The sequence below is a fragment of the Citrobacter sp. Ct235 genome (assembly GCF_030332305.1).
Classification (GTDB): domain Bacteria; phylum Pseudomonadota; class Gammaproteobacteria; order Enterobacterales; family Enterobacteriaceae; genus Citrobacter_A; species Citrobacter_A telavivensis.
The window spans coordinates 105,424-161,382 of record NZ_JAOWIC010000039.1; the positions used below are offsets into that span (position 1 = coordinate 105,424).

The 55,959-nt window shown below is 51.7% G+C and carries 61 protein-coding genes, 1 tRNA gene and 1 pseudogene; 29 read left to right on the forward strand and 34 right to left on the reverse strand.

What is annotated here, in order from left to right:
• From OGY35_RS04830 to ruvX, 8 genes are all read left to right on the forward strand, one after another.
• Positions 1 to 281: hypothetical protein (locus OGY35_RS04830; RefSeq protein ID WP_286631562.1), on the forward strand; the 281-nt coding region annotated here is incomplete at its 5' end.
• 94 nt (positions 282 to 375) lie between these two features.
• Positions 376 to 1,770 carry a galactose/proton symporter gene (galP, locus tag OGY35_RS04835; protein ID WP_046497268.1) on the forward strand — a complete coding sequence of 465 codons (1,395 nt, stop codon included), beginning with the start codon at positions 376 to 378 and terminating at the stop codon, positions 1,768 to 1,770.
• Positions 1,771 to 1,848: 78 nt separating this feature from the next.
• Positions 1,849 to 2,349 carry a SprT family zinc-dependent metalloprotease gene (locus tag OGY35_RS04840; protein WP_178823468.1) on the forward strand — a complete coding sequence of 167 codons (501 nt, stop codon included), beginning with the start codon at positions 1,849 to 1,851 and terminating at the stop codon, positions 2,347 to 2,349.
• A 91-nt stretch (positions 2,350 to 2,440) separates the two neighbouring features.
• Complete coding sequence (endA, locus tag OGY35_RS04845; RefSeq protein WP_152406398.1) at positions 2,441 to 3,148, forward strand: deoxyribonuclease I; 708 nt, start codon at positions 2,441 to 2,443, stop codon at positions 3,146 to 3,148.
• Positions 3,149 to 3,227: 79 nt separating this feature from the next.
• The gene (gene rsmE, locus OGY35_RS04850; protein ID WP_286631563.1) at positions 3,228 to 3,959 is read left to right on the forward strand and encodes a 16S rRNA (uracil(1498)-N(3))-methyltransferase; all 732 of its coding nucleotides are present in this window, start codon (positions 3,228 to 3,230) and stop codon (positions 3,957 to 3,959) included.
• 12 nt (positions 3,960 to 3,971) lie between these two features.
• Positions 3,972 to 4,919 (forward strand): glutathione synthase, encoded by a 948-nt coding sequence (gene gshB / locus OGY35_RS04855; protein ID WP_286631564.1) that lies wholly within the window; start codon positions 3,972 to 3,974, stop codon positions 4,917 to 4,919.
• A gap of 190 nt (positions 4,920 to 5,109) precedes the next feature.
• The gene (locus OGY35_RS04860) at positions 5,110 to 5,673 is read left to right on the forward strand and encodes a YqgE/AlgH family protein (RefSeq protein ID WP_152405991.1); all 564 of its coding nucleotides are present in this window, start codon (positions 5,110 to 5,112) and stop codon (positions 5,671 to 5,673) included.
• Positions 5,673 to 6,089 carry a Holliday junction resolvase RuvX gene (gene ruvX, locus OGY35_RS04865; protein ID WP_042998058.1) on the forward strand — a complete coding sequence of 139 codons (417 nt, stop codon included), beginning with the start codon at positions 5,673 to 5,675 and terminating at the stop codon, positions 6,087 to 6,089. Before OGY35_RS04860 ends, ruvX begins: the two co-directional genes overlap by 1 nt.
• Positions 6,090 to 6,102: 13 nt before the next feature.
• Here the strand turns inward: ruvX and OGY35_RS04870 are convergent, their stop codons facing one another.
• Entirely contained in the window at positions 6,103 to 7,083 is a 981-nt protein-coding gene (locus OGY35_RS04870; RefSeq protein ID WP_286631565.1) for a type IV pilus twitching motility protein PilT, read from the reverse strand.
• A 17-nt stretch (positions 7,084 to 7,100) separates the two neighbouring features.
• On the opposite strand from OGY35_RS04870, the gene OGY35_RS04875 reads away from it, so the two are divergent.
• Genes OGY35_RS04875 through hemW form a run of 5 tightly spaced genes read left to right on the forward strand, consistent with a single transcriptional unit; the run spans position 7,101 to position 10,407 of the window.
• Entirely contained in the window at positions 7,101 to 7,805 is a 705-nt protein-coding gene (locus tag OGY35_RS04875; protein ID WP_286631566.1) for a YggS family pyridoxal phosphate-dependent enzyme, read from the forward strand.
• 18 nt (positions 7,806 to 7,823) lie between these two features.
• Positions 7,824 to 8,390 carry a YggT family protein gene (locus OGY35_RS04880; protein WP_046497238.1) on the forward strand — a complete coding sequence of 189 codons (567 nt, stop codon included), beginning with the start codon at positions 7,824 to 7,826 and terminating at the stop codon, positions 8,388 to 8,390.
• Positions 8,387 to 8,677 (forward strand): DUF167 family protein YggU, encoded by a 291-nt coding sequence (yggU, locus tag OGY35_RS04885; protein ID WP_044255664.1) that lies wholly within the window; start codon positions 8,387 to 8,389, stop codon positions 8,675 to 8,677. Before OGY35_RS04880 ends, yggU begins: the two co-directional genes overlap by 4 nt.
• 7 nt (positions 8,678 to 8,684) lie before the next feature.
• Positions 8,685 to 9,278 carry an XTP/dITP diphosphatase gene (locus OGY35_RS04890; RefSeq protein ID WP_286631567.1) on the forward strand — a complete coding sequence of 198 codons (594 nt, stop codon included), beginning with the start codon at positions 8,685 to 8,687 and terminating at the stop codon, positions 9,276 to 9,278.
• Positions 9,271 to 10,407 carry a radical SAM family heme chaperone HemW gene (gene hemW / locus OGY35_RS04895; protein ID WP_286631568.1) on the forward strand — a complete coding sequence of 379 codons (1,137 nt, stop codon included), beginning with the start codon at positions 9,271 to 9,273 and terminating at the stop codon, positions 10,405 to 10,407. The genes OGY35_RS04890 and hemW overlap by 8 nt, the downstream gene beginning before the upstream one ends.
• Positions 10,408 to 10,446: 39 nt before the next feature.
• Here the strand turns inward: hemW and ansB are convergent, their stop codons facing one another.
• The 4 genes from ansB to trmB all read right to left on the reverse strand — a co-directional run bounded on the left by ansB (position 10,447) and on the right by trmB (position 13,500).
• A complete protein-coding gene (gene ansB / locus OGY35_RS04900) occupies positions 10,447 to 11,493 on the reverse strand; it encodes an L-asparaginase 2 (protein ID WP_152405997.1) in 1,047 nt (348 codons plus the stop codon).
• A gap of 189 nt (positions 11,494 to 11,682) precedes the next feature.
• Positions 11,683 to 12,402, reverse strand: coding sequence for a YggN family protein (locus tag OGY35_RS04905; RefSeq protein WP_152405998.1), 720 nt, complete (start codon positions 12,400 to 12,402; stop codon positions 11,683 to 11,685).
• A 52-nt stretch (positions 12,403 to 12,454) separates the two neighbouring features.
• Positions 12,455 to 12,781 carry a YggL family protein gene (locus OGY35_RS04910; RefSeq protein WP_152405999.1) on the reverse strand — a complete coding sequence of 109 codons (327 nt, stop codon included), beginning with the start codon at positions 12,779 to 12,781 and terminating at the stop codon, positions 12,455 to 12,457.
• Positions 12,781 to 13,500: a tRNA (guanosine(46)-N7)-methyltransferase TrmB gene (gene trmB, locus OGY35_RS04915; RefSeq protein WP_286631569.1), complete on the reverse strand. Its 720-nt coding sequence runs from the start codon at positions 13,498 to 13,500 to the stop codon at positions 12,781 to 12,783. Before trmB ends, OGY35_RS04910 begins: the two co-directional genes overlap by 1 nt.
• Positions 13,501 to 13,662: 162 nt before the next feature.
• Between trmB and mutY the strand changes: the two genes are divergently transcribed.
• From mutY to OGY35_RS04935, 4 genes are all read left to right on the forward strand, one after another.
• Positions 13,663 to 14,715: an A/G-specific adenine glycosylase gene (gene mutY, locus OGY35_RS04920; protein ID WP_286631570.1), complete on the forward strand. Its 1,053-nt coding sequence runs from the start codon at positions 13,663 to 13,665 to the stop codon at positions 14,713 to 14,715.
• Between the two features lie 27 nt (positions 14,716 to 14,742).
• Complete coding sequence (locus OGY35_RS04925; RefSeq protein WP_286631571.1) at positions 14,743 to 15,015, forward strand: oxidative damage protection protein; 273 nt, start codon at positions 14,743 to 14,745, stop codon at positions 15,013 to 15,015.
• 178 nt (positions 15,016 to 15,193) lie between these two features.
• On the forward strand, positions 15,194 to 16,276 hold the full coding sequence (mltC, locus tag OGY35_RS04930) for a membrane-bound lytic murein transglycosylase MltC (protein WP_152406399.1): 1,083 nt from the start codon (positions 15,194 to 15,196) through the stop codon (positions 16,274 to 16,276).
• A gap of 216 nt (positions 16,277 to 16,492) precedes the next feature.
• Complete coding sequence (locus OGY35_RS04935; RefSeq protein WP_286631572.1) at positions 16,493 to 17,749, forward strand: nucleoside permease; 1,257 nt, start codon at positions 16,493 to 16,495, stop codon at positions 17,747 to 17,749.
• 95 nt (positions 17,750 to 17,844) lie between these two features.
• Here OGY35_RS04935 and OGY35_RS04940 read toward each other — a convergent pair whose 3' ends face one another.
• Complete coding sequence (locus OGY35_RS04940; RefSeq protein ID WP_286631573.1) at positions 17,845 to 19,980, reverse strand: ornithine decarboxylase; 2,136 nt, start codon at positions 19,978 to 19,980, stop codon at positions 17,845 to 17,847.
• Between the two features lie 427 nt (positions 19,981 to 20,407).
• Between OGY35_RS04940 and OGY35_RS04945 the strand changes: the two genes are divergently transcribed.
• The 3 genes and pseudogenes from OGY35_RS04945 to OGY35_RS04955 form a co-directional block, all read left to right on the forward strand.
• A complete protein-coding gene (locus OGY35_RS04945) occupies positions 20,408 to 21,115 on the forward strand; it encodes a DUF554 domain-containing protein (RefSeq protein ID WP_286631574.1) in 708 nt (235 codons plus the stop codon).
• 105 nt (positions 21,116 to 21,220) lie between these two features.
• A tRNA-Phe gene (locus tag OGY35_RS04950) sits at positions 21,221 to 21,296 on the forward strand.
• 152 nt (positions 21,297 to 21,448) lie between these two features.
• Positions 21,449 to 21,715: pseudogene (locus OGY35_RS04955) on the forward strand (Arm DNA-binding domain-containing protein); the annotation flags it as partial.
• A gap of 460 nt (positions 21,716 to 22,175) precedes the next feature.
• On the opposite strand, the gene OGY35_RS04960 reads toward OGY35_RS04955, so the two are convergent.
• The 8 genes from OGY35_RS04960 to OGY35_RS04995 all read right to left on the reverse strand — a co-directional run bounded on the left by OGY35_RS04960 (position 22,176) and on the right by OGY35_RS04995 (position 28,419).
• The gene (locus OGY35_RS04960) at positions 22,176 to 23,366 is read right to left on the reverse strand and encodes an acetyl-CoA C-acetyltransferase (protein WP_286631575.1); all 1,191 of its coding nucleotides are present in this window, start codon (positions 23,364 to 23,366) and stop codon (positions 22,176 to 22,178) included.
• A 78-nt stretch (positions 23,367 to 23,444) separates the two neighbouring features.
• Positions 23,445 to 23,618, reverse strand: coding sequence for a carboxymuconolactone decarboxylase family protein (locus OGY35_RS04965; protein ID WP_286631758.1), 174 nt, complete (start codon positions 23,616 to 23,618; stop codon positions 23,445 to 23,447).
• A 166-nt stretch (positions 23,619 to 23,784) separates the two neighbouring features.
• Entirely contained in the window at positions 23,785 to 24,441 is a 657-nt protein-coding gene (locus OGY35_RS04970) for an HAD family hydrolase (RefSeq protein WP_286631576.1), read from the reverse strand.
• Positions 24,442 to 24,501: 60 nt separating this feature from the next.
• The gene (locus OGY35_RS04975; RefSeq protein WP_286631577.1) at positions 24,502 to 25,260 is read right to left on the reverse strand and encodes a hypothetical protein; all 759 of its coding nucleotides are present in this window, start codon (positions 25,258 to 25,260) and stop codon (positions 24,502 to 24,504) included.
• A 68-nt stretch (positions 25,261 to 25,328) separates the two neighbouring features.
• Positions 25,329 to 26,078, reverse strand: coding sequence for an AfsA-related hotdog domain-containing protein (locus tag OGY35_RS04980; RefSeq protein ID WP_286631578.1), 750 nt, complete (start codon positions 26,076 to 26,078; stop codon positions 25,329 to 25,331).
• 42 nt (positions 26,079 to 26,120) lie between these two features.
• On the reverse strand, positions 26,121 to 26,732 hold the full coding sequence (locus OGY35_RS04985) for a hypothetical protein (protein WP_286631579.1): 612 nt from the start codon (positions 26,730 to 26,732) through the stop codon (positions 26,121 to 26,123).
• 49 nt (positions 26,733 to 26,781) lie between these two features.
• A complete protein-coding gene (locus OGY35_RS04990) occupies positions 26,782 to 27,693 on the reverse strand; it encodes a DMT family transporter (RefSeq protein ID WP_286631580.1) in 912 nt (303 codons plus the stop codon).
• The gene (locus OGY35_RS04995) at positions 27,694 to 28,419 is read right to left on the reverse strand and encodes an SDR family oxidoreductase (protein ID WP_286631581.1); all 726 of its coding nucleotides are present in this window, start codon (positions 28,417 to 28,419) and stop codon (positions 27,694 to 27,696) included.
• Positions 28,420 to 28,626: 207 nt separating this feature from the next.
• Here OGY35_RS04995 and OGY35_RS05000 point away from each other — a divergent pair, with 207 nt between their 5' ends.
• Positions 28,627 to 29,634: a LysR family transcriptional regulator gene (locus tag OGY35_RS05000; protein ID WP_286631582.1), complete on the forward strand. Its 1,008-nt coding sequence runs from the start codon at positions 28,627 to 28,629 to the stop codon at positions 29,632 to 29,634.
• Positions 29,635 to 29,780: 146 nt separating this feature from the next.
• Here OGY35_RS05000 and OGY35_RS05005 read toward each other — a convergent pair whose 3' ends face one another.
• On the reverse strand, positions 29,781 to 31,025 hold the full coding sequence (locus OGY35_RS05005; RefSeq protein ID WP_286631583.1) for an MFS transporter: 1,245 nt from the start codon (positions 31,023 to 31,025) through the stop codon (positions 29,781 to 29,783).
• A gap of 120 nt (positions 31,026 to 31,145) precedes the next feature.
• On the opposite strand from OGY35_RS05005, the gene pdxR reads away from it, so the two are divergent.
• Together pdxR and OGY35_RS05015 are read left to right on the forward strand one after the other, a co-directional pair.
• Positions 31,146 to 32,558, forward strand: a complete 1,413-nt coding sequence (gene pdxR / locus OGY35_RS05010) for a MocR-like pyridoxine biosynthesis transcription factor PdxR (protein ID WP_286631584.1) — start codon at positions 31,146 to 31,148, stop codon at positions 32,556 to 32,558.
• A 334-nt stretch (positions 32,559 to 32,892) separates the two neighbouring features.
• Positions 32,893 to 33,261, forward strand: coding sequence for an SH3 domain-containing protein (locus tag OGY35_RS05015; RefSeq protein WP_178823029.1), 369 nt, complete (start codon positions 32,893 to 32,895; stop codon positions 33,259 to 33,261).
• Between the two features lie 130 nt (positions 33,262 to 33,391).
• On the opposite strand, the gene gss is transcribed toward OGY35_RS05015, so the two are convergent.
• Entirely contained in the window at positions 33,392 to 35,251 is a 1,860-nt protein-coding gene (gene gss, locus OGY35_RS05020) for a bifunctional glutathionylspermidine amidase/synthase (RefSeq protein WP_286631585.1), read from the reverse strand.
• Positions 35,252 to 35,446: 195 nt separating this feature from the next.
• Here gss and yghU point away from each other — a divergent pair, with 195 nt between their 5' ends.
• Complete coding sequence (yghU, locus tag OGY35_RS05025; protein ID WP_152406018.1) at positions 35,447 to 36,316, forward strand: glutathione-dependent disulfide-bond oxidoreductase; 870 nt, start codon at positions 35,447 to 35,449, stop codon at positions 36,314 to 36,316.
• Positions 36,317 to 36,600: 284 nt separating this feature from the next.
• On the opposite strand, the gene OGY35_RS05030 is transcribed toward yghU, so the two are convergent.
• The 13 genes from OGY35_RS05030 to yghX all read right to left on the reverse strand — a co-directional run bounded on the left by OGY35_RS05030 (position 36,601) and on the right by yghX (position 48,257).
• The gene (locus OGY35_RS05030) at positions 36,601 to 37,284 is read right to left on the reverse strand and encodes a molybdate ABC transporter substrate-binding protein (RefSeq protein ID WP_286631586.1); all 684 of its coding nucleotides are present in this window, start codon (positions 37,282 to 37,284) and stop codon (positions 36,601 to 36,603) included.
• On the reverse strand, positions 37,284 to 38,336 hold the full coding sequence (locus OGY35_RS05035) for an ABC transporter substrate-binding protein (protein ID WP_178827812.1): 1,053 nt from the start codon (positions 38,334 to 38,336) through the stop codon (positions 37,284 to 37,286). Before OGY35_RS05035 ends, OGY35_RS05030 begins: the two co-directional genes overlap by 1 nt.
• Positions 38,337 to 38,413: 77 nt before the next feature.
• Positions 38,414 to 38,662, reverse strand: a complete 249-nt coding sequence (gene hybG / locus OGY35_RS05040) for a hydrogenase maturation factor HybG (RefSeq protein ID WP_042324176.1) — start codon at positions 38,660 to 38,662, stop codon at positions 38,414 to 38,416.
• 30 nt (positions 38,663 to 38,692) lie between these two features.
• A complete protein-coding gene (hypA, locus tag OGY35_RS05045; protein ID WP_042324177.1) occupies positions 38,693 to 39,034 on the reverse strand; it encodes a hydrogenase maturation nickel metallochaperone HypA in 342 nt (113 codons plus the stop codon).
• A complete protein-coding gene (hybE, locus tag OGY35_RS05050; RefSeq protein ID WP_286631587.1) occupies positions 39,027 to 39,515 on the reverse strand; it encodes a hydrogenase-2 assembly chaperone in 489 nt (162 codons plus the stop codon). The genes hypA and hybE overlap by 8 nt, the downstream gene beginning before the upstream one ends.
• Positions 39,508 to 40,002 (reverse strand): HyaD/HybD family hydrogenase maturation endopeptidase, encoded by a 495-nt coding sequence (locus OGY35_RS05055; RefSeq protein WP_152406022.1) that lies wholly within the window; start codon positions 40,000 to 40,002, stop codon positions 39,508 to 39,510. The genes hybE and OGY35_RS05055 overlap by 8 nt, the downstream gene beginning before the upstream one ends.
• Entirely contained in the window at positions 40,002 to 41,705 is a 1,704-nt protein-coding gene (hybC, locus tag OGY35_RS05060; RefSeq protein ID WP_286631588.1) for a hydrogenase 2 large subunit, read from the reverse strand. Before hybC ends, OGY35_RS05055 begins: the two co-directional genes overlap by 1 nt.
• On the reverse strand, positions 41,702 to 42,880 hold the full coding sequence (gene hybB / locus OGY35_RS05065; protein ID WP_152406024.1) for a Ni/Fe-hydrogenase cytochrome b subunit: 1,179 nt from the start codon (positions 42,878 to 42,880) through the stop codon (positions 41,702 to 41,704). The genes hybC and hybB overlap by 4 nt, the downstream gene beginning before the upstream one ends.
• Complete coding sequence (gene hybA, locus OGY35_RS05070) at positions 42,870 to 43,856, reverse strand: hydrogenase 2 operon protein HybA (protein WP_152406025.1); 987 nt, start codon at positions 43,854 to 43,856, stop codon at positions 42,870 to 42,872. Before hybA ends, hybB begins: the two co-directional genes overlap by 11 nt.
• Before the next feature lie 2 nt (positions 43,857 to 43,858).
• Positions 43,859 to 44,977, reverse strand: a complete 1,119-nt coding sequence (gene hybO, locus OGY35_RS05075; RefSeq protein WP_042998143.1) for a hydrogenase 2 small subunit — start codon at positions 44,975 to 44,977, stop codon at positions 43,859 to 43,861.
• Positions 44,978 to 45,166: 189 nt separating this feature from the next.
• Positions 45,167 to 45,454, reverse strand: coding sequence for a DUF2623 family protein (locus OGY35_RS05080; protein ID WP_042324192.1), 288 nt, complete (start codon positions 45,452 to 45,454; stop codon positions 45,167 to 45,169).
• 85 nt (positions 45,455 to 45,539) lie between these two features.
• Complete coding sequence (locus OGY35_RS05085) at positions 45,540 to 47,180, reverse strand: methyl-accepting chemotaxis protein (protein ID WP_286631589.1); 1,641 nt, start codon at positions 47,178 to 47,180, stop codon at positions 45,540 to 45,542.
• A gap of 189 nt (positions 47,181 to 47,369) precedes the next feature.
• The gene (gene yghX / locus OGY35_RS05090; RefSeq protein WP_286631590.1) at positions 47,370 to 48,257 is read right to left on the reverse strand and encodes a YghX family hydrolase; all 888 of its coding nucleotides are present in this window, start codon (positions 48,255 to 48,257) and stop codon (positions 47,370 to 47,372) included.
• Between the two features lie 81 nt (positions 48,258 to 48,338).
• On the opposite strand from yghX, the gene OGY35_RS05095 reads away from it, so the two are divergent.
• Complete coding sequence (locus tag OGY35_RS05095; RefSeq protein ID WP_286631591.1) at positions 48,339 to 49,379, forward strand: aldo/keto reductase; 1,041 nt, start codon at positions 48,339 to 48,341, stop codon at positions 49,377 to 49,379.
• A 43-nt stretch (positions 49,380 to 49,422) separates the two neighbouring features.
• On the opposite strand, the gene OGY35_RS05100 is transcribed toward OGY35_RS05095, so the two are convergent.
• Positions 49,423 to 49,917: a TIGR00645 family protein gene (locus OGY35_RS05100; protein ID WP_042324201.1), complete on the reverse strand. Its 495-nt coding sequence runs from the start codon at positions 49,915 to 49,917 to the stop codon at positions 49,423 to 49,425.
• 71 nt (positions 49,918 to 49,988) lie between these two features.
• The gene (locus OGY35_RS05105; protein WP_152406030.1) at positions 49,989 to 50,492 is read right to left on the reverse strand and encodes an ESA_00282 family adhesion-associated protein; all 504 of its coding nucleotides are present in this window, start codon (positions 50,490 to 50,492) and stop codon (positions 49,989 to 49,991) included.
• Between the two features lie 104 nt (positions 50,493 to 50,596).
• Here OGY35_RS05105 and OGY35_RS05110 point away from each other — a divergent pair, with 104 nt between their 5' ends.
• Both OGY35_RS05110 and OGY35_RS05115 read left to right on the forward strand, forming a co-directional pair.
• The gene (locus tag OGY35_RS05110; RefSeq protein WP_152406031.1) at positions 50,597 to 51,004 is read left to right on the forward strand and encodes a hypothetical protein; all 408 of its coding nucleotides are present in this window, start codon (positions 50,597 to 50,599) and stop codon (positions 51,002 to 51,004) included.
• Complete coding sequence (locus OGY35_RS05115; RefSeq protein ID WP_152406400.1) at positions 51,004 to 51,435, forward strand: cytoplasmic protein; 432 nt, start codon at positions 51,004 to 51,006, stop codon at positions 51,433 to 51,435. Before OGY35_RS05110 ends, OGY35_RS05115 begins: the two co-directional genes overlap by 1 nt.
• Positions 51,436 to 51,499: 64 nt before the next feature.
• On the opposite strand, the gene exbD is transcribed toward OGY35_RS05115, so the two are convergent.
• Both exbD and exbB read right to left on the reverse strand, forming a co-directional pair.
• The gene (gene exbD / locus OGY35_RS05120) at positions 51,500 to 51,925 is read right to left on the reverse strand and encodes a TonB system transport protein ExbD (protein WP_152406032.1); all 426 of its coding nucleotides are present in this window, start codon (positions 51,923 to 51,925) and stop codon (positions 51,500 to 51,502) included.
• Between the two features lie 6 nt (positions 51,926 to 51,931).
• Positions 51,932 to 52,666: a tol-pal system-associated acyl-CoA thioesterase gene (gene exbB, locus OGY35_RS05125; RefSeq protein ID WP_286631592.1), complete on the reverse strand. Its 735-nt coding sequence runs from the start codon at positions 52,664 to 52,666 to the stop codon at positions 51,932 to 51,934.
• Positions 52,667 to 52,915: 249 nt separating this feature from the next.
• On the opposite strand from exbB, the gene metC reads away from it, so the two are divergent.
• Positions 52,916 to 54,103, forward strand: a complete 1,188-nt coding sequence (metC, locus tag OGY35_RS05130; RefSeq protein ID WP_286631593.1) for a cystathionine beta-lyase — start codon at positions 52,916 to 52,918, stop codon at positions 54,101 to 54,103.
• Positions 54,104 to 54,242: 139 nt separating this feature from the next.
• Positions 54,243 to 54,902: a DedA family general envelope maintenance protein YghB gene (gene yghB / locus OGY35_RS05135; protein WP_152406035.1), complete on the forward strand. Its 660-nt coding sequence runs from the start codon at positions 54,243 to 54,245 to the stop codon at positions 54,900 to 54,902.
• Between the two features lie 48 nt (positions 54,903 to 54,950).
• On the opposite strand, the gene OGY35_RS05140 is transcribed toward yghB, so the two are convergent.
• On the reverse strand, positions 54,951 to 55,850 hold the full coding sequence (locus OGY35_RS05140) for an AraC family transcriptional regulator (RefSeq protein ID WP_286631759.1): 900 nt from the start codon (positions 55,848 to 55,850) through the stop codon (positions 54,951 to 54,953).
• Positions 55,851 to 55,959 lie beyond the last annotated feature (109 nt).

Below are 55,959 nucleotides of genomic sequence, written 5' to 3' on the forward strand. Positions count from 1 at the left end.
GGCGCAGCCGCCACCCGGCAAAAAACGACAAAACCGTAGTCCCATTGATCCGTAGGCCGGATAAGCGCAGCGCCATCCGGCAAAACCCGCCAAATGAAACCGCTTACACCAACCTCGAAAAGCCTCGCCTTCAGATTAATCCCTTTGCATGTTCTGCATTCATCTGTTGTTACATTTTATTTCAGTTAAGTCTGAAACTTCGCCAAACGGGATGCACATCAACAGAATTAACACTATATTTTCAGAGTCTTAATAAAACTGACAGTCCACACTCAGTGTAACCGATTACACCAACGTGAGATATGTCACATATTTTTACGTCGTACTCACCTACCCTAATTATCAACAAAACTGATAACCCAACCGGAGGGCATAATGCCTGACAATAAAAAACAGGGGCGTTCCAATAAGGCGATGACTTTTTTTGTCTGCTTTCTTGCAGCCCTGGCAGGATTACTTTTTGGCCTGGATATCGGCGTTATCGCTGGCGCATTACCGTTTATCACGGATGAATTCCAGATCTCTGCCCACACCCAGGAGTGGGTCGTTAGCTCCATGATGTTCGGCGCAGCGGTCGGTGCCGTCGGCAGCGGCTGGCTCTCCTTCAGGCTCGGGCGCAAGAAAAGCCTGATGATCGGTGCGATTCTGTTTGTCGCCGGGTCCCTGTTCTCCGCTGCGGCGCCGAATGTTGAAGTGCTGATCCTCTCCCGCGTACTGCTGGGGCTGGCCGTCGGCGTGGCCTCCTACACCGCCCCGCTGTACCTGTCTGAGATCGCACCGGAAAAAATCCGCGGCAGCATGATCTCCATGTACCAGTTGATGATCACTATCGGGATCCTCGGCGCCTATCTGTCGGATACCGCCTTCAGCTACAGCGGCGCATGGCGCTGGATGCTGGGCGTGATTATCATCCCGGCAATTCTGCTGCTGATCGGCGTCTTCTTCCTGCCGGACAGCCCGCGCTGGTTTGCCGCGAAACGTCGCTTTGTCGATGCCGAACGCGTGCTGCTGCGTCTGCGTGATACCAGCGCGGAAGCCAAACGCGAGTTAGATGAGATCCGCGAAAGTTTGCAGGTGAAACAAAGCGGTTGGGCGCTGTTCAAAGAGAACAGCAACTTCCGCCGCGCGGTGTTTCTTGGCGTGCTGTTGCAGGTAATGCAGCAGTTCACCGGGATGAACGTCATCATGTATTACGCGCCAAAAATCTTTGAAATGGCGGGTTACACCAACACGTCCGAGCAGATGTGGGGCACCGTGATTGTCGGTCTGACCAACGTGCTGGCCACCTTTATCGCGATTGGCCTGGTTGACCGCTGGGGTCGTAAACCGACGCTGACGCTGGGCTTCCTGGTGATGGCGGCCGGAATGGGGATCCTCGGGACGATGATGCATGTCGGCATCCACTCGCCGTCCGCGCAGTACTTCGCTATCGCGATGTTGCTGATGTTCATCATTGGTTTCGCCATGAGCGCCGGTCCGCTGATTTGGGTGCTGTGTTCTGAAATCCAGCCGCTGAAAGGCCGCGACTTCGGTATCACCTGCTCGACCGCCACCAACTGGATTGCCAACATGATTGTCGGCGCGACGTTCCTGACCATGCTGCAAAACCTCGGTAACGCGAATACCTTCTGGGTTTACGCGGGTCTGAATGTACTGTTTATCCTGCTGACGCTGTGGCTGGTTCCGGAAACCAAACACGTCTCGCTGGAACACATCGAACGTAACCTGATGAAAGGTCGTAAGCTGCGTGAAATCGGCGCGCACGATTAATCCGCCTTTTGCGTCCTCCCCCGCGGGAGGACGCCTTCCTCTTGCAGTCCCGTCTCTGTCGCACTATTCTCTGCCGTTATGAAAACCGCCCGTCTCCCTATCGCCGTCCAGCAAGCCGTTATGCGCAGCCTGCGGGAAAATCTCGCTCAGGCTAACCTGAAGCTTGGCCGCAGTTATCCCGAACCAAAGCTGGTGTATCAGCAACGTGGCACCTCTGCCGGCACCGCCTGGCTGGAGAGTTACGAAATTCGCCTCAATCCGGTGCTATTGATGGAAAACGTCGAAGCGTTTATCAACGAAGTGGTGCCGCACGAACTGGCGCATTTACTGGTGTGGAAACGGTTTGGCCGGGTTGCGCCGCACGGTAAAGAGTGGAAGTGGATGATGGAAAGCGTGCTCGGCGTCCCCGCACGCCGCACGCACCAGTTCGAACTCGAATCGGTACGCCGCAATACCTTCCCTTACCGCTGCCAGTGTCAGGAACATCAGTTGACCATCCGTCGTCACAATCGCGTCGTGCGCGGCGAAGCCACCTACCGCTGCGTTCACTGCGGCGAACCGTTGGTGCCGCTTAAATAACCAGAACTATCAGGAACTTTCCTGATCTGGCTGATTGCATCACACATCAACTTTCGTTACGTTGCGGGCTCGTTTTGATACGGAGTTCATGATGTACCGTCATCTTTCTTTGGCTACCACCCTTTTTACGGTAGCCCTTTCAGGCCAGACGTTGGCCGCTGGCATTAACAGTTTTTCACAGGCAAAGACCGCAGGCGTCAAGGTCAACGCCGATGTCCCTGGCGACTTCTATTGCGGATGCAAAATCAACTGGCAGGGAAAAAAGGGGGTCGTCGATCTCGACTCCTGCGGCTATAAAGTGCGAAAGAACGAGAATCGCGCCAGCCGAATCGAATGGGAACACGTGGTTCCGGCATGGCAGTTTGGCCATCAGCGCCAGTGCTGGCAGGACGGGGGACGAAAAAACTGCGCCAAAGATCCGGTTTATCGCAAAATGGAAAGCGACATGCACAACCTACAACCCGCCGTGGGTGAGGTGAATGGCGATCGCGGTAACTTCATGTACAGCCAGTGGAACGGCGGCGAAGGTCAGTACGGGCAGTGCGCCATGAAGGTCGATTTCAAAGAAAAGATCGCCGAGCCGCCAGCCCGCGCGCGCGGCGCGATTGCGCGAACCTATTTTTATATGCGCGACCAGTACAACCTGACACTTTCCCGCCAGCAAACCCAGCTTTTCAACGCCTGGAACAAGATGTACCCGGTCACCGACTGGGAATGTGAGCGCGACGACCGAATAGCGAAGATTCAGGGAAACCACAACCCTTACGTGCAACGCGCTTGCCAGGCGCAAAAGAGCTAACCTACACTAGCGGGATGATTGATTAACCCCTTACCCCGCGCGGCGAGCCTGCGTGGGGAGATGACGCGGATTTTTAACTATGCGCATTCCCCGCATTTATCACCCTGAGCCCATCACCGCTGGCAGCCAGATTTCCCTGTGCGAAGATGCCGCTAACCATATCGGACGCGTCCTGCGGATGGGACCGGGTCAGGAACTGCAACTGTTTGATGGCAGCAATCAGGTTTTTGCTGCCGAAATCACCCACGCCAGCAAGAAAAGCGTGGACGTGAACGTGTTGAGTAGCGAGATTGACGATCGTGAATCACCGCTGCATATCCATCTTGGTCAGGTCATGTCGCGCGGCGAGAAGATGGAGTTCACTATCCAGAAATCGATCGAACTGGGTGTAAGCCTCATTACGCCACTTTTTTCTGAACGCTGCGGCGTTAAACTGGACAGTGAACGTCTGAACAAGAAGCTCCAGCAGTGGCAGAAAATCGCCATTGCCGCCTGCGAACAGTGTGGCCGCAACCGGGTACCGGAAATTCGTCCGGCCATGGATCTGGAAGCCTGGTGCGCGGAACAGGACGAAGGGCTGAAGCTGAACCTTCATCCTCGCGCCAGCGACAGCATTAACACATTGCCGCTGCCGGTTGAGCGTATCCGTCTGTTGATTGGCCCGGAAGGCGGACTATCGGCAGAGGAAATTGCCATGACCGCACGCTATCAGTTTACTGATATCCTGTTAGGACCTCGCGTTCTGCGTACTGAGACAACTGCGCTCACCGCCATTACCGCGCTTCAGGTGCGATTTGGCGATCTGGGCTAACGGAGAAGAATAATGATCAAGCTCGGCATCGTGATGGACCCCATCGCAAGCATCAATATCAAGAAAGATTCCAGCTTCGCTATGCTGCTGGAAGCGCAACGTCGTGGTTACGAACTTCATTATATGGAGATGGCCGATCTTTATCTGATTAACGGTGAAGCCCGCGCCCGCACGCGTACTCTGAGCGTTGAGCAGAACTACGACAAATGGTATGAGTTTACCGGCGAGCAGGATCTGCCGCTGGACGCTCTCGACGTCATTCTGATGCGTAAAGATCCGCCGTTTGATACCGAGTTTATCTACGCCACCTATATTCTGGAACGCGCGGAAGAAAAAGGTACGCTTATCGTCAACAAGCCACAGAGCCTGCGCGACTGTAACGAAAAACTGTTCACCGCCTGGTTCTCTGACCTGACGCCGGAAACGCTGGTCACCCGCAACAAAGCGCAGTTGAAGGCGTTCTGGCAAAAGCACAATGATATTATTCTCAAGCCGCTGGACGGTATGGGCGGCGCGTCGATCTTCCGCGTTAAAGAAGGCGATCCGAACCTCGGCGTGATTACGGAAACCCTGACCGAGCATGGCACCCGCTACTGTATGGCGCAGAACTATCTGCCGGCGATTAAAGATGGCGACAAGCGCGTGCTGGTCGTTGATGGCGAACCGGTTCCGTACTGCCTGGCGCGTATTCCGCAGGGTGGCGAAACCCGTGGCAACCTGGCCGCTGGCGGCCGTGGCGAACCGCGTCCGTTAACCGACAGCGACTGGGAAATCGCGCGCCGTATCGGGCCAACGCTGAAAGCCAAAGGGCTGATTTTTGTCGGTCTGGACATCATTGGCGATCGTCTGACCGAGATTAACGTCACCAGCCCGACCTGTATCCGCGAGATTGAAGCCGAATTCCCTGTCTCCATCACCGGGATGCTGATGGACGCTATCGAAGCACGTTTGCAGGAATAAGTCGTTTGCTGGATGACAACATCCAGCATGCCGTTGTTGGCCTGATAAGCGCAGCGCCATCAGGCATTAAAACATTGATGCCGGATGACGACGCGAACGTCTTATCCGGCCTACGGTAGTGACATCCGTGTGCTTTACCCACATACTGACCCCTGTTGCTTTTTTGAACCAGGAAACAGAACCTCTGACAATGAATTTACAGCATCACTTTCTTATTGCCATGCCTGCTCTCCAGGATCCGATTTTCCGCCGTTCAGTAGTGTACATTTGCGAACATAACGAAGATGGCGCAATGGGGATTATTGTGAATAAGCCTCTGGAAAATCTCCAGATTGAAGGGATTCTGGAAAAACTGAAAATCGCGCCGGAACCGCGCGATCCGGCGATCCGTCTGGATAAAGCAGTGATGCTTGGCGGCCCGTTAGCGGAAGATCGCGGGTTTATCCTGCACACGCCGCCGTCGCGCTTTGCCTCCAGTATTCGCATCTCGGATAACACCGTGATCACCACATCACGCGACGTGCTCGAAACCTTAGGCACGGGCGAACAGCCTGCCGACGTGCTGGTCGCGCTCGGCTACTCCTCCTGGGAGAAAGGCCAGCTTGAACAAGAACTGCTGGATAACGCCTGGCTGACCGCCCCTGCCGATCTCAATATCCTGTTCAAAACACCGATTGCCGATCGCTGGCGTGACGCTGCCCGGCTGATTGGCATCGACATCCTGACGATGCCTGGCGTAGCAGGGCATGCCTGATGAGCGAAACATTACTGGCCTTTGATTTTGGCACTAAAAGTATCGGCGTGGCGATTGGTCAGCGGGTAACCGGCACGGCGCGCGCGCTGCCCGCGATTAAAGCGCAGGACGGTACGCCGGACTGGAACCTGATCGAACGGCTGCTCAAAGAGTGGCAACCGGATGAAATCATCGTTGGTCTGCCACTGAATATGGACGGCACCGAGCAACCGCTCACCGCCCGCGCACGTAAATTCGCCAACCGCATTCACGGACGTTTCGGCGTCACGGTCACCTTGCACGATGAACGACTCAGCACCGTGGAAGCGCGCTCCGGCCTGTTCGAGCAGGGCGGCTATCGCGCGTTGAACAAAGGGAAGATCGACTCCGCCTCCGCCGTCATCATTCTCGAAAGTTACTTCGAGCAGGGCTACTGAAACCACGCGTTTCTCAAAGCCTTCCCTGCGCCTGTCGCTGTTGCAGGCTCTGAGCAAAGGTCATCATCCCCACCTGCTGCCCGGTCTGAATGACGTGGGGCAACTGGTGGGACTTCCCTTCCCGAATCAAATTCCCCGCCGCCGGGGTGTTAATCAGCAGTTCAAATAGCGCAACGCGTCCCTCCTGCTTGTCGGACTCCAGTTTTTGCGACAGTACGGCGCGCAGGCTGCCTGCCAGTTGGCTGCGTACCGGCTCTTTTTCCTGCGCCGGGAAAGAGTCGATCAACCGCTCGATCGCCTGCGCGGCGCCACGCGTATGCAGTGTCGCCAGTACCAGATGCCCCGTTTCCGCCGCCGTCAGCGCCAGACGGATGGTTTCGCTGTCGCGTAACTCCCCCAGCAGGATAACGTCCGGATCTTCACGCAGCGCCGCACGCAACCCCGCGGCAAACGAGGCGCAATGTAATCCCACCTCACGCTGTTGAATCAGACAGCGCTGGCTGGTGTAGACATACTCGATGGGGTCTTCCAGCGTCAGAATGTGCCCATCGACATGCTGATTCAACCACGCCACCATCGCCGCCAGGGTGGTCGATTTCCCGCTGCCCGTTGCCCCCGTCACCAGAATTAAGCCGTTCTCGCTGCTGAGCAGTTCAGGCAGCACGGAGGGGGTCTCCAGCATTTCCAGCGTCGGGCACTGTGTCGGCAGCAGTCGCAGCGCCAGCGACGTCCCCTGCTGCTGCTGAAATGCGCTGGCCCGCAACCGCAGGTTTCCCGCAAGCGAAACGGCGAAATCCAGTTGCCCATTTTGCTGTAACATCGCCTGTTGCCCTTCATCCAGCCAGTCCGTCAGCAGTCCGGTAATGTCGGCTGCGGTGAAGGGCGCGCGTTCCATGTGCCCTCGTTTTCGCCAACGCGCAGGCCACGCATTGCTTAGGTGTAGATCCGAGACGTTATGCTTTACACTAAGGGCCACAATTTCTTCCATATTCATACACAGATCCTCGGAAAATGAACGATATCGCGCATAACCTGGCACAGGTCCGGGACAAAATCTCAGCCGCCGCATTGCGTTGCGGGCGTGCTTCAGAGGAAGTTACGTTACTTGCAGTGAGCAAAACCAAACCTGCGAGCGCCATCGAAGAAGCCATCGCTGCTGGTCAGCAGGCCTTTGGTGAGAATTACGTGCAGGAAGGGGTAGAGAAAATTCGCCACTTTCGCGAGAAAGGAATCACAGGCCTGCAATGGCACTTTATTGGCCCGTTACAGTCCAACAAAAGCCGTCTGGTGGCTGAGCATTTTGACTGGTGTCATACCCTCGATCGCCTGCGCATTGCTACCCGCCTGAGCGAACAGCGTCCGGCAGAACTGGCACCGCTGAACGTGCTGATTCAAATCAACATCAGCGATGAGAACAGTAAGTCTGGCATTCCGCTGGAGGAACTGGATGCACTTGCCGCAGAGGTCGCCGAATTACCTCACCTTCGTCTGCGTGGTCTGATGGCGATCCCCGCCCCAGAGTCAGATTATGTAAGGCAGTTTGAAGTTGCCCGCCAAATGGCTGTAGCATTTGCCGGGCTGAAAACGCGCTATCCTGACGTCGATACCCTGTCGCTGGGTATGTCGGACGATATGGAAGCCGCCATTGCGGCAGGTAGCACGATGGTACGTATCGGCACCGCCATTTTTGGTGCACGTGATTACACAAAAAATTAAGGAAATCTGAGGAACGCCATGAATACGTTGACCTTCTTGCTCTCAACGGTAATTGAGCTGTACACCATGGTGCTGTTATTGCGCGTGTGGATGCAATGGGCTCGCTGTGACTTTTACAATCCTTTCTCCCAGTTTGTGGTGAAAGTGACGCAACCGATTATTGGGCCGCTGCGCCGTATTATTCCCCCGATGGGACCGGTCGACAGCGCATCGCTGTTGGTTGCGTTTATCCTCAGCTTTATCAAAGCGATAGTGCTGTTTAAAGTGGTGACCTTCCTGCCGATCGTCTGGATCGCCGCCGTGCTGATCGTGCTCAAAACCATTGGCCTGCTGATCTTCTGGGTGCTGCTGGTGATGGCCATTATGAGCTGGGTAAGCCAGGGTCGTAGCCCAATTGAGTATGTGCTGATTCAACTGGCCGATCCGCTGCTGCGCCCGATTCGTCGTATTCTCCCGGGGATGGGCGGCATCGATTTCTCGCCAATGGTTCTCGTCCTGCTGTTGTATGTCATCAACATGGGGATTGGTGAGGTTCTGCAGGCAACCGGTAACATGTTGCTGCCGGGGCTGTGGATGGCGCTATGAGTGCGGTGACACGCTGTGATGATGGACTGGTCTTACGGCTCTATATTCAGCCGAAAGCCAGCCGCGACAGCATTGTTGGTTTACATGGCGACGAACTGAAAGTCGCCATTACCGCCCCGCCGGTGGACGGCCAGGCAAACAGTCATCTGGTGAAGTTTCTCGGCAAGCAGTTCCGCGTGGCAAAGAGCCAGGTTGTCATTGAAAAGGGCGAACTTGGCCGCCACAAACAGGTTAAAATCATTCATCCGCAACAGATCCCGCCAGAAGTCGCGGCGTTAACTGATTAGGTATCCTATGCAAAAAGTTGTCCTCGCAACCGGCAATGCCGGTAAAGTGCGTGAGCTCGCGTCGCTGCTCAGCGATTTCGGGCTCGATGTAGTGGCGCAAACCGATCTTGGCGTTGATTCTGCCGAAGAGACCGGGCTGACCTTTATTGAAAATGCGATCCTGAAAGCGCGTCACGCCGCGCAGATAACCGGGTTGCCGGCAATTGCCGACGACTCAGGTCTGGCCGTTGACGCGCTGGACGGCGCGCCAGGCATTTACTCCGCACGCTATGCCGGTGAAGACGCAACCGACCAACAGAACCTGGAAAAGCTGTTGCTGACCCTGAAAGATGTACCGGACGATCGCCGTCAGGCACGTTTTCACTGCGTGCTGGTCTATCTGCGTCATGCAGACGATCCCACGCCGCTGGTGTGCCACGGCAGTTGGCCGGGCACGATCGCCCATACGGCAGCAGGCAACGGCGGCTTTGGCTATGACCCTGTCTTCTTCGTGCCTTCAGAAGGCAAAACCGCCGCCGAACTGACGCGCGAAGAGAAAAGCGCGATCTCCCACCGTGGGCAGGCGCTGAAACTGCTGCTGGAAGCCTTACGTAATGGTTAAGTTGCCACCGCTGAGTCTCTACATTCACATCCCGTGGTGCGTGCAAAAATGCCCGTACTGTGATTTCAATTCGCATGCGTTAAAAGGTGAAGTCCCGCACGATGATTACGTCCGGCATCTGCTGAACGATCTCGACACGGACGTTGCGTATGCGCAGGACCGTGAAGTAAAGACCATTTTTATCGGTGGCGGTACGCCGAGCCTGCTTTCTGGCCCGGCGATGCAAACGCTGCTGGATGGCGTGCGTGCGCGCCTGAATCTGGCAGCGGATGCGGAAATTACGATGGAAGCGAATCCGGGTACGGTCGAAGCCGATCGCTTTGTCGATTATCAGCATGCCGGGGTGAACCGAATCTCCATCGGTGTGCAGAGCTTTAGTGAACCGAAACTGAAGCGTCTGGGACGCATTCACGGTCCACAGGAAGCCTGTCGCGCGGCGAACCTCGCCAGCGGGTTAGGTCTGCGCAGCTTTAACCTCGACCTGATGCACGGCCTGCCGGATCAGTCGCTGGACGACGCGCTGGATGACCTGCGCCAGGCGATTGCGCTGAATCCGCCGCACCTCTCGTGGTATCAACTGACGATTGAACCAAACACGCTATTTGGTTCTCGTCCACCGGTGTTACCCGATGATGATGCGCTGTGGGACATCTTCGAGCAGGGCCACCAGCTGTTAACCGCTGCCGGTTATCAGCAGTATGAAACCTCTGCCTATGCCAGACCGGGCTACCAGTGTCAGCACAACCTGAACTACTGGCGCTTTGGTGATTATCTGGGCATTGGTTGCGGGGCACACGGTAAAGTCACGTTCCCCGATGGGCGCATTCTGCGCACCACCAAAACGCGCCATCCGCGCGGTTATATGCAGGGACGTTATCTCGAAAGCCAGCGCGACGTGGAGCAGGCTGATAAGCCGTTTGAATTCTTTATGAACCGCTTCCGTCTGCTGGAAGCCGCGCCGCGCGCAGAGTTTACGCTGTATACGGGGCTGTCTGAAGCGGTGATTCGTCAGCCGCTTGATGAGGCCATTGCCCAGGGATATCTGACGGAGTGCGAGACGTCCTGGCAAATCACCCAGCACGGCAAGCTGTTCTTAAACTCGCTGCTTGAGCTTTTTCTCGCTGAGTGATGCAAAAAATCAGGCCGGGCGGTGACCCGGCCTGTGAGATTAATACTGATTAAACATTGTCTGGATCTGTTTCGGATCTTTGGTCTGGGTCAATGCCAGTTGCAGCAGTACGCGGGCCTTCTGCGGGTTCAGAGAACCTGAGGCAACGAAACCGTACTTCGCATCATCGATTTCAGCATCCTGAGTGGTTGAGCCGGTCGGTACGCGGGAAGAACGCACCACAACCGTCCCTTTATGCGCGGCGGTCGCCAGCGTATCGAAGACGGTTTTGTACAGGTTGCCGTTACCCACACCGGCGCTCACAATCCCATCATACCCCGCATCCACCAGCGCTTTTGCCGGAAGATCTGACGCATTCGCGTAGTTATAGATGATACCGACTTTCGGCAGCGCGTTCAGTTTAGAAACATCGAATGGCGTGGAGGTGGTGTGCTTACGCGCAGGCGTACGCTGGTAGTCGATTTTGCCGTTATGAATGTAGCCCAACGGTCCGTAGTTTACGGATTTGAAGGTCGCCACATCCGTCGTATTGGTCTTGGTCACGTCGCGACCGTCAAGCACGGTGTCGTTCATCACCACCAGCACACCGCGATTGGCAGAGGCTTTATCCGCCGCCGTTACCACGGCGTTATAGAGGTTGAACGGACCGTCCGCGCTCATTCCGGTAGACGGGCGCATCGCGCCAACCAGCACCACCGGCTTGTTGCATTTAACGGTCAGGTCGAGGAAGTAAGCCGTCTCTTCCATCGTGTCTGTCCCATGGGTAATCACGAAACCGTCGGTGCTGTCACACTCGGTATTGATCTTTTTCGCCAGGGTTAGCCAGACGTCGTCGTTCATATCCTGTGAACCAATATTGACGACCTGCTCGCCTTTAACGTTGGCAATATCCTTAAGCTGCGGTACGGCTCTGACCAGATTCTCTACGCCGACCTTACCCGCCGTATAGTTGGATTTGGTTGCAGAGTCACCGCCGCCGGCAATGGTCCCGCCGGTCGCTAAAATAGTAACGTTCGGTAAGGCGAGCGCAGCACCGCTGAAGCCCATCACCAGTGCAGCGAGTACCGTTTTCCTGAAAAACTCCATGTTATTTCTCCAGTTACGTGAATTTGCCGCATTATCCCAATGCCAGAGACGAATAATGTGATTTCATCCAATTAACCAGATAAATGTATCTGCCAGATTGTTAAATTTAGAGGTGGATATCAAAACGAAGCAGAAAGGCAAAAGAAAATGGCACAGAGACGATCTGTACCATTGTTTTATATAAAAAAATTATTTAAGGGTGCTGACCAGCGCCTTGCGGTTATCTTCCAGCGTCACCACGCGGCTGCACACGTCTTTACCGAACTGCTGGAAATCTTTTTCCTGATTCTTCCATTCGTCCTGAATCGCCGTCTGTAGTCCGCCGAGGCTGCCAAGCACGCCCTGCAGCGGATTACCGCCGCCTTTCAGGACGGCTTTCGCACCCATTTCGTTGATGCTGTCCTGTAAAATGCCGCCCATCGCCTGGTTCACCAACTGCTGACCATCAGCACGAACCTGATCGATAGCCTTGTAGTGGAAGGTCAAACCGTCGGTACGATGCTCGATAATCCGGTTCATCTGCGCTTTCAACTGGGCATCCAGTTTCGTCAGACGACCCCGCATGTTGCTGCTCTCGCCGACTTCTTTGGCAATAATTTTATCCAGTGCCGCGCGCCCTTTTTCGACACGATTTCTGGCACCTTCATCAATCCACGGCAGCGCGCTGCGCAGTTCAGCCTGGTAATCTTTCGCCTGCTCGCGCTGTGCGGCGCTCAGCGTGTATTGCTTACCGTTAAACATCACGTTGCCATCCGGCGTGATCACCAGGTTGCCGTTTTCACCCTTCACCTGCACCGTCTGTGGGCTCAGAATCACATCGTCACGCGGCGTGACGCTGCACTGGTAGTCTGCATGAGCGGTCATCGCCGTTACAGAAAGAGCTGCCGCCAGCAGCGTTTTACGCATCATAACTTTCCCTCAAGACAAATCGGGCCAGCAAATGCTGGCCCCGTATGCGTTGTTAGTCCCACCAAACGTCGAAAAGTTCGCTGGTACGCACTTCTTCAAGTTTTTGCTCTTCCAGCCACTTACGCACAATCGCCTGATGCTCTTCAGTGCATTTGCCGATTTCCTGCATGCAGATCAGACCTTCCCAGGCCAGATAACCGCTGCCGTCAAAAGCCAGTTTGTTCGGTTCAATAACGTCATTGATAAAATCATCAACGGTTTTATCAACCTGCTCTTCAGATGTGCCTTCCGGAAAACGCCATGCAACCGAAAACCCTAATTCCTGGAATTCGTCGATGTGCATTTTTTTACGCAGACGACGGCTACGGTTCTTTGCCATTATTTCACCCTCTCGAACATTAAGTCCCATACGCCGTGGCCAAGACGATGGCCACGTTGTTCAAATTTGGTTACCGGGCGCGATGGTGGGCGCGGTACATAATCGTTACTCTCTGACAGGTTTTTATACCCGTCAATGGAGGACATCACTTCAAGCATGTGCTCTGCATAAGCTTCCCAGTCAGTCGCCATGTGGAACACGCCGCCCAGCTTCAGTTTGCTTTTGACCAACTCAGCAAACGGCACCTGAACGATACGGCGTTTATTATGACGCGCTTTGTGCCACGGGTCAGGGAAAAAGAGCTGAACCATCGTTAAAGAATTGTCAGGAATCATTTTATGCAGTACTTCGACCGCGTCATGACACATCACGCGCAGGTTCTCAACGCCCTCTTCATGGGCCGACGCCAGACAGGCGCCCACGCCCGGTGAATGAACTTCAATACCGAGGAAATTTTGCTCCGGACGCGCTTTCGCCATCGCCACCAGAGAAGCGCCCATACCGAAGCCAATTTCAAGCGTGACCGGCGCTTCACGGTCAAACAACGTCGCGAAATCCACAGGTTCTTCGCTGAACTCAACGCCCATCACCGGCCAGTAGTTTTCCAGCGCGTGTTCCTGCCCTTTGGTCAGTCGCCCCTGGCGACGAACAAAACTACGAATCCGGCGCAGTGGACGGCCGTTTTCATCAAATTCCGGTGAGATGACGTCGTTTTTCATAAAAGTTAAGTCTGCTTGTGATTAAGGTCTGAAAACGGGCATTATCCAAAGTTAGTTGCCGGATGCAAGTAAAGGAAGCGGTCACGCTGCGGAAAGTTCCGGTTTACAGCCTGTTGCCTCTGTGCTGCAATCTTGCCCCCAACAATAATGAATTCGGTGACCATGCAAGCGTCTCAATTTTCAGCCCAGGTTCTGGACTGGTACGATAAATACGGGCGAAAAACCCTGCCCTGGCAAATTGATAAGACGCCTTACAAAGTATGGCTCTCAGAAGTGATGCTGCAACAGACTCAGGTTACGACGGTTATCCCTTATTTTGAACGGTTTATGGCCCATTTTCCGACGGTGACCGATCTCGCCAACGCGCCGCTGGATGAAGTGCTCCACCTGTGGACGGGGCTCGGCTACTACGCCCGGGCGCGCAACCTGCACAAAGCGGCGCAACACGTTGCCACACTGCATAAGGGCGTTTTCCCGGAAACCTTTGAAGAGGTGGCGGCGCTCCCCGGCGTCGGACGTTCAACCGCAGGCGCCGTGCTGTCACTCTCGCTGGGTAAACCTTTTCCGATTCTTGACGGCAACGTTAAGCGCGTGCTGGCACGCTGCTATGCTGTTAGCGGCTGGCCAGGCAAAAAAGAGGTCGAGAAAACGCTCTGGGATCTGAGCGAACAGGTAACGCCGGTGAAGGGCGTGGAGCGTTTTAACCAGGCGATGATGGATTTAGGCGCGATGGTGTGCACGCGCTCAAAACCGAAATGCTCGCTGTGCCCGTTGCAGAACGGTTGTATCGCCTTTGCGAACGACAGCTGGTCGCACTATCCCGGCAAGAAGCCAAAGCAGACGCTGCCAGAGCGGACAAGTTATTTTCTGCTGTTGCAACATCAGGATGACGTCCTGCTGACACAGCGCCCGCCGAGCGGACTATGGGGTGGCTTATTCTGTTTCCCGCAGTTTGCCAGTGAAGAGGAATTACGGGAATGGCTGGCACAACGGCATGTTAACGCTGATAATTTGACCCAACTTAACGCGTTTCGCCATACCTTCAGCCATTTCCATCTGGATATTGTGCCTATGTGGCTTACTGTGTCCTCATGCGGTTCATGCATGGATGAAGGCAACGCGCTCTGGTATAACTTAGCGCAACCGCCATCCGTTGGCCTGGCGGCTCCGGTGGAGCGTTTATTACAGCAGTTACGTACCGGTGCCCCCGTTTAACGCACCGGACGATGAAGAGGATGAGTTATGAGCAGAACGATTTTTTGCACTTTCCTGCAGCGTGAAGCAGAAGGACAGGATTTTCAGCTGTACCCGGGCGAACTGGGAAAACGCATTTATAACGAGATTTCAAAAGAAGCATGGGCGCAGTGGCAGCACAAGCAGACCATGCTGATCAACGAAAAGAAACTCAGTATGATGAACGTCGAGCACCGCAAACTGCTGGAACAGGAGATGATCAACTTCCTGTTTGAAGGTAAAGACGTGCATATCGAAGGTTATACGCCGGAAGATAAATAACGCCTATAGCGCTAATTTTCCAGGCCCGATAAGCGCAGCGCCATCGGGCAATGCAAAGAAGCCGGAGGCGGCGTAAATGCCTTGTCCGACCTGGGCGGGCACGATTCGTAGGTCGCTCAATGATGACGCTATCCGGCAAAATGGCACAACGACAAACACAACACGCACTCCCGGAATGATGAAAAAATTTCTCGCGCTTGCCGTTATTGCGCCGTTGCTCATCTCCTGTTCCAGCTCGACCAAAAAAGGCGATTCTTATAACGAAGCCTGGGTCAAGGATACCAACGGTTTTGACATTCTCATGGGGCAGTTTGCCCACAACATTGAGAATCTGTGGGGTTATCAGGAAGTGCTGATCGCCGGTCCGAAGGACTACGTGAAGTACACCGATCAGTATCAGACCCGCAGCCATATCAACTTTGACGACGGGACCATAACCGTTGAGACCATCGCCGGGACGGAGCCCGCGGCGCATTTACGTCGCGCCATTATTAAAACGCTGCTGATGGGTGACGATCCCACCTCTGTCGACCTCTACTCTGACGTCGATGACATTCAAATCTCCAGAGAACCTTTTCTGTACGGTCAGGTGCTCGATCACACGGGACAACCCATCCGCTGGGAAGGCCGGGCCACGAACTTCGCCGATTACCTGCTGCAAACGCGGATGAAAAGCCGCAGCAACGGGATCCGCATGATTTTCAGCGTGACGATTAACCTGGTGCCGAACCACCTGGATAAACGTGCGCATAAGTACCTCGGCATGGTGCGCAAGGCGTCCCATAAATATGGCATTGATGAGTCGCTGATTCTGGCGATTATGCAGACGGAGTCGTCCTTCAACCCGTACGCCGTGAGCCGTTCCGATGCGCTGGGTCTGATGCAGGTGGTTCAGCATACCGCCGGGAAAGACGTTTATCGCTCGCAGGGCCGCTCCGGTACGCCGAGCCGCAGTGAACTGTTCGATCCGGCCAGCAATATTGATACCGGCACTGCGTATCTGGCGATGCTCAATAATGTCTATCTGGGCGGAATCGATAATCCCACCTCGCGACGCTATGCGGTAATCACCGCCTACAACGGCGGGGCGGGCAGCGTACTGCGCGTCTTCTCCAGTGATAAAGTGCAGGCCGCGACGATCATCAACAGCATGACGCCAGGGGATGTGTATCAGACGTTAACCACGCGTCACCCCTCTTCTGAATCGCGCCGCTACCTGTATAAAGTCAATTCCGCACAAAAAACCTATCGGCGGAACTGATCCCCCTCTTCCCCCGCTCCCGATAAAACGGTGAGCGGGTGAGTCAAGAAAACGTGACAACCATCACCCTTTAGCATTGCAAAAGGGAATTGTTTTGCAATTATTTGTCACAGGTAACAAAAAATCGCCCACAGTCATTGATAGAATCACATCATACAGCAACGGCATTTGTGCCAATCGAAACATCCATTCGCCTTATGGTGTGAGGAAATTAACATGAATCTTAAGCTGCAGCTGAAAATACTCTCTTTTCTGCAGTTCTGCCTGTGGGGAAGTTGGCTGACAACCCTCGGATCCTATATGTTTGTCACCCTCAAATTTGACGGTGCTTCTATTGGTGCAGTCTACAGTTCACTGGGGATCGCGGCGGTTCTGATGCCGACGCTTTTGGGTATTGTGGCGGACAAGTGGCTCAGTGCAAAATGGGTCTACGCCATCTGTCACGTGGTGGGCGCGATAACGCTGTTCATCGCCGCCGAAGTCACCACGCCGGGAGCGATGTTCTTCGTCATCCTGCTTAACTCGCTGGCGTATATGCCAACGCTTGGGCTTATCAACACCATTTCCTATTATCGCTTGCAGAACGCAGGCATGGACATTATCACCGACTTCCCGCCGATTCGTATCTGGGGCACCATCGGTTTTATCGTCGCCATGTGGGCCGTGAGTTTCTCCGGCTTCGAACTGAGCCATATGCAACTGTATATTGGCGCCGCGCTCTCTGTGATACTGGTGCTGTTTACGTTGACCCTGCCGCACATCCCGGTGGCGAATCAGCAGAAGAATCAAAGCTGGACCTCGATGCTGGGTCTGGATGCTTTCGCGCTGTTTAAGAACAAGCGCATGGCGATCTTCTTCATCTTCTCGATGATGCTCGGCGCAGAACTGCAAATTACCAACATGTTCGGGAACACCTTCCTGCACAGCTTCGATAACAACCCGCTGTTCTCTGGAAGCTTTATCGTTGAGCACGCGTCGGTGATGATGTCGATCTCGCAGATCTCCGAAACCCTGTTCATCCTTACCATTCCGTTCTTCCTGAGCCGTTACGGTATCAAGAACGTGATGCTGATCAGCATCGTAGCGTGGATGTTGCGCTTCGGCCTGTTCGCCTACGGTGACCCAAGCCCGTTTGGTACCGTACTGCTGGTTCTGTCGATGATTGTTTATGGCTGCGCCTTCGACTTCTTCAACATCTCCGGTTCGGTGTTCGTTGAGAAAGAAGTTCGCCCCGAAATTCGCGCCAGTGCGCAGGGCATGTTCCTGATGATGACCAACGGCTTCGGCTGTATCCTCGGCGGCGTGGTGAGCGGGAAAGTGGTGGAGTATTACACCCTGAACGGCATTACCGACTGGCAAACCGTGTGGCTGATTTTTGCCGGCTACTCGCTGGTTCTGGCCTTTGCCTTCGTGGCGCTGTTTAAGTACAAACACGTTCGCGTACCGACCGGCACGCAGACCGTCGCACATTAATCTCTCTGCCGGATGGCGACGCTTTCGCGTCTTATCCGGCCTACACCGAATACCAGGCCGGATAAGCGCAAGCGCCATCCGGCATTCTCCTTCGATTACTTCAAAACATACCCATACAACCGCTTAATTCCGTCAGCATCGGTTTCACTGTAAACGCCCTGCAACTCTGGCGAGAACCCCGGCAGCATATTGACCCCTTCTTCCAGCGCCAGGAAATAACGCTGTACCGCCCCGCCCCACACTTCGCCCGGCACCACGCACAGCACACCAGGAGGATATGGCAGCGCCCCTTCCGCCGCGATACGGCCTTCGGCATCACGAATGCGCACCAGTTCAACATCACCGCGAATAAAAGCGCTGTGCGCATCCTGCGGATTCAGCGCCACCGCCGGGAAGCTCTCCTGACGGAACATCGCTTTTTGCAGATCCTTCACGTCAAAGCTAACGTACAGATCGTGCATCTCCTGGCACAGTTCGCGCAGGGTGTAGTCGCGGTAGCGCACCGGATATTTATTGAAGATGGTCGGAAGTACCTCTGCAAGCGGGGTATCGTCTTCAATATGTTGTTCGAATTGCGCCAGCATCGCCGTCAAATGCGCCATCTTTTCCGGACTCTCGGCGGGCGTCAGCAGGAACAGAATCGAGTTGAGATCGCATTTCTCCGGCACAATACCGTTTTCGCGCAGGTAATGAGCCAGAATGGTCGCCGGAATACCAAAATCAGTATAACGCCCTGTCTGTGCATCAATGCCCGGCGTGGTGAGCAGCAGCTTGCACGGATCGACAAAATACTGGTCGTCGGCATACCCTTCAAAACCATGCCATTTTGCGCCCGGTGCAAAGCTGAAGAAGCGCCGCTCACGGGCAATTACCTCGGTGGGATACGACTGCCACGCCTGACCGTCAACAACCGGCGGAATGAACGGCTGAAGCAGCTTACAGCGATCAAGGATTGCCTTACGCGCCTCAATTCCCAACGTCACACATTCTGCCCACAGGCGTCGGCCGCTCTCTCCTTCGTGGATTTTGGCATTGACGTCCAGCGCGGCAAACAGCGGGTAGAACGGACTGGTTGAGGCGTGCAGCATAAACGCATTGTTCAGCCGCTTATGCGGGCAGAAACGCGCCTGGCCGCGAATGTGATTATCTTTCTTGTGGATCTGCGAAGTCTGCGAGAACCCGGCCTGCTGCTTATGCACCGACTGGGTGACGAAAATACCCGGATCGTTTTCATTCAATTTCAGCAGCAGCGGCGAACCGTCGGCCATCATCGGGATAAACTGCTCATAGCCAACCCAGGCTGAGTCGAACAGGATGTAGTCACAGAGATGACCGATTTTGTCGATCACCTGACGCGCGTTGTAGATAGTTCCGTCGTAGGTTCCCAACTGGATGATTGCCAGTCTGAAGGGGCGCGGCAGCTCCGCCTTATCCGCTGCCACTTCACGGATCTGTTCGCGCAGATACGTTTCATCGAAGCAGTGTTCATCGATCCCGCCGATAAAACCAAACGGGTTACGGGCGGCTTCCAGGTACACCGGGGTCGCCCCCGCCTGAATCAGCGCTCCGTGATGATTCGATTTGTGGTTGTTGCGATCGAACAGCACCAGATCGCCACGCGTCAGCAGCGCATTGGTGACCACTTTATTCGCTGCCGACGTGCCGTTCAGAACGAAATAGGTTTTATCGGCGTGAAAGACTTTTGCGGCAAACTTCTGCGCATGTTTGGCCGAACCTTCGTGAATCAACAGATCGCCGAGCTTCACGTCGGCATTGCACATATCCGCGCGAAAGACATTTTCGCCAAAGAAGTCATAGAAGTGGCGTCCGGCCGGGTGCTTTTTAAAGAACGCACCGTGCTGATGCCCCGGACAGGCGAACGTGCTGTTCTTCATTTCCACATACTGCGTCAGCGTGTCGTAAAACGGCGGCAGAAGGTCTTCCTCATACAGACAGGCGGCTGATTCCAGCTCCAGCCACTCCTGCGCATTTCCGCTAATGAGCGCCGTCGCGCCTGCGGGTAGATCCATTTTCTCTTCAGTGAGAATAAAGACCGGCAGATGAAAGCCCGTACGTGTGAGCAGAGCAAGAATGCCGCTACGGCTATCGGCAACGGTCATGACGACAGCCGCGACATCGGTAAAGTCGGTACTGTCCAGCGCCACAACGCCGCGATGAGTAGATAAACGAGAGACCAGTTCACTACTGGCGGCAATGTTCATTGATTTCATAAGCGCAAAAACCCGTTTCGGGAGAATAAGAGTCCCGGACAAGGCTCAATGCCCTGCCCCACGAGATGTTTGGGTCAAACTGGTCACCAGCTCCGACCGCCAGACATCAGTAAAAGCAGACCGCTTCTGATTTTACTGTTGTCCTGCAGTGAGCATACGTTGCCCTCACCGCATGGTGAGTAAAAGGGAGGGAATAACGAGAAGGGGCAGCCATCGCGCTAAGCGGCGATGCGAAAGGTGATGTGAAGGTGTAGCGTTCATCCCGTGCGGCCCCAAACGGACTGGAGAAAATTCGCGCAATCATGGCACCTTTAACCAGGAGGGGCAAGATTTAATTCTTATGCACACTTGTTGCGGTTAAACAACACTGAAAATGAGAATCAGGTCATAATAATGCAATCTGACATAATAATTAACAGGAGCTAACGTGGTAATCGGACCTTTTATTAACGCCAGCGCCGTTTTGGTGGGTGGTGTTATTGGTGCCCTTCTTAGCCAACGTTTACCGGAACGGATTCGCGTCTCAATGACCTCAATTTTCGGTCTCGCGTCACTTGGCATTGGTATCTTACTGGTGGTCAAATGCGCCAATCTTCCGGTTATGGTGTTGGCAACGCTGGTCGGTGCGTTAATTGGTGAGTTTTGCTATCTGGAAAAGGGGATCAACAACGCCGTCGCGAAAGCGCAGACGCTCTTTATGCGCCCGGGTAAAAAGCAGCCCCATGAATCGTTTATCCAGAATTATGTCGCCATCATTGTTCTTTTCTGCGCCAGCGGTACGGGGATTTTTGGGGCGATGCGCGAAGAGATGACCGGCGATCCGAGTATCCTGATTGCTAAATCCTTCCTCGATTTCTTTACCGCCATGATTTTCGCCTGTTCGCTCGGTATCGCCGTTTCGGTTATCTCTGCCCCGATGCTGCTCATCCAGCTTTCACTGGCTACCTGCGCGGCGCTCATTTTGCCGCTCACCACCCCCGCGATGATGGCCGATTTCAGCTCGGTCGGGGGATTGCTGCTGGTCGCCACCGGTTTACGCATCTGCGGAATCAAAATGTTTGCCGTGGTCAATATGCTTCCGGCGCTGATCCTCGCCATGCCGATTTCCGCCGCCTGGACCGCGTATTTCGCTTGAGAATGCGTGCAATAACAGCAAAGTGGTGATAGATTGTGCAGTCTGCGTCGAATTGAAGAAATTTCGTTGACGAAATGAGGCGGATCGGTTTTAATGCGCCCCGTTGCCCGGATAGCTCAGTCGGTAGAGCAGGGGATTGAAAATCCCCGTGTCCTTGGTTCGATTCCGAGTCCGGGCACCAAAATTTAGTTTCATGACGTTCCTATAAGTCCTGAAACGTTAAAAAATCAGTAAGTTACGAAGAATCTGGAGTACCAACTGGTACTACCAGATTTTTTAATATCTATAGTTTATTTCGGGCCCGTCGATTCGATAAACTATGGAGCCCCTACAATATCCCTCACCGATACCGCCATCCGTAATGTAAAGCCGCTCGATAAATCCCTGAAACTCAGCGATGCGCAGGGTCTTTACCTGTTGATTAAGCCCAACGGCTCAAAACTCTGGCAACTCAAGTACCGCTTTGGCGGCAAGGAGAAAAAGCTGGCGTTTGGTGCTTATCCTGCCATTTCTCTGGCAAATGCCCACAAGATACGCGAGGAAACCCGCTCGGTATTGAGCGTGGGCAACGATCCCGGCGTGAAGAAACGGAAGGAAAAAACTCGATTCTCGTCCACAATATTGTTTGTTGTCTTTCCCTACCCGAGAATAAAATTCCAGAGAGCGACATTACCAGGGCCTGAAAGTCTATCCTCCTGATTATATCAGGGAGTATTGACATAATAGTTTGCCTGACCCCTTTTCTATGATAACAGATAAATGTATCTGCATCTTTCTTACCAATTTGTGCGTAAAACCTCGTCCAATATATAAGTAAATGCCCCATCAGCAACGGCACTAATAACAGACATTGTTGCTCAATTTAATGGAGATTATCGATATCTGAAAGGCCTGGTTAGCCGTCTTGCTGAGGACGCTTTTTCACGCGGCTTGCCATCACACTCACATTTTCTGAAGATATAGTCTTACATCAAATTTCTGGCAGGAAGACGTACCGTTTTTCCAGCCGCGATGCGCTCTCCCCTGACCATCCAGCCACCTTTATTACCATAAACGAGTTTTAACTGTATTGCTTTGTATTATCAACGGCCAGAGCCACTCCCTCACCTCCACCAATGCACAGGGCCGCAATTCCTTTCTGAAGCTTGTTACGCTTCATGTGGTGGATAAGTGTGACTAAAATGCGACACCCTGATGCGCCAATGGCGTGGCCCAGAGCAATGGCACCACCACAGGGATTGACCTTATCGACCGACACACCAACAGAATCCAGAACAGCCAGAGACTGCGCTGCAAAGGCTTCATTCGATTCAAGAACATCAATTTCGGCCGCCTCCCACTTCTGCTTCCCAAGACATGTCCTAATAGCTTCGATTGGTGCCGCCCCCATAATATCCGGGGAAATGCCTGTATTGCTAAAATACCCCAGACTGGCAATTACGGGCAGCCTGAGCTGCTCAGCTTTTTCTCTGCTGCACAGAAGGATTGCAGCAGCTCCATCGTTGAGAGTAGAAGAATTTCCCGCAGTAACGGTGCCATCCTTCTCAAAAACAGGTTTCAGCGTAGATAATTTCTCCAAACAGGTCTCCCGGATCCCTTCATCTTTATTGAAAAATACACTTTCTTTTCCTCTGCATGGGCATTCGACGGTGACAATTTCTTCGCTGAACCAGCCGTTACGTTGAGCGGCGGTTGCGCGCTGGTGGGACTGGAGCGCAAATTCATCCTGTCGGGTACGTTTAATGCCATATTGACGTGCCACATTTTCTGCCGTAACGCCCATATGAATATTAAAGTAAGCATCCCAAAGGCCATCATTGATGAGAGTATCCTTAATCTCACCGTGTCCCAACCGTTTCCCTGTTCGTGAAGAAGAAAGTATGTGAGGTGCCAGAGACATACTTTCCTGACCGCCAGCAATAATCATTTCGGCTTCTCCACACTGGATAGCTTGCATCGCCAGATGTACCGCCTTAAGGCCAGAGCCACAAACCTTATTGATAGTGAGTGTATTAACTGATGCAGGTAAACCGGCGAGTAATGCGGATTGACGGGCCGGATTCTGCCCACAACCAGCAGTCAGAACCTGCCCCATAATAACCTGATCGATTTCTTCAACCGGAATATGGTTATCCGCAATTAAAGCTCTGATAACCGTTGCACCCAGCGCTGTTGCTGGCAGTTTAGCCAGTGCGCCCTGAAAACTACCGGTAGCGGTCCGTTTAGCTGCAACCACGACGACTTCTCTCATGATAAATTTTTTCCTGATATTAATGTGAGTCATTTTCTTGCGCTGAGTCCAATATTCGGCGAAATACTTCAAGAGCATTCATACAGGCAGGAACTCCAGCGTAAATTGCCATCTGGATAATAATCTCAAGTAATTATTTTTAGTTACTCCGACGTTTAATGCGTTTTTCAAATGCAATTCAAGTTGCGAAATTACATTACCCAAAGAAATTAAAGAGGCAACAATTATCATTTCTCTCGTTTTCAGGTCCATATCGTCACGGGCAATAACAGAACCAAAAGCATAATAAGTGATTAAATTGGGTAATGTTTCGTCAAATTTTTTCAAATAATTATTAATGATATTCTTACAGTCATGGACTCAACAAGTCCATGACCACGCTTATTAATATATTGTTCTTTCATGAGATTATGCTCAGTCAACCAATGATGGTCCATTTATTGTTACGCGCATATTCAGCCAGAACTGATACACCTCCAATACATACCGGGTTACCGGTTACTGACAACATGGGAATATCCGAGATATCATCACCATAGCTAAAGCAGTTTTCCGGTAAAATATCTATCTTATTGAGATATGAGAGCACGGCCTCTTTTTTACCTTCTCCAATGGTCTGTAGTGAACCAATTTCACCTGTCAGTACATTATCTCCAGTCAACTGAAGACTCGTGCAAAGGATTGCATCCACGCCCAATTGTTCAGCCAGTGGTCTCAACAGAGGAAGCATAGAACCCGATACAAAAACAGTCTGATGACCGTTTTTTTTATGTTCTTTCAGAGCCGTAATTGTCGCCTGAATATACAATTCAGAATCACTAAAGAATTTATAAAACCATTTTTTACCTGCAGCATTTAAGGAATTTATATTGACCCCCTTGAATTGTAGATAATACATTTTATTCAATTTTTCCCGACTGACTCCCTGTTGTAGCGCATCAGTAAATTTCTCATTGAACTGATCATATTCATGCAGAGCAGAGCGACAATCACACCAGTATTTATAAAAATGAAACATGCTCTTTATTGTAATAACTGTTTCATCAACATCAAAAAAAGCCACGACCGATTTCATGTCATTACTCCGAGTTTCTGACTATTTTGTAATATTAAAATATAATGATTCAATTTTAAATCATGCCTGTGTAGTGAACTCACTGAATCCAGGGTTTTTTAATTTCAGATGAGCATGTACATCTCCCCCCAGACCATGTAAACCGATTGCTCCACCATAACTCTGTTGACCACTCATAAAGAGAACAACGACATTGATAATACGATTGCTGTCTTCGGATACCGGTGGAAACGGATCCACAAGTTCGGCCCAAAATTCGGCGTTTCCCACTGAATCTGTCATAATAATATTCGGGATACCCAATGGACCAGGACGACTCGGGTTATTCACTGCTAAATCCCGTTCACGCAGGCTCATTACAGTGTAAACGCTGTGAGGGACAAGATTCTGAAATCTGAATTCAAAGCGTACCCGCTTTTTATCTTCGGAAAGAGTTACTTTCAGTTCTCCGCTGGCCTTCAGCCAGTCTGCCAACGTAATCACCGGCAGTTTTCTCCGGCCATCAGTTACCCGATAATCTGCGATATGTCCTTCGTGCAAAGGTAACCTATTTCTGATCGCCTGCGTGGCGTCAGGACACTGCTCAGGAGCAAACAACATCGGGTAGTTATTTGCAGGCAGTGGTAGCGGTAACGTATGTAGAACGATTTGTTCAAGAGATTGCTCCGTAGCCCCTTCCAGTTCTTTTATTATGGTATACGGTTTAAATTGTCCAAACGGTGGTACCGGGGTTTTGCTGCTAACGATGGTTTTTCCCCAGTGAGTCCCCGTTTCGCGTAAGATCTGGCCGACAACAACGAAATTGCCTTCGCTATCCATAACCTCCGCAGGGGGGTATAAAGGCCCCTGAGTGGTTACGGCCAGCTGGTAATTCTGGCCGTAGATTGTCATTGTAAGTACCCAGTCCCTGCACTATGGCTATTCAGAATGCTGGTGAGTGCGTTACCCGCCAGGTCCGATTCTTTTAAGCTGATAACCTCAGAAGGATAAACGGTGAAACGTACAGACATACTGGAACACAGTTTTTTATTTTGTAATATGCTGATGGTGGCATTAAATCGGGAACGTCGATCGTTTATATCCTTTTCCGTCACCTCATAATGAATCGTGGCGGGAAGAGGAAACATGAAGCTGGAAAAATCGATATTCATGTTATTGATAACATAATATGAACTTCCTGCTTTGTCTGCCATGTAAAATTCTTCTGTCACAGCAATGAATGCCTGACGACTAGCTTCAACAAGGATCATCCCCTGCACATGCTGACCGGTTTGATGGTCAGACATCAACTCACTATTATCATTAATAATTAGAGGGAGAGTGAACATACTACTACTTATCTGACTACACGAACCAATTAGAGTATTATCTTTAACGCTCTTGTGTGCGTAAGTATTCATTTTCTCAGAAGCAAAACCTACCAATCGGCTAAGATTAATTTTTTGATTACTCGTTGGTTCATTACCATGATCTTTAACAATATCACGGAGGGTCTCCTGGCAGATACCTTGACCGGGAATAAATTCAGTGTTATCACCAAAGATAGTTTTGGGAATTTTTGTCAACATTTCTAACTGCCCGATTGTCACAACATTTTCATTTTGCGTAAAATTAATGAATTTATTACCAACAACCATTATTTTCCTTGTCATAATTCTATTTTTCCTGAACTGATATCATTAATGATTGATAGCGCGATAAATGCGGGTATACAAACCGCCATGTTCATTTGTGATGTAGTTATCAGCGTCACGTATGATCTGTTTATAACGATCATCAATAAATGATTCGACATAAACATCTTTATCAACATCAAAAGCAGAGACAAACATAACGCCAGGATGCCCGCTGATCAATGAATGGTATGATGCAAAACTAGTAATTTTATCTTTGTTCTCGTGGACAACTTTAAAGATAGTTTCCGCCCTCCAGGACCGATATGCCTCGTACTTTTCAGGTGGAACTTCAACGTGGCGTAGTTGAATATACCGGGTACGAGGAAGTTCATGTTGACTGTTAATGGGAGCTTCAACAAACTTAACAATTTCGCGGCTAATATCACCGTCCAGATAGGGCAGGAATGCTTTAAAATCAGACTCAAAGAGCACTTCATCATCACAAATTGCTTTCAGGTTATCGTATGCCCGTAACTCAACCAGTTCATTAGTGTCGAGTTCTTCCGACATATAAAAGTTTTTACCATAGTTAATACGTGGTATTTTCTTAATAACGCTAAGTTCGACACCAGGTTTCAGTGGATATGAAGAAATCAAAACATATTTAGCAGACATAGTAACACTCCGTTATAAAGTATAGTTTAGTAGGTTTAAATAATTATGCTCAGACTTGTTTTTTCAGAAAAAAAGATAGTTGTCCCTGCCCCAGAAGAACACCCAAAATGGTGATAACAGAACCGATTAACTGCACGTTTCCCGGGATTGTGCCAAACATAATTTGTACCATAATCGCAAATAGTGGAACAAAATTGAAGAATATCGAAGTTTTCCCTGGCCCGCGGGTCGAAATGCCAATAACCCAGAATAGATAGGCAAGTACAGATCCGGCTATCCCCATATACAACTCAGCCAGGTGGCTTACCACCGATGCGGTTGAAATCGTTCTGACCGGCTGTTCATAAATAAATGCTATCACACTAAGAATTATGGCACCAAATAGCATCGTCCATGCAGTAGTTTCCAGTGGTGTCGATTCTGATACCATTACTCGGGTCCCAACTGTATATACAGCCCAACCCAGACTACCGATAAAAATAATGATATCACCGTATGAAAATGTCAATTCCCCTCCCATCAGTATTTTTCCATTAGATATCACCATGGACACACCCAAAAGGCTTATCAACATCCCCAAAACCCGTATAAGCTGCGGCATTCGCTGGTTGAGAATTGCCTCTATAATATTAGCTGAAATAGGAGTTGTGGCCATAATCAGTGCCGCAGTTATCGGATTAGATGTCTGTAACCCGACAAAAAGAGCGCCGTTAAAACCCGCCACACCAATCGCACCAAGGAAAATAAAAGCCAGTAGGTTTTTTTTCAGTGTGTTTAATGTCATCAAATTTTTTAATGACATATAAATGAATATAACCATAACCGCGATCAGAAAACGTTCAGCAGAAGCTGTCCATGGTGGCATAGTAGATATTGCTAATTTTGTTGCCTGAAAATTCGACCCCCAGAACAGTGTCGCTAGTAATGTTAATATCACAGCAATTTTAGGTGACATTTTCATTTAATTCTGAACCTCATTATTCTTATACCAGAGCGGTGCATCAAGTCGCATCGAAGAGACGCATCCTGTTGATGGCATATTCAATACAAAACAGACCGCATTTGATACATCGTCTGGCGTGAGCATTTTTTTAAGTTGCTCAACAGAAAATTCACCTTTACTTCCTAAATGCCGACGAAATCCGGTATCCACTTTATCAACCTGCAATGCCGTTACTTTGATATTCTGTGGGAGGGCCCAGGCTCTAAGGCCACCGGTATATCCTTCCACGGCAAACTTCGATGCAGAGTAGGAAAGAAGATTTGGATTAAAATCTGTCCCCCATATTGATGAGATATTTACAATATCGGCCTGTGCTGATTTTTGTAAAAAAGGAATGACTAGTTGAGTTATTCTGAACATTCCTTGGACATTGACGTTGAACGTTTCACTCCACTCCTCAAGATTTGCAGTTAAAGGATCTCCGCCATAGCAAACCCCAGCAGCATTAATAAGAGTATCAATGCAACCAAACTGCTCTATTATCTTATTCACTGCAGCCTTACAACTTTCATCATTACGTAAATCAAGTTCTAACTTAAGTAATGCAAGGTGTTCTTCATGAACATCATGTAATTCAGTATCTGCTGCAGCGACCAGATGACCGTCATTCAGTAATTTCTTTACAACCGCAGCACCTATTCCACCATTAGCTCCCGTTACTAAAACTCGTCTTTTCTGTATCATATATATCCCTTAATTAACAAATAATCGATGAGAGGCAATCACTGCAATTAACGATTAAAAAAACCAATCATCCGTGAGTTGAATGTTTCCAATGATTTATTCAGCGAATTTATTCTTAAATAGTTTGCCACCTGTTAAATATATTTCTACTTGTTACGATGTGGGTGTAGGATAGACGTAAAGTGAATGGCCTGAAAATAGGTAATTATGGAAAGCAATTTTTCAATTTTGAAAAATAAGACACCCCATAAAATCATATGGGATGATATTCAAATTTTCCTGGCGGTTGCCCATGAAGGTACTCTGGGAAATGCAGCAAAGTCTCTTGGACTTGGCATCGCGACGGTAGGGCGAAGGATTGAGCGGCTGGAAGAATCTCTTGGACAGCGTCTTTTTGTCCACCATCAGTCCGGTTACAAACTAACAACGGAAGGTGCCGCGATGTTGCCAGAGGCCGAAAGTATAGAGGCATCGGTAAATGGCCTTCTTACTCGTGCCACAGAGCCAAAGGACGTTGTTGGTTCAGTAAGACTCGCCACCACGGATATGCTAGCTAATGAATTAATTTTACCCGCCCTGCATCAATTGCAGGAAAGCCATATGTCACTCAGTTTACAAATAGTCACTGACAGTAAAATCGTTAATATCCACCAGGTTGATGCTGATCTTGCGCTCCGACTAGTAAAACCTGAACGTGGTAATGTTACGGTCAGGCGTCTGGGTGTAATGGGATTTGGCCTCTATGGCAGTCATGCATATATCGACAATATTAAATTTAAGTCACAGGAAGAGCTTTATATACGAGGAAAGTTTATTGGATGGACAAAGCAACAGTCTCATCTACCAACAGCGAGATGGCTCACGGATAAACTGAATGGTAAGTCTCTGGCACTTGAAACATCTTCTCTCGCCACCCAGGTCGCTGCAGTAGATGCTGGCGCAGGTATTGCCCTTCTTCCTCATTTTGTGGCTAATCGCCGAGGGCTAATCTGTCTGGATATACCACCTGATATTGATTACCCTCTGTGGCTGGTAACCCATTCTGATTTGTCTCATACACCACGAGTACGCGCCGTATCAGAGTTTCTAACGAAAGTAATACACTCGAATAGCAACGTTCTTACAGGGCCGATTTCCATTTTTGAAAACTGGTTCCAACCAGAGAACGAACTTAGTAGATTTGGAGATGGACTGCCCCCGCCCCGGTATTCCTGACCGACAAAAAGCGGCGTCCTGCAATAGAGATATCACCAAAGCTCCCCATAGAACAGGAGCAGGAAGAACCCGCTACTGTTTTCAGTATGATGATGTATTGCCCCCCAACATTCACCGGGTGCCGTTCAGTCTCCTGAATACAGGGGTTAATCCTGACCCACGAGTCCTTTCTTTGAAAGCCTCAACAAAAGCAATACTGCAAGCGCAATAGGAATAAAAGTGAGCCAATTGAGGTTTATCCAACCGAGGGAGTGATACAACTGTCCGGATATCAGCGAGGCGATGGCAGAGGCACCAAAAACCAGCAGGTCATTCAATGATTGTACTTTACTGCGCTCACTTGCATGGTAGCACTCTGTCACCAACGCGGTCGCGCCAATAAAACTGAAGTTCCAGCCCAGCCCCAGTAACGCAAATCCACTCCAAAAAATGAATACGCTGTTGCCGATAAAATAACAAACGCTTGAGAGAGCAATAATTAGAAAACCAAGTATGGTGACAGGCAACTTACCATAGCGGGTCATGATCTTACCGGTAAAAAAGCTGGGGAGATACATCGCTAAAATATGCCACTGTACGCCCAACGTTGCATGATTGATTGAATGACCGGCGTCGACTATAGCCATCGACGTCACCGTCATCATAAACATCATCAAACCATAAGATGTTAATCCGGCAGTCACGGCGACAATAAAGCGGAAACTTTTTATAATCTGCAGAATTGTTCTTGGTTGCCTGGGAACGTTATTTTCCTGTCTTTCGCTTTGCTCCGTGATTTTATCCTCTTCAGGTACAACAAGCCCTGTCGTCAACCGGCCCACAGATAAAATCAAAATTATAGCGATGAGTGCCAGCACGGACTGGCTGAGAAAACTGCCGACCAAAGGAACGTCCAAAATGTCCTGTCCCAAAATAACCAGCTGCGGCCCTAATACAGCAGCAACCAGTCCCCCCTGCATCACCCGAGAAATCGCTTTTGGATGTGCCCATCCAGGAAGATAATCAATAGCTGCAAAACGGTAATTTTGTACGCAGGCGCCGTAGCCTCCCGCCAGGACTGCACCAATACAGAAATTCAGAAAAGAAGCGCTGTAAACGCCATAGGCTGCAAAAAGCCCTCCAATAGCAGCAATCAGCGCCCCCATCAGGTAAGTAGATTGCCGGCCAAAACGAGCAATTAAGTAGCCAACAGGCAAGGTTGCTAGCGCCATCCCTATGCTATAAAGTGAAACGGGCAATGTCGCTAAAGAAGGCGTGCTTGAAAGCTTTGCACCCACCATGCCTCCTAAAGAAATGATAATTGGGGAAGAGGATGCGCCAACTATCTGCATCAGGAATATCAGGTTTACGTAGTGCCATGCTCGTTGATCTATTTTCTCAGTATTATCCATGACCGTTTACTTAAAGTTAACAACTTTAGACTATTCCAGATGAAAGTTAACCACAGACAACCGTTTTCAAGAAGTACCAGTTTGAGCAAATTTTAATGGAACCAGTTGGGGAAAGTTCGAATGCTATACATTAAGTTTGATAGAATTCATGGTCATTCTTATTCAAAAAATATTTACAAGGATATACGCGAAAAGATACTTTCTGGTAACTTACGTACTGAAGAAAAACTTCCATCAACACGTGAGTGTTCTAAAAATTTGTCTGTTTCACGAAATACAATATTGACGGCTTATGAAATGTTAATTTCAGAAGGTCTTGTCGTGAGTAAGCCCGGGTCTGGTTTTTTTGTCAGTTCAGATATTATTGCTAAGAAACACTCCTTACAGGTTAATGATAGTTGTACCGCCTCGTTGTCAGATACATCAATACCGACGAATGCGATTAACTTTGACAGTGGGCTTCCTGCCTTAGATTTATTTCCCAAAAGAAAATGGAGTAACGCGGCAACAAAAGCGCTAAAAGAGGCGCCGATATCTGCGTTAGGTTACGATGATCCTCAAGGTAGGTCTGAGTTTAGAGACGTACTCAGAAAATATCTTCAACGCACACGCGGCATCGTCTGTGATGCGGACCAGATTATTGTTACCAACGGAACGAAACAAGGTTTAACATTGGTGGCAAAATGTCTGCTTGATGCACAAAGTGAAGTCTGGATTGAAAATCCAACTAACGACAATGTCAGGCAGATATTTTCTTATCACACGAATAATATCACGCCTTTTGAAGTCGATAAGGATGGTATACAACCTTGCTTATTATTCAAGAACAATAGCCCTACATTGATATTTATGACACCATCTCATCAATTTCCGATGGGGGGGCGGTTACCCATCAAAAGACGTCTGGAAGTGATTAAATTTGCCAGGGAGTATAAATGCTTTATATTAGAAGATGACTATGACAGCGAATTCACGTATGAGGGATCACCTGCAAATTCATTATTTGAACTTGATCCACAGCATGTGATTTACTCTGGCACGTTTAGTAAAGTATTGTTCCCTTCAATACGCCTCGGTTATCTTGTAGTCCCGCGTCATCTTGTAAGCAGAGTTCGGGAAATTAAACGACTAGCGGATCATCATTCAAATTCAATCACCCAACTAACGCTGATGCACTTCATCGAAAGTAAAGAACTTGAGCGTCATATCCGACGAATGAAAAGAGAGTATGGGAAACGACGAGAACAGTTACTTTTTCTCTTACATAAATATTTTGGAGAAAATATTAAAATACACGGCGATCGGGCCGGAATGCATGTTGTGGCAGAATTTAACGGCGTTATTTTTACGCAAAAAATCCTTCAACGATTGCAAGAAAAAGGTGTCTATGTTGTTCCTGTGGAAAAACACTCCATGTTAAAAGGGAAACATCAAAGTAAAATTATTTTGGGTTATGCACATCTTTCCTGTGAGATCATGGAAGCCGGATTGAATATAATCAAAGCGGAATTAAACCTCAGCGCAAGTTTATAAATTGCGGATTAAACGCTTACTGTCTCAGAGATAATCGTTAGGATTATTCACCTCAAATCCTTCAGGATACATTGATGCAAATCCACTCTCCGGATCAGACAAAATCGATATAGATAAATGGCCTTATTGCAATTAATTACTCTTTCATTAATTTCTATTTCATCTATTTATTTTCCATCTAGTTGTCTTTCATTTAGCATGACAACATTGGCTGTCGCTATTTTAGTGACTGTGATCATTTACTATGTCTTATAATAATATGATATTCACCTGTACTGTATGAACAGAAAAATTAATATCACTGGAAGCGCAACTTTAATCAGGAGAAAGATAAATGGACGAAAAAATATTATTTATCGCGACCGGGAAACATCGAAGCGAATATCCAGACCCTATCACATTCACAAGAGGAACCCCGCTTATTGTTGGGGAAAGGTATGAGGGTAATGAAGGATGGGATAACTGGTGCTTTTGTATAGCGTCGGGTCATGCGGGCGGGTGGGTTCCTGAACAACTGATTGAACGACGTGCCGAGTCGGATCATGGGGTGGCAAAAGAGGACTATTCTGCGAAAGAGCTTGACGTGAATGAGGGCGATGAGTTTCAGGCAATAAAAGCTCTGAATGGATGGCTATGGTGTCGACGGCTTGCAGATAATGATATTGGATGGGTGCCGATGAATATTCTGCGGAAAATAGCATGAATTGCATCAGGTAAAAGACGTCGTGAGCGAAACTGCCATCGCTTAGGTCATGTCCGGACACCACGGTAAAAAGAAACCGCAACGCTACGCATTGCGGTCTTTAGTTCCTTACGCGAAATAGCCGAAGGGATCACTCCTTCAGTACAATCAGCGGTTCGATATCGCTCTCTTTTTTGATAACCAGCGATTCGTCGCCGCGCAGACAGGTGCCACCGTAGTTTCCACCGACGGTAAAGGTGCACACCTGAATATACTTACCGGCAACGTTTGGCAGACACCATAGCTGCTGATAAATGTTTTTCTGTTCAGCAAATTTCCCGCTGGTTTTATCCAGCAATTCTTCCTGATGGCTGACCAGGTCGATATTGCTACCACAGCGACCGGCAATCGGTTTCACCGCATACCCGGTTTGCGCCAGTTCATCATTGACGATGAAATCGGTATCCAACAGGTAACGATGATGCGGGAAAAGTTGCCAGAGGATCGGCAGAATCGCTTTGTTACCCGGGATCACCGTCCACAGTGGCTCAAAGACCAGCACTTCCGGGCGCAGCAGCACATCAATCAGCCGTACGTCCTGATCGGTATGCCCGGTACGAATCGGCACAGCGGCATACTCGGTTTCGCTGACTTCACGCACCTGCTCAATGGCCGTTTCCCATGCCCAGGTTTTCCAGACGCAGTTCACCAGGCGTCCTTCGCCGTCAATCAACTGACCAGCATCATCCCAGCGCAGTTCATCCAGCCCACGCAGGATCTTACTTTCAAACCCGGCCTGATGCAGCGCCTGCTGCATAAACTGCGCGTGGTAGTTCTCCTCAATATCCTTATCCTGCATGATGTGCACAAAAGGACGCGCGTGGCTGTGTTTCCAGGCTCCTGCCAGCTCGTTAATCAGCCCTTCTGCCGGATTGTGCCCCTGCCCTTTATAGCCCTGCTCCGCCCAGCGCTCGAGGATTAGCCCCGCTTCGGTATGACACGACGCGGAATCGGCGTTGTATTCGTACACCTTCAGCCCACGCTCATCCATACAGAAATCCATACGACCGGTGATCATATGGTGGCGGCGACGCTGCCAGGAGAGACGCAAACGCGGCCAGAGAATTTTGGGAATGTCGAACAGCGCCAGCAGGTTATCATCTTTCAGCACCTTGTCTGTGGCGTGCAGATACATCAGATGCAGCTCGTTGGTCGCTTTGATCAACTCCTGCTCGGCGCTCTCTGTAATCGTGAAATACAGGTATGGATCCTGATTGATCACGTGACCGTTTGCCGTTACATAGGCTTTTTGCAGCGGATCCTGTTCGTCCAGCCACTTGCCGTCAAACTGACCCTTTTCTTCCAGTCTTGCCGCGCCTATCTTCAGCGAATCATTAGCGATCCCCGGCTGCGGCAGGCTGTGCCTGGTATCGTCGGTCTGGATCATCCAGCCCAGAATGGTGGTGTCGTCAAAAGTGTCTTTCAGGGTATAGCAGCCATTTTCCACCACCATCTCCAGCTCACGCGTCCACTGCTGTCCGGGAGGAAGCGGAGTGTGAATGACATTCTGCTCGGCAATACGGATTTTGTTATCCAGCAACTGAGTAATGATCGCGACGTGGCCGGTGTCTTTAAATTCACCGCCTTTCTGCCAGATGAGCAACGCCCCGGCGACCGGCGCGCGGGGCGATCCGTTAGGAAACGCCTGCAACGGCAAAATGTTGTCGTTCACCACTTCGCGCAGGAAACGCAGCGAGAAGATCTCCCACGCCATACCGACATCGGTGAACACCGCACCATAATTCAGGAAGAGGAAACGGCGCGCGAATTCAACGCACTGCCATTTGTGGCCCATATATTCATTGTCGATATAGCTGCGAAATGCAGCATCATCGTCATAGTCCCGTGGGTCGAGGGAGCTGTAATCTGAAGAGTAGATCGCTACACCACCGGGGGCATAGCCCAATAATGTCCCGAACGGGGCATCCTGACTGGTCGTTCCTTTGCTCATGCACCTTACCTCAAAACTATACAGCTGAGCAGCTTCTGCTTGCCTGCTCTACACCGCCGACCATCATACACCTCAACGCAGCGGGAGCGCGCGCAACAACAAAAAATAGCCAGGCGTAAATGTGCCAATCTGTTAAATGCGCGGGTGGTGACCTGCTACACTGCTTCAAAACAACCACTCAGAAGGCAGGTCAACATGTCAGATAACACTTATCAACCCGCGAAAGTCTGGACGTGGGAAAAATCCAGCGGCGGTGCGTTCGCCAACATCAACCGTCCGATCTCCGGTTCAACTCACGACAAAGTGCTGCCCGTCGGTAAGCACCCGCTTCAGCTCTATTCACTGGGCACGCCGAACGGCCAGAAAGTCACCATCATGCTGGAAGAACTGCTGGCGCAGGGAGTGAGCGGCGCGGAATACGATGCGTGGCTGATTCGCATTGGCGAAGGAGATCAGTTCTCCAGCGGCTTTGTGGAGGTTAACCCGAACTCGAAGATCCCGGCATTGCGCGATCATTCGCAGAATCCACCGGTGCGCGTGTTTGAGTCGGGATCGATCCTGCTGTATCTGGCGGAAAAGTTTGGCTATTTCCTGCCGCAGGATCGCGCAAAACGTACGGAAACCCTGAACTGGCTGTTCTGGCTCCAGGGCGCAGCCCCCTTCCTCGGCGGCGGTTTCGGCCACTTCTATCACTACGCACCGGTGAAAATTGAGTACGCGATTAACCGCTTTACGATGGAAGCCAAACGCCTGCTGGACGTGCTGGATAAGCAGCTCGCGAATAACGCTTTCGTGGCGGGCGATGAGTACACCATTGCCGATATGGCTATCTGGCCGTGGTTTGGCAATGTCGTGCTGGGCAATGTGTACGACGCGGCGGAATTCCTTGACGCAGGCAGCTACAAAAATGTGCAGCGCTGGGCGAAAGAGGTCGCTGAACGTCCGGCCGTTAAACGCGGGCGGATTGTGAATCGTACCAACGGGCCGTTGAATGAGCAGCTTCATGAACGTCATGACGCCGGTGATTTCGACACAAACACCGAAGATAAACGCCATCCGGCATAATGCTGCCTGATGGCGCTGCGCTTATCAGGCCTACCACATTCCAACCGTAGGCCGGATAAGACGTTTACGTCGCCATCCGGCTGGATGCTTGCCTGATGGCGCTGCGCTTATCAGGCCTACCCTATTCCAGCCGTAGGCCGGATAAAACGTTTACGTCGCCATCCGGCTGGATGTTCGCCTGGTGGCGCTGCGCTTATCAGGCCTACCCTATTCTAACCGTAGGCCGGATAAGACGTTTACGTCGCCATCCGGCTGGATGTTGGCCTGATGCCGCCCTCTGACAGTCAGGCGAATCCATGCTGACAAAGAATTAATCTCGCCTCATGTGATAACAAAAAATCGGCGAACGACTTTCCCTTGTCACTCAGGCAGGCAAATCCATACTCCGCGACCGGATTATAAGGCTCCGGTATTTCTACCACCGTCAGCGTCTCAATCAGTCTGAGCCTCGGCGCATAGCTGGCATATCCAATGAAGACATCGGTGTCATCATTGCTGATTAACCACTCGGCTGCCAGACTTCCCGCCGGAAGGGGAAGCGTATCTCTGCCGCCGACCAGCGCCACCGCCCGTTCCCGGGCGCGCGTTCCCGCATCGCCCATCCGTGAAAAAAGCTGCTGCGTATAATCACCGGACGGATCGCATCCCGCTGTCGACGTGCCAATCCGCAGGTCCGGACGCGTTAACAGCGATAACCAGTCATCGCCTTCTCGCACTGCATCCGCCCGCACGGTAAGACACAGGCGATTGGTCGCGAAGGGAGCCACGGATTGTGCACGACCGGCATCCAGCAGCGCTTGTGGATGCGCCATATTCGCCGAGGCAAAAAAGTCACAGGGCTCGCCAGCTTCAATCCGTTCGCGCAGCAACCCCGCCGGACCAAAATCACAAAGCACATCCTTCTCCTGAAAACAGGCCATCAGCGACTGCCATACCGCACGCAGACTCCCCGCAGCGAGGATGCGCATCAGTCAACGCCCTGATAGTCGGTGCGATAAAAACGCTGATACCACTCATTAGCCACGTTGCGCATATCAATGTCCGTGAACTTCTGGGGGTACAACTTTTTCGCCATCCACAGTTCACCAATCCCCATCGCTTCCGGCATCGGATAACCCCAGGCTTTCGCGTAATCAGGCATCAGATAAACACGATGATTTTTCACCGCATCAATCACCTGCCACTGCGGGCTTTGCAGGATCTCGTCAACTACTTTTGGATAGCGATCCTGCACAAAAATGACCTGCGGATTCCAGGCAATCACCTGTTCCATCGCCACCGGTTTGAAGCCCTTAACGGTTGAGGCCGCAACGTTCAGCGCCCCGGCGTGCGCCATCATCAGGCCGGTATATTTTCCTGAACCGTAGGTAGTCAGATCCGGGTTGGCCATATAGGCGCGAACGCGTTGATCTTCAGGGATCGCCTGCAGACGATCGCTCACCAGCTTGCGTCCTTTATCGGTGGCGTCAATCAGCGCTTTCGCCTCTTGCGGTTTATTAACAATATCGCCGATGAGCGTGATCCCTTCCCGCAAGCCCCGGTCGTAAGCCTGTTCCTCATCCGCCATGGTCGGATTCAGTTTGGCTTGTTCCCCTGCCGCGTCATGGCGCAGAGAGACTGCCACCACCGGAATGCCGAGACTGCTGATTTTGTCGATCATCTCCTGCGGCGCGTAGTTTGTGACAAACACCACCTGCGGGTGCAGCGCCACCAGCTGTTCCGGATCCACGTGGGTTAAATCGCCCAGCGCGGTTTTCTGGGCCAGTTCCGGCGCCAGTCGCGCGTAGCCATCACCCAGTTGCTGTTTCCAGTTCGCCATCACGCCGACAATTTTGTCGGTCGCATTCATCTGCACCAACAGATTGAGCGTCTGATGCTGGAGCACCACAACGCGATCCACCTTATCCGGCACGGTGACCTGGCGGCCAATTTGATCGGTAAAGGTACGGTCGGCTTGCGCCATGAAGGGGAGAGGGAAAAGTAACGCCAGCAGGGAGAGCTGGCGTAAGAATTTAAGCATGAGTGTATCCTCGCATTCGATGTATAATTAAGTATACAGCGATGAAGGAACACTTAACAGACTGTCATCAGGGGTTATCAGGCGCTGGTCACGTCGTACTCCATACGGCGTAGCGCATCCAGCGTGGCTTTGGCTTCTTCTTCATCAATGATGCTCATCGCAAACCCCACATGCACTAACACCCACTGCCCGACCAGTTGTGCAGGACTGTCTTCACAGATTAGCGCAATATTCACATCACGTTTGATGCCGCACACTTCCACCTGCGCAAGCTGGTGAATATCTTCACCGACGGCCAGAACCTGGCCCGGAACGCCTATACACATATCTGACTCCGCCCCATGTCACATCATGGGTTATTCAACTTCAATACTTTTCACTTTCAGCGAATCGCCGGTATCAACACGCAGACGATCGCCATGACAACGCGGACACTGTGCATCGTGCTGAGTGATTTCAACTGCCTGGCTGCAATCCCAGCACCATGCCTGTGCCGGTTTGTAGTCGATGTGCAATTCACAGCCTTGCGCCACCGTCCCCTGGCAGACAATGTCAAAACTAAAACGAACCGCGCTCTCTTCAACACAGGACAGCGCGCCAATCTCCAGCCACACACCGGTGACGCGCTTTACGCCATGCTGTTCAGCCTGCTGTTGAATGATTTCAACCGCACTCTGACAAAGAGACAGCTCATGCATTCTGTAAGCCCCGACGCCCGAACAGCAATGCGCGACGGCTTGTCTGCGGCGCATCCGGATCGCTGACCGGCAGCGACAACAGCATCCGCGCGCAGTCATCGGCCAGACGAACCCCTTCCTGTGCCGACAAACTGTGATTGAGCGGCGACATCAGGGAACAGCCGAGGTATTGCGATACGCCGTCCAGCTCGCCCACGGTGAACGTCATCGTGCCATACGGCAGACGCAACCCGAGCTTTTCACTGACTTTACGCACTGGCCAGAACTGGTCTGGCCCGGGGAAAATCAGCGCACTCAGCATCCACGGCGTAATCACGCATCCCGTCCACTGCCCTTCAAACAGGGTAAAGTCAGAGACATACACCGGCATATCAGGATGCAGGAAGGACAGATCGTGCATTGAACGCTGCGCAATCGCTTCAAACGCGGCCTGAACCTGTGCCTTTGGAGCCGTCTGGAACCCGGAGATCTCCTCAGACATGCGTTACCTCCCGTGGGATCGCTTCAACGCCCGACTCACGCAGCGCGGCCAGAACCTGCGCAAGCGCAGGTTCAATCATCGCTTCAACCGTTGGCGTTAAGCCAATGTTCGGCTCCAGCGATTCCGGAATGACGCCAATCAACGTCAGTTTTTTCGGGAACTCACCGGTGAAGCGAAGGGCCGACAGAACGTCGGCCAGGCCCAGCTGATGCGGGGAGATCTTGTTGGTAAACAGCGCCGGCACCTCATCATCTCGCAGGATCATCAGCGTACCCGGGGCGTTTTTTCTCGAGACAATGGCATCCGCAATGATCAGATGATCCCGGTTTGCCATGTCGCCGAGCAACTCCATGCCCGCCGTACCGCCATCAAGGATTTCAACGAAATCCGGCAATTCATATCGCTGCTCTAAGGCTTCAACGATACGAACGCCGATGGCTTCATCGGTCAGCAAAATATTGCCGACCCCTAAAACTAAAATCCGCATCACAGAACCTTTACAGAGACAACTTCGTTCCCGTCAGCGTCAACAACATGCACTGCACACGCCATGCAAGGATCGAAAGAGTGAATAGTACGTACCACTTCCAACGGTTTTTCCGGATCGGCAATCGGCGTGCCTACCAGCGACTGTTCGTACGGACCGACGTCATCGTTGAAGTTACGCGGACCGGAGTTCCAGGTTGACGGTACTACCGCCTGGTAGTTGCTGATAATGCCGTCTTTAATCACCATCCAGTGAGAGAGCATCCCGCGCGGCGCTTCAAGGAAACCGACGCCTTTAAATTCACCCGTCGCCGGAATATTCGGTTTCACGAACGTGGTGTGGTCACCTTTACCGATGTTGGCAATCAGCGCACTGTACTGGCTCTGCAGGATACCCTGTAGTTCACAGCAGTGAACGGTACGACCAATAATACGCCCCAGCGTGGAGTGCAACTGCGCCACTTCCAGCGTTTTACCGGTCAGCGCCTGATAAATCGCAATGATTTCATTCAGTTTCGCCTTCGTGGACTCGCGTCCGGAGGCCAGTTTCACCAGCATATTCGCCAGCGGTCCCACTTCGACGGTTTTACCGTAGAACGTCGGGGATTTCACCCATGAATATTTGCCGTCATCTGACCAGCCGTTATATTCCGGAATGGTCGTCCCTTCCCACGGCGCCTGCGGGGCTTCGTCTTTATACCAGGCGTGTTTGGCGCTCTCCTGAATCCCTTTGATCAGGTACTCGTCGGAGTGAGAGGAGATCGGGCGATAGCTCGACAGATCCGCATTTTCGATATAGCCACCCGGGAACAGGAAGCTGCCGTTCTTACCGTCGGTCGGGAATTCCGGCGCAGCCAGATAGTTAACCGCCCCTTTACCATGTTCCAGCCAGTCCGGATAGAACGCGGCAATCACCGCCGTATCCACCTTGTAGACCTGTTCAACGAAGTCGCTCAGTTTGTCGATGAAGGACTTGATGTACATCAGGCGTTCCAGGTTCAGTACGCCCAGGCCATCAAGGTTGATCGGGTTGGCAACGCCACCCACCGCCAGGTTCTGGATGTGCGGTGTTTTACCGCCCAGCAACGCCACCACGCGGTTGGCATCACGCTGACATTCCAGCGCCTGCAGGTAGTGAGCAACGGCGATCAGGTTCACTTCCGGTGGCAGTTTCATCGCCGGGTGTCCCCAGTAACCGTTGGCGAAAATCCCCAACTGGCCGCTGGCAACCAGGTCCTTGATCTTATTCTGAACTTTCGTGAACTCTTCCGCGCTGTTCAAATGCCAGGTCGACACGCCGTTCAGCATCGCTGACGCTTTTGCCGGATCGGCTTTCAGCGCAGAGGTGATATCCACCCAGTCCAGCGCCGAGAGCTGATAGAAGTGCACAATGTGGTCATGAGTGGTATGCGCCGACAGAATGATGTTACGGATATACTGGGCGTTAACCGGAACGTCAATGTTCAGCGCGCTTTCTGCCGCACGAACGGAGGCAATCGCGTGCGTTGTCGTACAAACGCCGCAAATACGCTGCACAATCATCCACGCGTCGCGAGGATCGCGATTCTTCACGATCTCTTCCATACCGCGCCACATGGTGCCGGAAGCCCATGCTTTTGAAACAACGCCGTTTTCGATTTCGCAATCGATACGTAAGTGCCCCTCAATACGGGTTACAGGATCAATAGTAATTCTCTGGCTCATGCTTTGCTCGCCTCATGACGATTGTGATCGTTTTGTTTTAAAGGAGGAAGTATCGGCAGTAGACGAATGAGTACGATGTAAGCGCAAATCTCAATAGCCACAAAACCAATAGAAATCAACAGTTCTTCCCAGGTCGGGAAGTAGTGGTAGCCACCACCTGGATTGAATGCCACCAGCGAATAGGACAGACGCCATGCAGCACAACCCAGCAGCGCACTGAGCGCAGACAGGTACAGCATACGAGAGTCATTGCGCAGTTTCGCCACGCGCAGCACCACTATCGGGAAGACCATCAGCACGACTTCAAGCCAGAACATTGCTGAGTAGAAATCGCCGGCAAAGGCATATGACAGCTTGTCCCGGTAAATCAGCTCACCAAAGCGCAGAACGACAAAGATCGCCAACATCACGCTGATGGTGTTCGTCAACTTGATAAACAGGTTCTTCTCATCCGGACCGTTTCCTCTCAGGCCAGCCTGAACCAGCGAACCTTCAAAGATGACGATCGAGAAGCCCATAATAAAGGCGGTCAATACCGAGAACAGCGGCAGCATTTCATAGCTTTGCCACAGCGGATGCACCTTATAGCCTGCCGAGATCATCAGCGAGCCCATGGAGGACTGGTGCATGGTTGGCAGCAGCGCGCCGAGGGCGATGATGAAGAACATCAGCTTGTTCAGACGCTTCAGCGACACCTTCCAGCCCAGACGTTCAAACAGCGCAGGGGCAAACTCAAGCGCCATCACCCCAATGTAGATGGTCATACAGACCGCCGTCTCGAACAGAACCGAGTTCACGTTGAAATGACCCGGAATGTAGAAGTACGGCAGGTTCCAGTAACGACCCACGTCAATGGTGATAGACAAGCCACCCAGAGAATAACCAAACAGGCTCGCCAGCAGCGCCGGACGCACCAGCGGATGGTACTGTCCCCGGTTGAAGACATATACCGCCCACGCCAGCGCCCAACCGCCACAGGCAAAGCCGGTGCCGATTAACAGGTCAAAGGCAATCCAGACGCCCCACGGGAAACCGCCGTTCAGATCGGAGACAGACCCCAATCCAAATACCAGACGCTTCACGATAAGGAGCATGCAGAGGATGATTAACGGCCCGAAGATGATGACCGGTTTGCTGATAATTTTGCCGCCCAGCGGTTTAGGATCATGACTCATGATCGTCTCCTCCGTCGTGATGGTCGTTTTTGGTATTACGACGAACCAGCACGGTCAAGCCCGCCAGCACGGCCAGTGGTAGCATCATGCCTTTATACAGGGTGTGTTGAACATGTTCGGAACGCGCGCCGGTTGAAATCTCATCCAGCTTCGGCATATCCAGATTCTCGTAAGGCACCCCGGTCAGTACCAACACCTGCGTTCCACCGCCCTCTTTCTCACCGTAAAGATGCGGATAGTACTTCGGCACGGTATGCACGTAGGTATCGCCCGTTTTCACGGTTTGACGCGGATAGTGGTATTCACTGCCAGGCTTCAGCGCCAGGCGTTTTTGCGCCTCGGCCATCAACTCTTCGCGGGTACCAAAAATGACCGCACCGGCAGGACAAACCTCAACACAGCCTGGCAAGCCGCCCTTATCGAGACGCTCAACGCCTTTCTGGTTACACAGTTCACATTTGTGAAGCGCACCAAACGGGTTGTTGTAGTCGTACTTCGGCACGTTGTACGGACAGGCAACCATGCAGTAACGGCAGCCAGTGCAGACGTCTTTGTTGTAATGAACGATGCCGGTTTTCGGATCTTTTTTCAGTGCGGAAACCGGGCAGACGGAAACGCAGTTGGGATCGACGCAGTGCATACATTGTTTTTTGATGTATGCATAGCCATTCTCTTCCTGATCTTTATTCACGCCTGTACCGCTACGCCACACCTGAATGATGTTGTTGGTATACGGTGACAGTTTGTCGTTGTTCGACCAGGTCTGCGCCCCTTCAGGGTTACGCATCGGGAAGTTGATATCCTGACACTTGGTCACACAGGCCTGACAGCCCACGCACAGCGTCGAGTCATACAACATACCCAGAGAACCGGGGATGGGCGGGCGATTTTCTGCAGCCGCGTGGCTGATAGACGGCGCAGCGCCTAACAGCAACGCCCCGCCGGAGGCTGCTTTGATAAAATTACGTCTGTTCACGGTTATTCTCCCCGTGAGTCAGCGTTATCTTTCTTTTGCTGACGCCCCAGTTCACGTACCGCCATCACGCTGACACCGGCCACCAGACCGACAACGCCGCCAAGCAACCCGATAGCGCCGGCAGAGATGTTGCCGCCCTCTTTCATGTTCACATCAGGTTTTTCGGAGCGCGGTGTCTGATTTTCCACATGGGCAAGTTGGTGAATGCCCTTATGGAAACCAACGCCTTCTTCGTTACAGCCGTAGCAAGGATGACCAATCGCCACGGGCCATACGCCGCCAACGTCGCAGAATTGCAGCGTGGAGCAGTTGCCCCAGGTTTCGGGTCCTTTACAGCCGAGGTGGTAAAGGCACCAGCCTTCACGGTGACCTTCATCGCCGAATTCTTTCGCAAAGCGACCGGCATCGAAGTGCGGACGCCGTTCGCAGTGTTCGTGAATCAGGCGACCATAGGCAAAGGTTGGACGGTTTTTCGCATCCAGTTTCGGCGGTTTGCCCCAGGTGATGATATGGGCGACTGTCGCCAGGAAGTTATGCGGGTTCGGCGGGCAGCCTGGAATGTTGATAATGGTTTTACCTGGCAGAACTTCCTGCAGGCCAACTGCACCGGTCGGGTTCACGCCGGCAGCGGCGACGCCGCCCCACGCAGCACAGGAACCGATAGCGATAATCGCTGCCGCACCTTCTGCCGCTTTGCGGATATGATCCACAATCGGCTCACCGGCAACCATACAGTAAATACCGTTATCTTTTAATGGGATAGAACCATCAACGACCAACACATACTGCCCTTTGTACTTCTCAAGCGCATTGTGTTTGTTCTCTTCAACCTGGTGGCCGAAGGCGGCGGAAAGTACCTCATGATATTCCAGAGAGATGGTCTCCAGAACGAGGTTTTCTACCGTGGGGTGGGTCGCGCGAAGGAGGGATTCGGTACACCCTGTACACTCCTGAGCACCAATCCAGACAACCGGCGGGCGCTGCGGACGGGATACCGATTCAGCCATTTCGGCGGCGGCTTTGCTACTGAGCCCCATCGTGGCGGCGAGTGCTGCACAAAGCTTCATGAAATCACGACGGTTTACGCCATGGGAATTAATGAGAGTGTTATCTCCAGTCATTTTATAGTTATTCCGTTACGAAGACCTGGCTCTTATTTTGCATCAATCGCAAAACCGTAACTGCGATCGGTGCGCCATTTACCACACTTTTGTTATGGTTATGTAGCCTATAATACTGCGCGGGAATAATAAAACGAAGGGAGTAGCGGCTAGTGTAAGTAATTAAAGCAAGATAATACCCCCTTTGGATCAACCTTCGAGTCGATAACCGGCCATGAAAAAGCGAATTGTGGTGCTGGACTGATTTTCCCGAAAGAAATCCATCACCATCTCTTTATCCAGGCCGTAACGGCGCGTCAGGATCCCCGCTTCCCAGGCGCTAAGTTGCCTGTCGCCGGTTTTTTCAAACATGCGATGTGAGAATCCTAATACGAAGCCGCGTTTATAATCCGAACAAAAATCCGCCACATTGCGCGCGCTGTCAGCCTGCGTGGCGCTTAATCCGGCCATCAGGCCCTTGCCAAAATGATTGTTCATGACCCCTCCTTAATCGCTATATAATAAATTATATAGCGATCTTTTAAGCAAAGGCCAGAGGGTTCAGAGACTTTTTTACTGTTCGTTAGAACGCCACCCACTCATCACCTGGCGCAGCGGGTGCCTGGCGTCGCTGAGCGACGGGGGCGGCACTTTTGGCGGGGTGATTGGGCGTGTCATTTTGCGATAACCGGAACTGTTGCACAGAACGTTGTAAATCTTCCGTTTGTCTTTCCAGCGCCGCAGCGGCGGCAGAAACCTGTTCCACCAGCGCGGCGTTTTGCTGCGTGACGCCATCCATCTGGGTAATCGCAACACCCACCTGAGAAATCCCTTTGCTCTGTTCTTCCGACGCCGAGGCGATTTGTTTCATGATGGTATTGACCTCCGTCACGCCGCTCAGGATCGCCTCCATCGTTGAACCGGTATCCTTCACCAGTGCCGCTCCGTGGTCGACACGGCGAGCGGATTCGGCAATCAGCGTTTCAATTTCTTTTGCCGCGTTCGCGCTGCGGCTCGCCAGATTACGCACCTCGCCGGCGACAACGGCAAATCCACGCCCTTGTTCACCCGCACGCGCGGCTTCAACCGCCGCGTTTAATGCAAGAATATTGGTCTGGAAGGCAATGCTATTAATGACGGTCGTAATTTCAGCAATCTGCTTCGAGCTGGCGGAAATACCGTCCATTGTCTCGACCACTTCAGACACCAGCGAACCGCCTTTACCTGCTGTGCGTGATGCAGACTCAGCCAGAAGGCTGGCCTGACGCGCGTTATCCGCATTCAGCTTCACCGTGGCGGTAAGCTGCTCCATGCTCGCGGCCGTCTCTTCCAGCGCAGCGGCCTGCTCTTCCGTTCGCGATGAAAGATCGTTGTTGCCGCTGGAGATTTCAGTGGCCCCGCGCCAGATGTTGTCGCTACCGGAACGGATCGTGTTGACCGCATCGCGCAGGCTGTCCTGCATCGCGCGCAATAAAGGCACCAGTTGACCGACACAGTTGCGGCCTATGTCGTCAATCGGTTGACTGAGGTCGCCCTGGGCTATCTGGCGAAACTGTTGGCGAATTCGCGCCAGCGGTTTCACCAGCATGGTCACCAGATAGCGATCGGTAAAGAAGAGGATCGCAATGCCCAGGATCACTGCGCCGATGATCAGAGTACGGATGATCGACGTTTTGCTATCCACCATCACGCGGGTTTGATCAAGCATCACACCCGCGGCTTTATTAAAGCGTTCCGCACTGGCACCAAACGCCCGGCTCAATACTGGCGTCACTTTGTTTGCCTGTTCGCTCCAGGCGCTCTGAGTCCCCTGTTGCGCCAGCTGCATTTGCGGCGTGACGCCTTTGTCGAGGAGATCCTGCCAGCTCGCCAGCACCGCGGCGGAGACGTCGGGATCCATCGGGCCTGGCGAAAGGGTTTTCATCTCTTGCAGATTTTTGCTCATGTTATCCAGCGCCTGCTGGACGGGAGCGAAATCCGGCGTGCCGCCGCTGGCTTTCAACTCCATCGCGCGGCTGAGTCGGGTGACAAAACGGAAATACTGATCGTTGCCCTGGCTGAGCACCGTCATCTGGCGAACAAGATGGCGATCGACTTCGTTACCATCAGCGACACGAGAAAGAGACCAGGTGCTGTACAAACCCACACCCATCCACATTAAACAGAAAATACCAAGGATCGTCAGCATGACAGCCCGGATGGTGAAATTACGCAGTATGTACATATATGTTCCTTGCCGTTAGGGAAAAGTCGCCCAGAGGCGAGTCTTAATCTCGTTATCGGCAAGGAATGAAGAATATATACTGACTTTTGTTTTTTTTACTTTCATAAACAATATCCCCGTTTCTTGTATTCCTATAATTAACAATGAAAAACACCGGGAATATTACCTAACTAATGATTATCCTGTTATTTATGATAAATATTTTTCGAACCATGCCAGCGTTCTTTGCCAGGCCAGCTCAGCAGCGGCCTGGTCATACCGCGGCGTAGAGTCATTATGAAAGCCATGATTCACGCCGGGATAAATATAAGCTTCATAAACTTTATTATTCTCTTTCAACGCAGCTTCATACGCTGGCCAGCCCTCATTGATATTTTTATCCAGCGCTGCGTAATGCAGCAATATCGGCGCCTTTATCTTCGGCACATCCGCCGCGGCAGGCTGGCGGCCATAAAACGGTACCGCGCACTCCAGTTCCGGATAGGCTACGGCCGCCGCATTCGAGACACCGCCACCGTAGCAAAATCCGGTGATCCCCACTTTCCCGCTGGCCTCAGGGTGTTGTTTCATAAACTCGACGGCGGCGAAAAAGTCATTCATCAACTTCGTCGGATCCACTTTCTGCTGCAAAACTTTCCCTTCTTCATCGTTTCCAGGGTAGCCGCCCACCGAGCTTAAACCGTCGGGTGCCAGCGCAATGTAGCCCGCTTTCGCGACCCGCCTTGCGACATCTTCAATATAGGGATTCAGGCCCCGGTTCTCATGCACCACTACCACAGCAGGCACATTGCCCGTCGCGTTGGCCGGTTTCACCAGATAGCCGCGCACGTTGCCATGACCGTTTGGCGACGGATAGTGAATATACTCAGGCAAAATATCGGGATCGGTGAATTTCACCTGTTCCGCCAGCGCATAGTTGGGCTTGAGCATATTGAACAGCGCCAGCGCCGTCACCCCGCCAACGGCGTACTTTGCCGCGAGATTGAGGAACTCTCGTTTCGAGATTTCCCCGTGTGCGTAGTAGTCGTAATAATCGAGCAACTCCTGCGGAAAATCTTTGGCTGTCAGACGCGTCATCGCATATCTCCGGAATTTGTGATTTTATAAGCATAGAATGAAAACGCTGTTTCGAAAATTCATCACCTGAAAGGAGACATCATGTCCTGGAACGCCTCCCCTGACCGCTATGAGAATATGCTGTACCGCTACTGCGGTAAAAGCGGCCTCCGACTGCCCGCGCTATCGCTCGGTCTGTGGCACAGCTTCGGTCACGTTCAAGCCCTCGACTCGCAGCGCGCGCTGCTGCGAAAAGCCTTTGATCTCGGCATTACCCACTTTGACTTAGCCAACAACTACGGGCCGCCTCCGGGCAGTGCGGAAGAAAACTTCGGCCGCCTGCTGCGCGAAGACTTTGCCGCCTTGCGCGATGAGCTGATCGTCTCGACCAAAGCCGGTTACGATATGTGGCCAGGCCCCTATGGTTCCGGCGGCTCGCGGAAATATCTCCTCGCCAGCCTCGATCAGAGCCTGAAGCGTATGGGACTGGATTACGTCGATATTTTCTATTCTCACCGCGTAGATGAGAACACACCGATGGAAGAAACGGCGTCCGCGCTGGCTCACGCCGTAAAAAGTGGTAAAGCGCTGTATGTCGGCATTTCGTCTTACTCGCCGGAGCGAACGCAAAAAATGGCTGAGCTTTTACGCGAGTGGAAGATCCCGCTGCTGATCCATCAGCCTTCTTACAATCTGCTGAACCGTTGGGTAGATAAAAGCGGTTTGCTGGATACGTTAAAAGCCAACGGTGTCGGCTGTATCGCCTTTACGCCACTGGCACAGGGGTTGCTCACCGGGAAGTATTTGAACGGCATCCCGGACGGCTCACGTATGCAGCGCGAAGGGAAGAAAGTACGTGGTCTGACGGAGAATATGCTGACGGAAGCGAACCTCAGCAGTCTGCGTCTGCTTAATGAGATGGCGCAGCAGCGCGGTCAGTCAATGGCGCAAATGGCGCTCAGTTGGCTGTTGAAAGACGATCGCGTCACCTCGGTATTGATTGGCGCAAGCCGCCCGGAACAACTAGAAGAAAACGCTCAGGCGCTGAAAAATCTGTCGTTCACGGCTGAAGAGCTGGCGCAGATTGATAAGCATGTCGCTGACGGTGAACTGAACCTCTGGCAGGCGTCGTCCGATAAGTAACGCGCAGTGCCGGGTAGCGACAGCGGCTACCCGGCCTGTTCAGTCAGTGCTTATGGCGGGTTAACCTGTCGAGATAGCCCATCACAAACGCCGACAAGACGAAGGTGAGATGGATAATGACGTACCACATCAGCTTGTTATCCGGCACGTTCTTCGCGTCCATAAATACGCGCAGCAGATGAATGGAAGAGATAGCGACAATCGAGGCCGCGACTTTGTTTTTCAGTGAGGTCGCATCCATCTTCCCCAGCCAGTTCAGCTTTTCTCGCCCTTCGGAGATATCCAGTTGCGAGACGAAATTCTCATAGCCGGAAAACATCACCATCACCAGCAGTCCGCCGACCAGGGTCATATCCACCAGCGACAGCAGCACCAGAATCAGGTCAGCTTCTGCCATCGAAAAGATATTGGGCAGCACATGAAAAATCTCCTGAAAGAATTTCAGCGCCAGCGCAACCAGTGCCAGTGACAAACCAAAGTAGACCGGGGCCAGCAGCCAACGAGACGCGTACATGGCGTTTTCGAGAAAGCGTTCCATAATTTCCTGTGATGTAGCAAAAACCGGGCGACAGTATATCCCAACTGTGCAACATCAGATCAACATCCCCGTCAAACTTCGTCGGGATTGATCCACGGGCGCTGATACTCAGGCCACACCAGCGCTACCAGTGACGGATACGCCTCGACGCTAAACTCCCGGAAACACTGGCGTAAGTTGAGTACGTCGAGATCGGAATGGGGAACTTTTTCACCGTTGAGACAGCGCTTTTTTATCGTGTCGTAGTATTTATACACCGCTGAATTGAGATCGCTGCAACGCCGTTGGGCATCAAACAGTCCTGGGGTGTCATTCAACTGCGCCATCGTCATGCGTTTTATCGTTGCGTGAAGGAAATCAATATATTCGTGATTGACGCGCCAGTACCATATCGGTGTAATAGCATTCATCAACGTGGAAAAATGATCCTCTCCCTCTTCTTTGGTCAGAGGTGTTGATTGAGTCGCAGAGGCCAGTTCTTCAGCGTTGCGCGGTTTATTAAACTCACGCATTAATAAAAGCACGCCGCCGGTCAGCAATAACAAGGTAATGACAGAATAAAAAATACTGTTCATAGCATGACTCCATTTTTTTTGATTCTAAAATTACCCCATGTTATTGTCAACGCGACCTGCCAAATAAAAACAACTATACTTTTGATATTAAAGGAAATTGCGACATGCTTCCTGAGCACCTTGTGCCACCGCGTTTTCATCTGTCACCCGCAGGTCAGGCGGAAGGAACAGCAGAAAACGATGAGAATTTAACTCAGAGCAAAACAACCCTCAGCGATTATGAAGCCGATATCTTAATTAGCGCAACGCCCACAGGGCAATCTAAAAATATTCTGCTCGAAGAACGCGATCGTCATTTTAAAGAACGCCTTGAGCGGGTGGCAAAAATTGAGACTTTCGCTCGGGTTATTAATGCGTTACAGGCTGAAGGCGATATTGACGCCCAGACCTTAAGTAAAATAATCGCTGAAATGACCGCGCATATAAATGAAAATGGTAATGAAATTTGGCTTAATTTAATTACCCGGGAGAAAGACTCGCCCCTTTTCTATTCTCTGGATGACGAACAATGATTAAAGATGTTGAAGATAATAATGTCTATTTGGCCCTGGATGATAATAAAAGCGATCAATTTATCTTAAAGCAGAATATTGCCGCGCTTATCGCCAATAAAAATGCCGTCCTCGAAAGTGTGGCGCAAGAAGTGACCTCTATCCCGGCGGCGCTGGTTCGTCTGAAATGGCAAAACCGACGGGAAATTTACGCGCTTCAGGTGAAGGAAGAGATTTATGGCGCGGCGATCAACGCCATTATCAGACAGACCCCGGAGCTGCATGACAAAATCATGGCGCGGCTGGAGAGCACCTGGCAGTATTTGCTGGCTCGGGAGACAGCCACGCTGCGACTGACGCGCAAACTTGCCGACGGGAACTACCGCACGATCGCGATCACCACCGTCGCGCTCAATGAACGCCTGGTACAGACCCGGAGCGACAGGCAATAAAAAAGCCGGGTAGCGATAACGCCTTACCCGACCTTTTCTCTCATCGTGCCCGAGGCGACAACGATTATTTCGCTTTCGCGACCTCTTCGCCGACCAGGCCAATCTTCAGATACCCCGCCTGATGCAGCGTGTCCATCACCTTCATCAGGGTCTCATAGTCGACGGTTTTATCCGCGCGGAAGAAGATCGTGGTGTCTTTCTTCCCTTCAGTCAGTGCCGTCAGTTCTGCCACCATGGTCTCGTCCGTCACCGGATCGTTACCAATAAACATGCTGTTGTCCGCTTTGACCGACAGGTAAACGGGTTTCTCCGGGCGCGGTTGTGGCGTACTGGAGGAGGCAGGCAGGTTTACCTTCACATCCACCGTTGCCAACGGCGCGGCCACCATAAAGATGATCAGCAGTACCAGCATGACGTCGATAAACGGCGTCACGTTGATTTCATGCATTTCACCGTTATCGTCCAGATTTTCATTAAGACGCATTGCCATGAAACATTACCCTACACGTAATTTCTGCGCGGTGCGTACCGGATGAGCGGATGCGCTTGCATCCAGATCCAGGTCGCGGCTTTGCAGTAACAGCACCTGTGCTGCCACATCGCCCAGCATCGCTTTAAGACCGCCAATCTGACGGGCAAAGATATTATAGATAACCACGGCTGGGATGGCGGCAACCAGACCGATGGCCGTCGCCAGCAGGGCTTCTGCGATACCCGGCGCTACGACGGCGAGGTTAGTGGTCTGCGTTTGCGCAATCCCGATGAAGCTATTCATGATGCCCCAGACCGTACCGAACAAACCGACAAACGGTGAAATCGCCCCGATGGTCGCCAGGTAGCCATTTCCGCGCCCCATATGACGTCCCGCCGCCGCAACGCGACGCTCCAGACGAAAACCAGTACGCTCTTTAATCCCTTCGTTGTCTTCACTGCCCTGAGACAGTTCCAGTTCGTTCTGCGCTTCATTGAGCAATTGGACGCTTAAGCTTTTAGCGCCAAAGTTTGTAGCGATATCGCTTGCCTGATCCAGAGAGCGGGCTTCCGCCAACAACTGCTGTTCGCGCTTAAGCCGACGCTTCTGAGAGAAGAACTCAACACTCTTACTGAAGAAGATAGCCCAGGTGACCACTGACGCCAGAATCAGACCAATCATCACGCACTTAACCACGATGTCGGCGTGCTGATACATACCCCAGACGGAAAGATCCGTCTGCATCAAATTATTACCCACTCTGTATCTCCAGGACGCAAATCACAAATTCTGAGCGTAATAATATCAAAACGACGTCGAATTGATAGTCGTTCTCATTACTATTTACATAGTGCCGCACCTTTGGTTTCTTTTCCTTGCGCTTACGCAGTAAAACGTTACCGGAGGGAATTTTAAGAAAATATTGTGCTTTATCCTGTTCCCCGGGATACGCATTTTGCCATTCGTGGTAGTTTAGACATCCAGACGTATAAAAACAGGAAACACAACATGGCAGATAAGCAACTGGACACCAAACTGGTCGGTGCAGGACGCAGTAAAAAATACACGCTGGGTTCGGTGAATAGTGTGATTCAACGCGCTTCTTCGCTGGTTTTTGAAACGGTCGAAGCCAAAAAGCACGCCACCCGCAACCGCGCCAACGGCGAACTCTTCTACGGACGCCGCGGCACGTTGACCCATTTCTCGCTGCAGGAAGCGATGTGCGAGCTTGAAGGCGGTGCCGGCTGCGCGCTCTTCCCCTGCGGCGCTGCGGCTGTCGCCAACACCATTCTGGCCTTTGTCGAACAGGGCGACCATGTGCTGATGACTAACACAGCCTATGAGCCGAGCCAGGATTTCTGCACCAAAATCCTCGGCAAGCTGGGGGTGACCACCAGTTGGTTCGATCCGTTGGTCGGCGCTGACATTGTTAAGCATCTTCAACCCAACACCAAAGTCGTTTTCCTCGAGTCTCCGGGTTCCGTCACCATGGAAGTCCACGACGTACCGGCGATTGTCGCCGCCGTCAGACGCGTTGCGCCAGACGCCATCATTATGATCGACAACACCTGGGCTGCGGGCGTGCTGTTTAAAGCTCTCGATTTCGGCATTGATATCTCGATTCAGGCCGGGACCAAGTACCTGATTGGTCACTCCGACGCAATGGTTGGTACTGCCGTTTCGAACGCCCGCTGCTGGGATCGGTTGCGTGAGAATGCCTATCTGATGGGGCAAATGGTCGATGCAGATACGGCCTATATGACCAGCCGCGGGCTGCGTACCCTGGGTGTGCGCCTGCGTCAGCATCATGAAAGCAGTCTGAAGGTTGCCGAATGGCTGGCTGCCCATCCGCAGGTCGCACGAGTGAATCATCCGGCATTGCCGGGCAGTAAAGGACACGAGTTCTGGAAACGTGACTTTACGGGGAGCAGCGGTCTGTTCTCATTTGTGCTGAATAAAAAGCTCAATAATGACGAGCTGTCCGCTTATCTGGATCACTTCAGCCTGTTCAGCATGGCCTATTCGTGGGGCGGGTTTGAGTCGCTGATTCTGGCCAATCAGCCTGAACAGATTGCGGAAATTCGCCCGGAAGGGGGCGTGGATTTCAGCGGCACGCTGATTCGTCTCCACATTGGTTTAGAAAATGTTGACGATCTGATTGCAGATTTAGCCGCCGGATTTTCTCGCCTCGTGTAAAATTGACGCTAATGGACAGCTATGCAGACACGTCGAGCGAAATTGTCTGCATTTGTTGCGCCCGGGATCAAGTCATCCGGGCCCGTTCAGGAGTACAATAGGGTCATTAAGGCGTAAACGCTGTTCCACAGGAAAGTCCATGGCTGTCATTCAAGATATTATCGCTGCGCTCTGGCAACATGATTTTGCCGCGCTGGCGGACCCACATGTTGTTAGCGTCGTCTACTTTGTGATGTTCGCCACGCTGTTTTTAGAGAATGGCCTGTTACCGGCCTCATTTTTACCCGGTGATAGTCTCCTGCTATTAGCGGGCGCATTAGTCGCGCAGGGCGTCATGAGCTTTGTCCCTACTCTGGTGATCCTGACGACGGCGGCCAGCCTCGGTTGTTGGCTCAGCTATATTCAGGGACGCTGGCTGGGCAATACGCGAACGGTAAAAGGCTGGCTGGCGCAACTTCCGGCGAAATACCACCAACGCGCGACCTGCATGTTTGACCGCCACGGTCTGCTGGCACTGCTGGCGGGACGTTTTCTGGCGTTCGTACGGACCCTGCTGCCAACCATGGCGGGGATTTCCGGCCTCTCTAACCGCCGTTTCCAGTTCTTCAACTGGCTGAGCGGTCTGCTGTGGGTCGGCGTGGTCACCAGCTTTGGCTATGCCCTCAGCATGATCCCGTTTGTGAAGCGCCATGAAGATCAGGTTATGACCTTCCTGATGATCCTGCCACTCTTCCTGCTGGCGGCGGGTTTGATCGGCACGGTTGTGGTCGTTATCAAGAAGAAATACTGTAGCGCCTGATAGGTTGATTGCCGGATAGCGCTCTGCTTATCCGGCCTGCGCCGTCCGTCAACTCCCCTGCATGGTGCGGATCCGCGCCGCATCCTCTCCCGGCGTCACGCCGAAATAGCGCTTAAATTCGCGACTGAATTGCGACGCACTTTCATAACCCACCCGCATTGCCGCCGTACTGGCCTTCATGCCGTCGTGAATCATCATCATCCGCGCCTTATGTAACCGATACGTTTTCAGGTACTGCAACGGCGATGTGCTGGTGACTGACTTAAAATTATGGTGGAACGCAGAGACGCTCATGTTGGCTTCTGCCGCCAGTTGCTCGACGTTGAGGTTTTCGGTGTACTTATTTTCAATACGCTTGAGCACACGGCTAATCAGGCTGAAGTGGGTCTGACGGCTCACCAGCGCCAGCAGCGCGCCACCGCGTGGCCCGGTCAGAACGTGATAGAGGATCTCGCGGATAATCTGTTTACCGAGAATTCGCGCGTCCAGCGGTCTCTCCATGACGTCGAGCAGACGTTCTGCCGCGCAGAGGATCTCCTCAGAGAGCGTCGCGGAGTTGATCCCGCTTGCCGCCATCGACGGTTGAAAGCGTTCGTCTTCGCCGATGTCCATCAGCAGTTCCTGCAATTGCAGAATATCGACATTGATGCGAAATCCGGCGAGCGGCACGTCAGGTGTCGCATAGGTTTCACATTCGAAGGGTAAAGGTACTGTCAGCAGCAGGTATTCATTGGCGTCGTAACGGAAAACCCGCTCATTGATGTAACCGATTTTATGACCTGAAAAGAGAAATATGATGCCGGGGTCGTACATGACGGGTGTACGTAAACCCGGTTCAGTACCGTACAGCAGACGGATGTCTGGCAGCAGCTCACCGGGCTTATGTTCATTGTTTTTCAACTGCTTAACTTTATCCGTCAGCAGTAAACAGATCTCTTCGCGGTTCATGGCAGAAATTTTTCTCAACGTATGACGACGCCTTGATTGTGCGCAAGTTTATCGTTTTTCTCCAGCACTCTGGAGAAATGGGCAAGACATTGGCAGAAATGAGCATTGA

Coding starts and splice junctions, on each gene's coding strand:
- galP (WP_046497268.1), top strand. CDS start 376: ATGCCTGACAATAAAAAACAGGGGCGTTCCAATAAGGCGATGACTTTT.
- OGY35_RS04840 (WP_178823468.1), top strand. CDS start 1,849: ATGAAAACCGCCCGTCTCCCTATCGCCGTCCAGCAAGCCGTTATGCGC.
- endA (WP_152406398.1), top strand. CDS start 2,441: ATGTACCGTCATCTTTCTTTGGCTACCACCCTTTTTACGGTAGCCCTT.
- rsmE (WP_286631563.1), top strand. CDS start 3,228: ATGCGCATTCCCCGCATTTATCACCCTGAGCCCATCACCGCTGGCAGC.
- gshB (WP_286631564.1), top strand. CDS start 3,972: ATGATCAAGCTCGGCATCGTGATGGACCCCATCGCAAGCATCAATATC.
- OGY35_RS04860 (WP_152405991.1), top strand. CDS start 5,110: ATGAATTTACAGCATCACTTTCTTATTGCCATGCCTGCTCTCCAGGAT.
- ruvX (WP_042998058.1), top strand. CDS start 5,673: ATGAGCGAAACATTACTGGCCTTTGATTTTGGCACTAAAAGTATCGGC.
- OGY35_RS04870 (WP_286631565.1), bottom strand. CDS start 7,083: ATGAATATGGAAGAAATTGTGGCCCTTAGTGTAAAGCATAACGTCTCG.
- OGY35_RS04875 (WP_286631566.1), top strand. CDS start 7,101: ATGAACGATATCGCGCATAACCTGGCACAGGTCCGGGACAAAATCTCA.
- OGY35_RS04880 (WP_046497238.1), top strand. CDS start 7,824: ATGAATACGTTGACCTTCTTGCTCTCAACGGTAATTGAGCTGTACACC.
- yggU (WP_044255664.1), top strand. CDS start 8,387: ATGAGTGCGGTGACACGCTGTGATGATGGACTGGTCTTACGGCTCTAT.
- OGY35_RS04890 (WP_286631567.1), top strand. CDS start 8,685: ATGCAAAAAGTTGTCCTCGCAACCGGCAATGCCGGTAAAGTGCGTGAG.
- hemW (WP_286631568.1), top strand. CDS start 9,271: ATGGTTAAGTTGCCACCGCTGAGTCTCTACATTCACATCCCGTGGTGC.
- ansB (WP_152405997.1), bottom strand. CDS start 11,493: ATGGAGTTTTTCAGGAAAACGGTACTCGCTGCACTGGTGATGGGCTTC.
- OGY35_RS04905 (WP_152405998.1), bottom strand. CDS start 12,402: ATGATGCGTAAAACGCTGCTGGCGGCAGCTCTTTCTGTAACGGCGATG.
- OGY35_RS04910 (WP_152405999.1), bottom strand. CDS start 12,781: ATGGCAAAGAACCGTAGCCGTCGTCTGCGTAAAAAAATGCACATCGAC.
- trmB (WP_286631569.1), bottom strand. CDS start 13,500: ATGAAAAACGACGTCATCTCACCGGAATTTGATGAAAACGGCCGTCCA.
- mutY (WP_286631570.1), top strand. CDS start 13,663: ATGCAAGCGTCTCAATTTTCAGCCCAGGTTCTGGACTGGTACGATAAA.
- OGY35_RS04925 (WP_286631571.1), top strand. CDS start 14,743: ATGAGCAGAACGATTTTTTGCACTTTCCTGCAGCGTGAAGCAGAAGGA.
- mltC (WP_152406399.1), top strand. CDS start 15,194: ATGAAAAAATTTCTCGCGCTTGCCGTTATTGCGCCGTTGCTCATCTCC.
- OGY35_RS04935 (WP_286631572.1), top strand. CDS start 16,493: ATGAATCTTAAGCTGCAGCTGAAAATACTCTCTTTTCTGCAGTTCTGC.
- OGY35_RS04940 (WP_286631573.1), bottom strand. CDS start 19,980: ATGAAATCAATGAACATTGCCGCCAGTAGTGAACTGGTCTCTCGTTTA.
- OGY35_RS04960 (WP_286631575.1), bottom strand. CDS start 23,366: ATGAGAGAAGTCGTCGTGGTTGCAGCTAAACGGACCGCTACCGGTAGT.
- OGY35_RS04965 (WP_286631758.1), bottom strand. CDS start 23,618: ATGGACCTGAAAACGAGAGAAATGATAATTGTTGCCTCTTTAATTTCT.
- OGY35_RS04970 (WP_286631576.1), bottom strand. CDS start 24,441: ATGAAATCGGTCGTGGCTTTTTTTGATGTTGATGAAACAGTTATTACA.
- OGY35_RS04975 (WP_286631577.1), bottom strand. CDS start 25,260: ATGGATAGCGAAGGCAATTTCGTTGTTGTCGGCCAGATCTTACGCGAA.
- OGY35_RS04980 (WP_286631578.1), bottom strand. CDS start 26,078: ATGGTTGTTGGTAATAAATTCATTAATTTTACGCAAAATGAAAATGTT.
- OGY35_RS04985 (WP_286631579.1), bottom strand. CDS start 26,732: ATGTCTGCTAAATATGTTTTGATTTCTTCATATCCACTGAAACCTGGT.
- OGY35_RS04990 (WP_286631580.1), bottom strand. CDS start 27,693: ATGAAAATGTCACCTAAAATTGCTGTGATATTAACATTACTAGCGACA.
- OGY35_RS04995 (WP_286631581.1), bottom strand. CDS start 28,419: ATGATACAGAAAAGACGAGTTTTAGTAACGGGAGCTAATGGTGGAATA.
- OGY35_RS05000 (WP_286631582.1), top strand. CDS start 28,627: ATGGAAAGCAATTTTTCAATTTTGAAAAATAAGACACCCCATAAAATC.
- OGY35_RS05005 (WP_286631583.1), bottom strand. CDS start 31,025: ATGGATAATACTGAGAAAATAGATCAACGAGCATGGCACTACGTAAAC.
- pdxR (WP_286631584.1), top strand. CDS start 31,146: ATGCTATACATTAAGTTTGATAGAATTCATGGTCATTCTTATTCAAAA.
- OGY35_RS05015 (WP_178823029.1), top strand. CDS start 32,893: ATGGACGAAAAAATATTATTTATCGCGACCGGGAAACATCGAAGCGAA.
- gss (WP_286631585.1), bottom strand. CDS start 35,251: ATGAGCAAAGGAACGACCAGTCAGGATGCCCCGTTCGGGACATTATTG.
- yghU (WP_152406018.1), top strand. CDS start 35,447: ATGTCAGATAACACTTATCAACCCGCGAAAGTCTGGACGTGGGAAAAA.
- OGY35_RS05030 (WP_286631586.1), bottom strand. CDS start 37,284: ATGCGCATCCTCGCTGCGGGGAGTCTGCGTGCGGTATGGCAGTCGCTG.
- OGY35_RS05035 (WP_178827812.1), bottom strand. CDS start 38,336: ATGCTTAAATTCTTACGCCAGCTCTCCCTGCTGGCGTTACTTTTCCCT.
- hybG (WP_042324176.1), bottom strand. CDS start 38,662: ATGTGTATAGGCGTTCCGGGCCAGGTTCTGGCCGTCGGTGAAGATATT.
- hypA (WP_042324177.1), bottom strand. CDS start 39,034: ATGCATGAGCTGTCTCTTTGTCAGAGTGCGGTTGAAATCATTCAACAG.
- hybE (WP_286631587.1), bottom strand. CDS start 39,515: ATGTCTGAGGAGATCTCCGGGTTCCAGACGGCTCCAAAGGCACAGGTT.
- OGY35_RS05055 (WP_152406022.1), bottom strand. CDS start 40,002: ATGCGGATTTTAGTTTTAGGGGTCGGCAATATTTTGCTGACCGATGAA.
- hybC (WP_286631588.1), bottom strand. CDS start 41,705: ATGAGCCAGAGAATTACTATTGATCCTGTAACCCGTATTGAGGGGCAC.
- hybB (WP_152406024.1), bottom strand. CDS start 42,880: ATGAGTCATGATCCTAAACCGCTGGGCGGCAAAATTATCAGCAAACCG.
- hybO (WP_042998143.1), bottom strand. CDS start 44,977: ATGACTGGAGATAACACTCTCATTAATTCCCATGGCGTAAACCGTCGT.
- OGY35_RS05080 (WP_042324192.1), bottom strand. CDS start 45,454: ATGAACAATCATTTTGGCAAGGGCCTGATGGCCGGATTAAGCGCCACG.
- OGY35_RS05085 (WP_286631589.1), bottom strand. CDS start 47,180: ATGTACATACTGCGTAATTTCACCATCCGGGCTGTCATGCTGACGATC.
- yghX (WP_286631590.1), bottom strand. CDS start 48,257: ATGACGCGTCTGACAGCCAAAGATTTTCCGCAGGAGTTGCTCGATTAT.
- OGY35_RS05095 (WP_286631591.1), top strand. CDS start 48,339: ATGTCCTGGAACGCCTCCCCTGACCGCTATGAGAATATGCTGTACCGC.
- OGY35_RS05100 (WP_042324201.1), bottom strand. CDS start 49,917: ATGGAACGCTTTCTCGAAAACGCCATGTACGCGTCTCGTTGGCTGCTG.
- OGY35_RS05105 (WP_152406030.1), bottom strand. CDS start 50,492: ATGAACAGTATTTTTTATTCTGTCATTACCTTGTTATTGCTGACCGGC.
- OGY35_RS05110 (WP_152406031.1), top strand. CDS start 50,597: ATGCTTCCTGAGCACCTTGTGCCACCGCGTTTTCATCTGTCACCCGCA.
- exbD (WP_152406032.1), bottom strand. CDS start 51,925: ATGGCAATGCGTCTTAATGAAAATCTGGACGATAACGGTGAAATGCAT.
- metC (WP_286631593.1), top strand. CDS start 52,916: ATGGCAGATAAGCAACTGGACACCAAACTGGTCGGTGCAGGACGCAGT.
- yghB (WP_152406035.1), top strand. CDS start 54,243: ATGGCTGTCATTCAAGATATTATCGCTGCGCTCTGGCAACATGATTTT.
- OGY35_RS05140 (WP_286631759.1), bottom strand. CDS start 55,850: ATGAACCGCGAAGAGATCTGTTTACTGCTGACGGATAAAGTTAAGCAG.